Origin of the sequence: Aeromonas sp. 603079, assembly GCF_049172135.1 — a bacterium.
Taxonomy (GTDB): Bacteria; Pseudomonadota; Gammaproteobacteria; order Enterobacterales; family Aeromonadaceae; genus Aeromonas; species Aeromonas veronii.
Map to the genome: position 1 here is coordinate 1 of NZ_JAAKPX010000021.1, position 57671 is coordinate 57671.

Here is a 57671-nt window from a genome sequence, read left to right on the forward strand (position 1 = left end):
CAGAGGCAGAGGCAGAGGCAGAGGCAGAGGCAGAGGCAGAGGCAGAGGCAGAGGCAGAGGCAGAGGCAGAGGCAGAGAATGATTCCATAGTCACAGGCTTATGGGTATTGCTTGATACCCGCGATGGCGCCTCTGTTCACCCCTTAAACCTGATCAGCTGTTCCACGAGCCATAGCAACACTGATGCAATGGCAGGCAAAGCAACCGCCTATCCCCTTAGAGCGCGAATAAAGCATAATCGCATTACAGACGGGGCCTAGGTCAATCCTGGTGAGCCCCTCCCCTTAATCCTCTTCGAATACCCAGTAACAACTGTTGTGGTTGCGATGGAACTGGAGGCGATTCACTGGGGATGATTACTCCCCCTGAATCGCACGCATAAAAAAACCGGCGCCTTGGCGCCGGTTTTTGCTCACTACGTCTCGATTACAGAGAAGCGGTGAAGGTACGGGTGATGACGTCTTGCTGTTGCTCTTTGGTCAAAGAGTTGAAGCGAACGGCATAACCGGATACGCGGATGGTCAACTGCGGATATTTCTCCGGGTTTTCCATGGCGTCCAGCAGCATTTCACGGTTCATCACGTTAACGTTCAGGTGCTGACCACCCTCTACGTTGGATTCGTGGTGGAAGTAACCGTCCATCAGGCCAGCCAGGTTGGCTTTCTGGGCTTCCATATCTTTACCCAGTGCGTTCGGAACGATGGAGAAGGTATAGGAGATACCATCTTTAGCGTAAGCGAACGGCAGCTTGGCTACGGAAGTCAGGGAAGCAACAGCACCTTTCTGGTCACGACCGTGCATCGGGTTTGCACCCGGACCGAACGGAGCACCAGCACGACGGCCATCCGGGGTGTTACCGGTCTTCTTGCCATATACCACGTTGGAGGTGATGGTCAGAACAGACTGGGTAGCAACAGCACCACGGTAGGTGTTCAGCTTCTGAATCTTCTTCATGAAGCGCTCAACCAGGTCACAGGCGATATCATCGACGCGAGCGTCGTTGTTACCGAACTGCGGGTATTCGCCTTCGATTTCGAAGTCGATGGCAACGCCATCTTCGTCACGAATCGGCTTGACCTTGGCGTACTTGATGGCAGACAGGGAGTCAGCGGCTACGGACAGACCAGCGATACCACACGCCATGGTGCGATATACGTCACGGTCGTGCAGCGCCATCAGAGAGGCTTCGTAGCTGTACTTGTCGTGCATGTAGTGGATGATGTTCAGCGCAGCAACGTATTGCTTGGCCAGCCAATCCATGAAGTGGTCCAGACGATCCATTACGTCGTTATAGTCGAGGTACTCGGACTTGACCATCTCGGTTTTCGGACCGACCTGGATCTTGAGCTTCTCGTCCATACCACCGTTGATTGCATACAGCATGGTCTTGGCCAGGTTGGCACGAGCACCGAAGAACTGCATCTGCTTACCAACGATCATCGGGGATACACAGCAAGCGATGGCGTAGTCATCGTTGTTGAAATCCGGACGCATCAGATCGTCGTTCTCGTACTGAACGGAAGAGGTCTCGATGGATACCTTGGCACAGTACTTCTTGAAACCGACCGGCAGCTTCTCGGACCACAGGATGGTCAGGTTCGGCTCAGGGGACGGGCCCATGGTGTACAGGGTGTTCAGCATACGGAAGCTGTTCTTGGTGACCAGAGTACGGCCATCAACGCCCATACCAGCCAGGGTCTCGGTCGCCCACATCGGGTCGCCGGAGAACAGTGAATCGTATTCCGGAGTACGCAGGAAGCGAACCATACGCAGCTTCATGACCATGTGGTCCATCAGCTCCTGGGCTTCTTGCTCGGTGATCAGGCCTTTCTGCAGGTCACGCTCGATGTAGATATCCAGGAAGCTGGAGGTACGACCGAAGGACATGGCTGCACCGTTCTGGGACTTGACTGCCGCCAGGTAGGCGAAGTAGGTCCACTGTACGGCTTCTTTAGCGTTCTTGGCCGGTACGGAGATATCGCAACCGTACTTGGCAGCCATCACCTTCATCTGTGCCAAGGCACGGTGCTGTTCGGAGATCTCTTCGCGCAGACGGATGGTGGCTTCCAGGTTGACGCCGTTTTCCAGGTCAGCTTGCAGGGACTTGAACTGGGCCAGTTTGTCGGCCATCAGGAAGTCAACACCGTACAGGGCAACACGACGGTAGTCACCGATGATACGGCCACGGCCGTAGGCATCCGGCAGACCGGTGATAACACCAGACTTACGGCAGTTCAGGATGTCTTTGGTGTAAACGTCAAACACGCCCTGGTTGTGAGTCTTGCGGTACTCGGTGAAGATCTTCTCGACCATCGGGTCCAGTTGACGACCGTACACTTCGCAAGAAGTTTTAACCATCTTGATACCGCCGTTGGCGATGATGGCGCGCTTCAGCGGCTTGTCAGTCTGCAGACCAACGATCTGCTCCAGGCTCTGATCGATATAACCGGCATCGTGTGCGGTAATGGTGGAGGGCAGGTCAGTATCAAAATCGACCGGCGCATGAGTGCGGTTTTCGATTTTGATCCCTTCCATGACCTTGTCCCACAGCTTGGTGGTCGCTTCGGTCGCGCCAGCCAGGAAGGACTCGTCACCTTCATACGGGGTGTAGTTCTTCTGGATGAAGTCACGGGTGTTGACAGAGGTCTGCCATTCACCGGCCGCGAAGCCTTCCCATGCTTTTTGGAACTGTTCGTTAAGTTCTGCCATTTTTCATTACCTCACACGGTATTGATGTAGTATCCCGCAATCATCCTTAATGATGACGACGGAAGATAAACCAGTAAGTCAGACCAACCATCACGCCACCACCGATGATATTGCCGATGGTCACGGGGATGAGGTTGTGTAGGACGAAGTTGGATACGGTCAGGTCAGCAAAGGTTGCCGGATCCTGGCCGATGGCCTGCCAAAATTCCGGACTAGCCACGCTGTGGATAGCGATACCAACCGGAATCATAAACATGTTTGCGATGCTGTGCTCGAAACCTGAGGCAACGAACATGGCAACCGGCAGCAGCATAACCACTACCTTGTCAGTCGCGCTGCGGGCACCAAAGGCCATCCAGGCAGCAAGACATACCATCAGGTTACAGAGGATACCGAGCGCCACCGCTTCGAAGAAGGTGTGGTGAATTTTGTGTTGGGCCACTTTGAGGGCGTTAAGGCCCCACTGACCGTCTGCTGCCGTGTACTCGGCAGAAACGATGATCAGCGCCACCATCAGCAGACCGCCAATCAGATTACCGAAGTAGACCAGACCCCAATTCTTGAGCAGCTGAGCCCAGCTGATGCGATTGGCAGCCTTGGCCACCAGCGTCAGGGTGGTGGAGGTGAACAGCTCGGCACCGAGCAGCACACAGAGAATAAGTCCGAGAGAGAAGCAGAGACCGCCCACCAACTTGGCCATACCCCAAGGCATGGAGCCGGTTCCGGTCGTCACTGTGATGTAGAAGATAAATGCGATGGCGATGAAAGCGCCTGCGGTAATGGCCAGTGGAATGACCTTGTATGCCGGCTTGGTAGCCTTGGCATAGGTGATGTCTTCAGCCAGTGCAGCGATGGCTTCGGGCTTGAGACAATCGAATGGAGATTCAGCTTTCAATTATTTTCTACCTGAATGTTTTGCCTGTTGAAATCATAACAAAGGGCCTAATAGCCAAAATTGACATTGATCAAGTTTATCAGAGTGCGAATGTAATTTTACTACAAATATTTTAGTGCGATGGCTACGCCACTTTACACCATGTATCAGCTGAAACAGAAATATCACATTTTTAATGCAATGATTTTAAAGAATTTATTTCCAATCATGGAAATGTGGCATTGGCAAGATATCTTTGCAGATCAACAGCACATCCCCTGCCCTGCAATCAATCCCCTTAGGGGTATTTTTTGTTTTTTATTTCATCTTTGAATAACAATCCCGTGCCTTGCCGCACGATAAACAGAAGGGGCCACTCGGCCCCTTCCTTTACAGCAACGATCACGCCCAGTGATGGGCTCGCTTGGCCTTTTGCAGCTTCTCGTAAGCCGCCAGCAGCTTCTGGTGCAGCGGGAACTGGGAGAGCGACAGGTCGGCCGCCTCCAGACCGTGGAAGCGTGCTTCGCCAGTGGCGTTGGCCCATGCCTGTGCCAGCGTCTCTTCGCCATACATGCGAGTGAAGACGGCGCGATACTGCTCCGGATCCCGCTCCTCGTCGAGGAACAACTCGACGCAGGCACGCAGGGCGCGGTAGTAGCTGGCACGCTCGGCAGTGAACACTGACTGGTTGAACTCCATGGTCCAGTCGATGAGATCCAGTGCGGTCTCCAGCTCACCGGCGGCCAGCGCCAGCATGGCTTTCAGCTCGCCAACGCGCAGGGTGTGCAGCGCGGTCCCCTTGGCAGCGGCGATGCCCAGCAGCTCGCGTACACGGGTGCGCTCGTCGTGCCCCTCTTCATTCAGTTGATCAAACAACGCCATGTACTGCTCGGCATCCCAATCCAGTGATGGCAGCGCCAGGATCACTTCGCGCAGGTTGGCGCCCATGTTGTTGTTGGCCAGCAGCAGATCTTCGGCCGGATAGATGTCGGACATGCCCGGCACCAGAATGCGGCAGGCGTAGACCCCCAGATGCTCGTAGTCGGCGATATAGACCGGCTGTTCCAGCTCATGGAAGATGCCGATCAGGTGATCAAACTCCTCCTGCGAGGTGCCACGAAAATCCCAGTCAGCAAACTCGAAGTCCGCATCCTGCTTGAACAGGTCCCAGCTGATAAGGCCCGAGGAATCGATGAAGTGGGTCTCGAGGTTGTGGTGATCCGCTACCTGCTCGTTGTCGAATGACGGCGGCACGAACACGTCGAGATCCTTGAGACCGCGGCCCTGCAGCAGCTCGGTGACGGTCCGCTCGAAGGCCACTTCGAAGCGCGGGTGGGCGCCGAAGGAGGCAAAGCAGGTACCGTTGCTCGGGTTGAGCAGCACCACACAGATGACCGGATAGCGGCCACCGAGGGAAGCATCGAAGCTGTAAATGGGGAAGCCTTCCGCTTCGAGCGCCGCGATGGAGGCGGCAATCCCCGGATAACGGGCAATCACCTCGTCCGGGATCAGCGGCAAGCTGATGGCCTCGGCGATGATCTTGTTCTTCACGTGGCGCTCGAACACCTCGGAGAGCGCTTGAGTGCGCGCTTCGGTCTTGGTGTTGCCAGCGCTCATGCCGTTGGAGACATAGAGGTTGCCGATGATGTTCATCGGGATGTAGACGGTCTCGTGATCGGACTGACGCTCGAACGGCAGCGCGACGATACCGCGCTCTTCGTTGTTTGACTGCAGATCCACCAGCATGTCGGCGGTCACTTCACCGTCCGGGTTGTAGAACTTGCGGGTGAAGCTGTCGAGCAGACCGGCCGGGAACTGGTCACCCTCGATGGGGAACCACTTTTCGTTCGGGTAGTGAACGAAATCGCCGTTGGCGACCTGCTCGCCCAGATAGAAGTCGGCGAAGAAGTAGTTGGTGGAGAGACGCTCGAAATATTCGCCAAGGGCAGACGCGAGGGCCGCCTTCTTGCTGGCCCCCTTGCCGTTGGTAAAGCAGAGGGAGCACTCCTTGTCCCGGATGTGCACCGACCAGACGTTCGGCACGGGGTTGAGCCAGGAGGCCTCTTCAATATCAAAGCCCAGAGCTTGCAGCTTGGTCTGGAAGCGTTCGATGGAGTCTTCCAGCGCCGCGTCCTTGCCGGGAATAAAAGTGTGGTCAGTCATCACGATATCCTGATTTTTATTGGCTCATGTTCGGCCGCAGATAATAGCAGGGGTCGGCGGCTTTGGCAGGACAAAAATCAGTAAACAAGGATGAGTCGCACGGTGAGAAACCGGCTTGCCCCCTCTCCCCCGCCACAAACAGCGTGGGCCCGGGGATTGCCCGGGCCCCCTGGTTACGCGACGCGATAAACCGTCAGAGCTGCTTGCCCTGGCTCGCAATCAACTGGCTGTACCAGTGGAAGCTCGCCTTCTTGATCCGGCGAAGGGAGCCCCCCTGCTCGTCACGCTCCACATAGACGAAGCCGTAACGCTTCTGGTAGCCGTTGAGCCAGCTCAGGATGTCGGTGAACGACCAGGCGCAGTAGCCGAGCAATTCCACGCCATCCTGCATCGCCTCCTGGCACGCCTTGACGTGGCTGCGCAGGTAATCGATGCGGTACTCATCGTTCACCTTGTCGCCCGCCTCCAGCTTGTCGAACTCGCCAAGACCGTTCTCGGTGATCATCAGCGGCAGACCATAGCGGGAAGAGAGACGACGCAGGGCGATGCGCATCCCGGTCGGGTCGATGGCCCAATCCCAGTTGCTGGTCTCAAGGTGCGGATTGGGCGCCGTCTTGTAGAGGCCCGGGATGCCGCTGGACGGGGTAGTGCCCTTCTTGCCGGTGGTGTTGATCCGCTGCAGGGTCTGACCGCCCAAGGGGTTATCGGTGTAGGTCAGGGTGTAGTAGTAGTTGACGCCGATGTAGTCGGGCGTCCCCTCGCGCAGCAACTCCATATCGCCCGGCAGGATCTCGGGCGCCTCGCCGTTTTCTCGCAAGTAAGCGAGCGCCGCCTGCGGATAGCGGCCAAAGCAATAGGCATCCAGCCACCAGAGGTTGTTGAACTCCTCGGCGTTCTCGTAGGCCAGCATATCTTTCGGATCGCACGACGCCGGATAGGCTGGGGAGTAGGCAAAGCTCGGGCCAATCAAGCCATTCGGCACATGCTGGCGAAACGCCTTGATCACCCGGGCATTGGCCAGAAAGGCGATATGGTTGGCGGCAAAGAAGCGCTTGCGATCCTGCACTGCGGGCGGATGGGTGCCGAGCTGATAGGCATTGGTCAGGTTGTAGTTCTGCTCGTTGAGGGACACCCAATACTTCACCTTGCCGGCAAAGCGCTGATAGAGGGTCACGCAGTAGCGCTCGAAATCCTCGATAATGCGTCGGTCTTCCCAGCCGCCGTACTCATCCTGCAGCGCCTGCGGCAGATCCCAGTGATAAAGGGTCAGCACCGGTTCGATCTGGTGGGCCAAGAGGGTGTCGATCAGCTTCTCGTAGAAGGCCAGCCCCGCCTCGTTCACCTCCCCCCGACCGGTGGGATAGATGCGCGGCCAGCTCACCGAGAAGCGGTAAGCCTTGAGCCCCATCTCGGCCATCAGCGCCACGTCCTCTTCCATGCGGTGGTAGTGATCCACCGCCACATCGCCGTTGCTCCCCTCAAAGGTCTTGCCCGGCAGCTTGGTGAAGAGATCCCACACCGAGGGCCCCTTGCCATCGGCATTCCAGCCCCCCTCCACCTGATAGGCGGCGGAGGCTGCGCCCCACAGAAAATCGCTCGGGAAGTCTTTGAACTTGTGGTGATGCATCTGGTGTTGCTCCTTCTGCGCTGATGGTGTCAGCCATCTCTGATAACTCGGTGCCCCCGTGCCGGGGTACCCGAAATGAATTGGCATAAGCATCCATCACTTCTAAAATTCCGTCCAATGACAAATTTGACCACTCAACATTCCCAACAGGAATGAAAGGAGCCCTGATGGAGCTACGGGATCTGAAAGCCTTCGTCACTCTGGGGGAGGTGCTGCACTTCGGCCAAGCGGCGGTACGTCAGCATGTTACCCAGTCGGCCCTGAGCAAACAGATAAGGCGGCTGGAGGAGGAGCTGGGCGGCGAGCTGTTCGAGCGCAACGCCAGTACCACTCGCCTCACCGGACTGGGCAGGGCGCTGTATGAAAATGCCCGCGCTGTGGTCATCCAGAGCGAGCAGCTCTCGCGCACCGCCCGCGACGTGCTGGCGGGTAATGTCGGCACCCTGCGCATCGGCTTTGGCGTAGCCACCAAGATCCTGGTGCCCGCCGCCATCGCCCGCTTTCGCGCCGAGCGACCGCAGGTGACTATCGAGCTCAACGATCTCTCCACCCACCACCAGTTGCTGGCGCTCAGTGAAGGCAAGCTGGACCTCGGTTTTTGCCGCCTGCCCGCCCCCAAGGGGTGGCACGCCCTGCCGGTGGTCGAAGCCCACTTTGTCGCCGTGCTGCCCGCCAGCTACCGCGATGTGAGGGAGTTGGCGGATCTGGTGGACAAACCGCTGGCGATCCTGCGTCGTGACAAGGCCCCGTCCTTTTACGATCACCTGATGAACTATCTGGCCCAGAGCGGGCTGCGTTTTCGCGATATCCAGTACGTCAACGACTTCGCCGCTGGCGTCGCCACCGCGGCGGCAGAGATCGCCTGGACCCTGGTCCCCTCCTCCACCACCATAGAGCACCCGGATGTACTCACCCTGTCCCTTAGAGATGGGGAAGCCTGCTGGACCATTGGCCTTATCCGTCCGCCCCACAGCAAGGGGCCCTTGATCGATGCCTTCTGGGCAACCATCGCCGATATGGCGCCAAGATAGACACGCCGTTGGCAAACAGCAGATGGCGGCCGCGCATCAACGATAGCGTTCGACGATACGCGCCAACTCGCCGCTTTGTCGCAGCTGTTGCAGGGCATGGTTGAACTCGGTTATCCGGGTATTGAAGCGGGAGTGCTTGCCGATGCAGAGATTGAACGGGGTAGAGGCAAGCTGCAGCGGCACCTCGACCACCTGCCCGGACAATCCCAGCTGGTTGAGTTTGAAACGAGCCACCAGTGGGTCGGTCACCATCAGATCCCCCCGACCCGCCGCCAGCATTTTGAAGACATTATCAACATTGATGGTGTGATGAACGGTGAAGCCCGCCAGGTTCTCCTTGCCCCAGCCGTTACCGAAATAGTCGAGAAAGGTAAGCGATTTGAAGTCGCTCAAGCGGCTGGCTCGCTGAAACTCCGCCATGCGGGGATGGGCGCGCTGGGTAAAAATGGTTAGCACTGTGGTGGTAACCGGCTCTTCCACAATCAGGGTATAGCTGCGCCGCTCCCGGGTGGCGATGGTGACAAAACCATCGGCCTGCGCCATCCGCACCATTTTTTGCGCCCGTTGCCACGGATAACCTTCATGGCGCACCCGCAGCCCCATGCGCGCTGCCACCCGCTCCATCACGTCGATCATCAGCCCGCGCATCTTGCCCTGTTCGTCACGCCACGAATATGGGGCAAAGTCGTCAAAGTAGACCAGCTTCAACTCGGCCGCTGGCGCCGCCCAGACACTCTGCCACATCAGCAATCCCCAAAGGATTGCGATCCTCATACCAACACCCATGGCCGCGACTCCATCCACTCCTGCCACCTCTGAGCCTAGTGCAAAGCGGGCTGCGGCAAGGATCAGGATCCAGTGGAAAAAGTGGCCAACGAAAAAAGAGAGAGGAAGCTGTGGCTTCCCCTCTCTCGTTCGTTTTTCAGCACACCACCTTACCGATGGCGGTCTCGGCTTGCCGGTTACGCCAGCTCGGCCCGCAGCGCCTTGGTGGCATCGACCATCACCTTGAGGGCGGCTTCTGTCTCTTCCCAGCCGCGGGTCTTGAGGCCGCAATCCGGGTTGACCCAGAGCCGCTCGGCCGGGATCTGTTTGGCCGCCTTGCGCAGCAACCCCTCAATCCAGCTCTGGCTCGGCACGTTCGGCGAGTGGATGTCGTAGACGCCCGGGCCAATCTCGTTGGGGTAGTTGAAGCGCTCGAACGCTTCGAGCAGCTGCATCTGGCTGCGGCTGGTCTCTATGGTGATCACGTCCGCATCCAGCGCCGCCACCGCCTCGATGATGAGGTTGAAGTCGCTGTAGCACATGTGGGTGTGGATCTGGGTGCGGTCCGCCACCGGGCTTGCGCTCAGACGGAAGGCCCGCACTGCCCAGTCGAGATAGGCCTGATGATCCTGCTTGCGCAGGGGCAAACCTTCGCGGATCGCCGGTTCGTCGATCTGGATGATCTTGATGCCGTCGGATTCCAGATCTGCCACCTCGTCACGAATGGCCAGCCCGATTTGCAGGGCAGATTGCTCGCGGCTCACGTCTTCCCGCGGGAAGGACCAGCAGAGGATGGTCACAGGGCCAGTCAGCATCCCCTTCACCGGCTTGTCGGTCAGGCTCTGGGCAAATCGGGTCCATTCGAGCGTCATGGGGGTCGGGCGGTCGATGTCACGGGTGATCACCGGCGGCTTGACGCAGCGGGAGCCATAGCTCTGTACCCAACCGAAGCGGGTGATGGCAAAGCCATCCAGCAGCTCACCAAAATACTCCACCATGTCATTGCGCTCGGCCTCGCCATGAACCAGCACGTCCAACCCGATGGCCTCCTGACGCGCGATGGCATCGCGGATCTCGGCCTTAATGCCCGCCTCGTAGGCGCTGTCATCGATGCGACCAGCGCGCCAATCCTGCCGCAACCCCCGGATCTGGGAGGTCTGCGGGAAGGAGCCGATGGTGGTGGTGGGCAGCAGCGGCAGCTTGAGATCCGAGCGCTGCAGCTCGGCCCTGACCGGATAGGGACTGTGGCGATCAAAATCGCTGTTGGTGAGGCTGGCCAGACGGGACTGCACTGCACGCTTGTGCACCCGGCTGTCAGACTCCCGATCCACGATGGGCTGGCTATAGGCGGTGATCTTGTCGAGCTCGCCCCCATCCAGATACTCTCTGAGCAGTCCCAGCTCGAAACATTTTTGCAAGGCGAAGGCGAACCAGCTGCGGGTCTGGGGATCCAGCTCCTGCTCCAGAGTCAAATCCACCGGGCTGTGCAGCAATGAGCAGGAGGAGGCCACCCAGAGCCGCTCGCCGAGTTTGGCTTTCAGTGCCTTCAGAGTCGGCGCCAGCTTGGCCAGATTGGCACGCCAGACGTTGCGGCCGTTGATCACCCCGGCGGAGATGACCCACTGGGCGGGCAGATGCGGCACCAGGGTCTCCAGCTGTTCGGGGGCGGCCACCAGATCCAGATGCAGGCCATCTACCTTGAGGCTGGTGATGATGTCGCGCTGATGAGCCACCGAACCGAAATAGGTGGTGAGCAGCAGCTTGCAGGGGCCCGCGAGGCGCTCGTAGGCGTTGAGGTAGGCCAGCCGCCACTCGTCCGGCAAGTCCAGCGTCAGCGCAGGTTCATCGATCTGTACCCACTCCACTCCCTGGGCGGCCAACTTGGCCAGGATTTCCTGATAGACGATGAGCAGGCGATCGAGCAGTTCAAGGCGGGAGAAGCCGCTCTCTTTCTCCTTGCCGAGCCACAGATAAGAGACCGGTCCCAGCAGCACCGCCTTGACCGGCAGCCCCAGCGCTTTGGCCTCTTCCACCTCGTCAAACAGCTGGCTCCAGCCCAGCTTGAAGCGCTGATCACGGCTGAACTCCGGCACCAGATAGTGATAGTTGGTGTTGAACCATTTGGTCATCTCGGCGGCGGCCGCCGCCGGGCCGGTCGGCGCACGGCCGCGGGCCACCCGGAACAGGGTGTCGAGATCGGTCTCGCCATGGCGGTGACGGGCAGGCACTGCATCCACCAGCAGACTGGTGCCGAGCACCTGATCGTACCAGGCAAAGTCGCCCACCGGCAGCAGATTGACCCCGGCTCCGTGCTGGGCCTGCCAGTGGCGCTCACGCAGCGTCTTGCCCACGGCAACGAGTTCGGCCTGAGTGGTCTCGCCACGCCAGTAGGATTCGAGGGCAAATTTCAGCTCACGCTTGGCGCCGATACGGGGGAAGCCCAGGGTGTGTGCTCGTGTCATAGGTTCATTTCCTTATGCTCATTCATCTGATGGGGAACTGGATGATTTAGCCATCCAGATGTTTACACATCCAAAATGACAAGATAAGGTGACGCTGGCTATTGAATCCTCTTCAAGTGGCTCTCAAATAATCCTCAACTGACCGCCGGTAAGGTTCACCGCGAGGATACAGAGGCCGATTTTTACAGGTGCAAAAGGTGGCGGAGTCAAGAAACGCAGCAGGGTAACCGCCGGCCGCAACCTCAGCGCCATACGCAATCTCACAAGGAGCCATCTTATGGCAGTGCCAAGCAATGCAGGGATAGAGATCAAACACTTGAAAACATTGACCGCGCTGGCCGAGCAGGGCTCGCTGGCCGGTGCGGCGCTGACCCTCAACCTCACCCAGTCCGCCCTCTCCCACCAGCTCAAAGAGCTGGAGACCCGCCTCAATCTGGAGCTCTACCTGCGCAAAAGCCGCCCGCTGGTGCTGACCGCGGCAGGCGGCCAGCTGCTCGCCCTCGCCCGTCAGGTACTGCCCGCTCTGGCCCAGACCGAGAAACAGTTGCAAGCCCTGCAGAGCGGCGATGCGGGCAGGCTGCATCTGGCGCTCGATTGCCACAGCTGCATCCAGTGGCTGCTGCCGCTGTTGCCCGATTTTCGCCGCCAGTGGCCTGGGGTGGATCTGGAGGTGGAGTCGGTGCCGGGCTTTGATGCCATCAATGCCCTGCTAGGCGGCCAGCTCGACCTGCTGCTCACCTCGGACGTGCAGGCCCGCGGCGATCTCCACTTCGAGCCGCTGTTTGCTTTTGATCTGACTCTGGTGATGGCACCGGATCATCCCCTCTGCCACCGGAGCCGCATCGAGCCGAGCGATCTGGGGCCGGAGGTGCTGCTGGTCTATCCGGTGGAGCGCAGCCGCATGGATATCTTCAGCCGCTTTTTGCAACCCGCCGGGGTGGAGCCCGCCCGCTGCAAGCCGGTGGACAACACCTCGGTGATGCTGCAGATGGCCGCCGCCGGCCTCGGCGTCGCCGCCTTGCCACGCTGGGCCAGCGACGAGTTTGTCAGACAGGGGATGCTCTGCGCCCGCCCCCTCGGCAGCGGTATCCGTCGCCATATGTACGGCGCGGTGCGGGCCGCCGATCGGGATCAAGCCTGCCTGCAGAGCCTGTTCGAGCGCATTCGCCGCAAGATGGAGGGATAGCTCTCCTCAGCGTGGCTGACCGACCTCTGCCAGCAGTGCAGGCAACTGCACCTTGATGAAGTCGATGAGGGCCCTGACCGCCGGTGACAGACCGCGCCGCGCGGGATAGAGCATCACCAGCTTGCCATCTTTGGGACGCCACTCGGGCAGCAGTTGTTGCAGCCGCCCATCCGCCAACTCACTCACGCAGGCGTAAAGTGGCAAGCCCACCATCCCGAGCCCCGCCAGCGCCGCCTGTTTGAGGGTTTGCACATTGTCGCTGCGCAGCAGCACATTGACCACCACCTCCTCACTCTCCCCACTGTCGTGCCGCAGCCGCAGCAGATCGGCCTGACGCTCCAGCGAGCTGAAAAGTAGGGCATCCTCTCCTTCCAGCTGCCGTGGATGCGCCAGCGCATTGTGGCGCGAGAGCCACGCCGGGGTCGCCAGCACGCCCCACTGCACCGTACAGAGCGGCACCTGCACCAAGCTGGAGGGGGGCTGCTCGAAGGCCACCCCGCGGATCACCACATCCAGCCCCTCCTCCAGCAGATCCACCTGCCGGTTGCTGGCTTGCACGGCGAGCCTCACCTTGGGGTATTGCGCCATAAAAGCGGGCAGCAAGCGGGCAAGCAGCGCATCGGCAATGGTAATGGGCACGCTGATCCGCACCAGACCGCTCGGCTCCTGCTGCCGTTGCCGCACAGCCGCCTCTCCGGCCTGCGCCTCGGCCAGCATCGCCTGACAGTGGCGATAGAGCACCTCACCGGCATCGGTCAGGCTGAGCTGGCGTGAGGTACGTTGCAGCAGACGGGTATCCAGCCGCTCCTCCAGCAGCCGGATCCGGCGCGAGATCCGCGACTTGGGCACGCCAAGCGCCCGCGCAGCGGCAGTGAATCCCTGTCGCTGTACCACATGGGTGAAGAGATAGAGATCATTCAAATCAAGTTCCAGTGGTGTCATCGGGCAGCCTTGGTCAGGGTGAGGTGCATTTACATCGTTCCATTCATGGAACGATAAGAACCTATTTCACCAGATTGTCGCCATTTTTGCAGCCATCATAATGGCCCTATCCCCATCAGACGGTTGCTGCGCGGGCAATCCGCCGCACCAGCAAGGGCCGTTTGACTGTTCCGATATCACAAGGAGTTCACCATGAAACTGCGACAAATCTGCTCTGCCACCCTGCTCGGTCTGGCGACCCTGACTGCCACGCTGGCCACCACAGCGACACCGGCTATAGCTGCCGAGGCTGCCAGCCATCCGACTGTATCACCCAACCGCTATCTGGAGATGCTCTCCCGAGACAATGCGGTACTGCTGCTGGTCGACCATCAGGTCGGCTTGCTGAGCGGCGTGCGCGACACCACGGTGGGCGAGCTCAAGCACAACGTGGTGGCGCTGGCCAACGCCGCCCGCGCCCTCGGCGTGCCGGTGATCGTGACCGCGACCATGCCCGATGGCATGTGGGGCCCCACCATGCCCGAACTGACCAGTGCCCTGCCGGATGTGAAGGTGATCAACCGCACCGTCATCAACGCCTGGGACGATCCCGCCGTGCACGCCGCCATTGAGAAGACCGGCCGCAAACAGCTGATCATCGCCGGGGTATCCCTCGAGATCTGCGCCAGCTTCCCGGCCCTCTCTGCCAAGGCTGCCGGCTATGATGCCCGGGTGGTGCTCGATGCTTCCGGCACCTTCAACGAAGCCAAGCGCACCACTGGGCTGCAACGCTTGCTGGGGGCCGGTATCCCGGTCACCGACTACGCCTCTGCCGCGGTCGAGATGCTACGCAGCAACGTCGACCCCAAGGCGCACGATGTCTACAACGCCCTCGACATGCCTTTCGCCACCCTGGTGTGGCAGATGCAAGAGGGTGCCAAGAAGTCGTAACTCGCCCGCCTTCGGTCAGATGACCGAAGGCTTCTTTATGTCTTCAAGAGGTTATATCGATGACCAGACGCCTGACTCTCTCCGCCCCCGTCAAGGGCCAACCGCTGCGCATTGGCAGCGGCTTTGAAGCCAGCCATTTTGGCGAACACTTTTTCAACGGTCTGATAGACCCCGTGGTGATGGCGGATCACTTCCAGATGACCGCCCCCACCTTCGAGCCCCATCCCCACGCCGGGATCTCTGCCGTCACCTATCTGTTCGAGGATTCGACGAGCCCCCACGTCAACTACGACTCCCTCGGCAATCAGGGCCCCATCGAACCGGGGGCGCTCCACTGGCTGGCGGCCGGGCGCGGGGCCGTGCATACCGAGCAGCCGGAAGGGGCATCGCCCTATGTCCACGCCCTGCAAATCTTCGTCAACCTGCCTGCCCGTCAGAAGATGGCGTCGCCTTTTGCCATCCACGCAGCCGCTGCCACCATCCCCGAGTTTCATGACGAAGGGGTGCGAGTACGGCTGGTCGCAGGCCACAGCAACGGGATAACGGCACCACACTCGGTAGAACTGCCCCAACCCTTTACCCTGCTCGATGGCCATTGCGCGCCCGGCAACCGCTTCACCCATCTGCTGGCGGCAGGCTGGAATGCCATGATCTATCCCCTGACCGGATCGCTGACCCTGCAGGCGGAGGGAGAGCGGCACTTCATCCCGGCAGGTCACGGGATGGGTGTCAGCCTGCCTGCCGATGGCGGCGAGGCGGTGGCTCTGCAACTGGAGGCCACCGAGCGCTGCCACTTCGTGCTGCTCTCAGGCCAGGCGCTCAATGAACCCCTGGTCAAACATGGCCCCGTCGTCATGAACAGCCACGACGCCATTGCAGATCGGCTGCATGCCTATCAGCGCGGCGAATTTGGTCAGCTCAACGATGAGTGGCTGCGCAACGGCCAATATCGGCCATGAGCACGCTCGCTGGCCACCAGCCACAAAGCACGCGCTGGCCTCTGGTCTTCCTCGCCATTTTTGCCGGTGCCAGCGGCGCCCTCTGCCTTGGCAAAGTGCCCGCCGTACTCGGCATACTGCGCAACGAGCTGGGGCTGACACTGGTTGAAGCCAGCTATCTCGCCTCAGCTTTCAATACGCTGGCGATCCTCTGCAGTCTCTTTCTCGGCCTGTTGCTGACCCGCTGGAGTGGGCGGCAAACCGGGGTTGTCGGGCTTTTGGTTATCGTCACAGGCGGTGCGTTGGCGCTGCCCGCCACCGGGCTGGCCATGATGCTGCTGTCGCGCATTGTCGAGGGGATTGGCTTTTTGCTGGTCTCGGTGGCTATGCCCGCCTTTATCGTGGCGGTGACCCGGGAGGACGATAAACGGCTGGCCTTGAGCCTGTGGGCGGTCAACCTGCCTCTCGGGGCGGCGGCGGGTATGCTGCTCACCCCCTGGCTCACGGCGCAAGGTGGCTGGCGGCTGGCCTGGCTGCTCCTGATGATCCCGCAACTCTCTGCCCTGCTGCTTCTGCTCGCCAGTCGCTCAGCAGATAAACTGCGGGTCTGGGCACCCCAAAACTCGATCAACTCGGGCCACCCGCTGCGCCAGCTCACGGTGCTCCGGCAGAAGGCACTCTGGCGCTGCGGGTTGGCGTTCACGCTCTACAGCCTGATGCTCTGGGCGCTCTTTGTCTGGCTGCCAACCATGTTGCAAGGCAGCCCCGGGATTGGCCAAAGCCAGATCGCCCTGCTTTCGGCGCTGGCGGTGGTCGCCAATATTCCCGGCAACCTGATGGGGGCATGGCTGCTGCGCCGGGGCGTAGCGCGAGACCGGCTCATCAGCTGGGCACTGGGTCTGATGGCGCTGTGCGGCATGCTCGCCTTCTGGCCCGGCCTGTCGCCGTGGTGGGCCTATGGATTGTGCCTCGTCCTCTCCCTTTCGGGTGGCATGGCGCCGCCAGCGATCCTCTCGTCTGCGCAGGGAGTGAGTCAGGGGCCGGTGCAACTGGCCATCGTGCAGGGCTTTTTTGTCCAGCTCGCCAACCTCGGTCAGCTGCTGGGGCCCTTGCTGCTGGCGGCCCTGATGACGGACAGCGGCCATTGGGGGAGCGCTCGCTGGCTCTTTCTGGGCGGCTTGCTGCTGGCAATCGGACTCTATCTGTGGCGCCGCCAGCCCATTGGCGGGCAAGAGCCCAACTGACAGCTAGGCCAAGCTGCATTGATATGTGTCAGGAAGTGCCTGCGAAGTAGCTGCGTAGCGCCTCCACCACCCGCCGAACCTTCTCCGGGATCTCCCGCTGCGGCGTGATGGCGTGGATCTCCATCGGCGCCACCCGAAAACCGGGCAACAGTTCGAGCAGACGCCCCTGCGCCAGATCCTCGCCAATCTCTCCCTCCGGCTGCAGCGAGATCCCCTGCCCCGCCAGCGCAAACTGGCGCAAGGGCAACACGTTATTGCAGAGCACCTTGGCCTTGAACCTCACCCTGTGTTCGCCCCCCTTTTCATCCTGCAGCAGCAAACCGTTGCCCAGCATGTCGCCGCAGAGCCAGTCGTGGGTGGCCAGATCGGCGGGCATGCGCGGCGTCCCCTTGCGCGCCAGATAGGCGGGAGCGGCGCAGAGCAGCATCCGGGTCTGCCCCAGTTTGCGGGCCACCAGGGTCGAGTCAGGCAAGGTGCCGACCCGCAGCGCCACATCGATCCGCTCGGCAATCAGATCCCGCTTCTCGTCGTCGGCGATGATCTGGATGGTGAGGCCGGGATGGGCCTGCAACAGCGGCGAGAGGGCCAGAGCCAGCGGCTGGCCCGCCATCCCCACCGGGGCGGTGATCCGCACTTCCCCGAGCAGGGCGTCGCGCACCTCCGAGAGGCGCAGCTCGGTCTCGCTCAGGGTCTGCTGCAACGCCCGGCACCCTTGCCACACCACCTCTCCCGCCTCGGTCAGACTGAGGCGACGGGTGGAGCGATGGAGCAGGGGCAGCCCGAGCAGGCTTTCGAGCTGGCTGATATGCTGACTGACGGCAGAGGGGGTCATGCCAAGGGATTTGGCCGCCCCTGTCATGCTGCCCGCATCCACCACGGCGGCGAAGATGGCGTAACGTCTGAGCTGTTCCATTATTAAATCCAGCTTATAAGTAAATGCATTTTTGAGGTGATTATTAAATCATAAATGGCAGCGTAGGATAGCCCCATTCCAACAGTGAAGGAGAGTTCCCCATGAAGATTGCCCTGATCGGTGCCAGCGGTTTTGTCGGTTCAGCCATCCTGAACGAGGCCATCAGCCGCGGCCATCACGTCACCGCCATAGTCCGCGATGTCAGCAAGGTGGCCGCCCATCCGCAGGTCACCGCCGTGGCGGTGGATGCCCAAAACCCGCAGGCATTGGCCGAGGTGCTCAAGGGGCACGATCGGGTGATCAGCGCCTACAACCCGGGCTGGACCACACCGGATATCTACGACCAGTACCTCAAGGGCGCCAACGCGATTGTCGCAGCAGCCAAAGCGGCCAACAGCTGGCTGCTGGTAGTAGGTGGCGCCGGCAGTCTGGAGGTCGCCCCCGGCGTGCAACTGGTGGATACCCCGGAGTTTCCGGCCGAGTGGAAACAGGGGGCACTGGCGGCCCGTGACGGTCTCACCGCCCTGCGCCGTGAAACCGCTCTCGACTGGCGCTTTGTCTCTCCCCCGGTGTTCCTCGAACCGGGCGAGAAGCGCGGCGGCTATCGGATTGGTGGCGATCAGGTGCTCTTTAGCGGCGAACAGCCTGCCGGGATCACCGCCGGTGATCTGGCCGACGGCGTGCTGAACGAGGTGGAAAAACCGACTCACCTGCGCCAGCGCTTTACCCTGGGTTACTGAGAGCCAGCAGGCGGTTAAGGCCAGAATGCGCGGTCACTCGCCTGTGCTTTCGGTCAGGTGAACACCCGCTCAACCAGAAGGGAGGCATCCGCCTCCCTTCTGTTTTGGTCATTTTTGCCACTGGTAGCTTGCCTCTGGTTATCACTCTCCCCCTCATCGTTGCCCCTTTACCCCGCAATGGCTGCGCAAAAACCTTCAGCCCATCAGGCACCGAATTCCATTTCGAATTTTGTATATAACTAAGAATAATTTGTTGTTTCCGTCTTATAACACCGAACAGTAGCATCCCCTTTATCCCAGATGGCGCCACACTGTCGCGCCATCCCGTTTGCCGCTTATCAGGTCTGCCAACAGCGGAGGCAGTGCAAGAGATGGCGCCAGAGATAACGAAAGAGTGAGGAGGTGCACATGGAACATTCACCACTGCCGATCATCGATCTGGCTGCCCTCAACGGGGCACCCGACCTGCGTCGCCCTATGTTGGCCAGGCTGGCCGCAGCCGCCCGCGACGTCGGCTTTTTCTATCTGACAGGGCATGGCCTGAGTGATGCCGAGCAGCGGGAAACCCTGGCGCTGGCAGAGCGCTTCTTTGCCCTGCCGGAGCAGGAGAAGCTGGCGGTGCAGATGGTCAACAGCCCCCACTTTCGCGGCTACAACCGGGTCGGTGCCGAGCTGACCCGCCAGCGGCCGGATCTGCGTGAGCAGTTCGATATCATGAACGAGGCGCAAGCCCTGCCTGCGGCCCTGATCCGTGAACCCTGGCAGCGGCTGGTCGGTCCCAACCAGTGGCCAACCGCCCTGCCAGAGATGAAAGCCCATCTGCTGGCGTGGCAAGATCGGCTGAGCGATATCACCCTCACCCTGCTGGCCGCTTTTGCCGAGGTGCTGGAGCAACCGGCCCAAGTGTTTGACGACAGTATTCGCGGCGCCCCCTACCACCACATGAAGCTGATTCACTACCCTGGGCAAGAGGCGGGCAGCAGCAGTCAGGGGGTCGGCGCCCACAAGGATCCCGGCTACCTGACGCTGGTGATGCAGGACAATCACTCGGGGCTTGAGGTCGAGACGGCCGACGGCTGGATCTCCGCGCCCCCCCTGCCGGGAGCGCTGGTGGTCAATATCGGCGAGCTGCTGGAGCTGGCCTCCAACGGCTATCTCAAGGCGACCCTGCATCGGGTGGTAAGCCCGCCGCCCGGCGTCTCGCGCCTCTCCTGCGCCTTCTTTATGGCGGCGCGGCTCGATGCCACCGTGCCCCTGCTCAGCCTCTCCCCAGAGCTGGCAGCGCAGGCGCAAGGGCCGGAGAGTGACCCGACCAACCCGCTCTTCTATCAGGTGGGGGAGAACGTGCTGAAAGGGCGGCTGCGCTCCCACCCGGATGTGGCGGCGCGGCACTATGGGCCGGTGGAACCCGCTCGCCTCCCGCGCACTGAAAGCGAAGCGATAACGGCCTAAGCAGCGTAAAGATCCGCAGGCGGGTATATGCATAAGCCACAAGCCGCATGCACATACCCGCGCTGACAAAAACAACAAGCAACGAACAACAAAACAAGTCATGGCCAGAGCCTGGCCATCACGGAGCAACACGATGAAATTCAAAACCATGAGCGTACACAGCGGCCAGCGGATCGACCCCCAGACCGGCGCCCTCACCACCCCGCTCTACCAGAGCAGCACCTTCAGCTACTTCAACGCTCAAGCGGGCAAGGATCGTTTCGCAGGTCAGGCCCCCGGCTTTATCTACAGCCGCTTTGGCAACCCCACCACCGCCGAGCTGGAGCAGAAGCTGGCGGCGCTTGAAGGTGCCGATGAAGCACTGGTGGTGGCGAGCGGCATGGCGGCGGTGAGCGCCATCATGTATGCCCTGGCCGACAGCGGCGATGAGGTGGCCTATATAGGCCCGCTCTACGGCGGCACCGATGCGTTCCTCAAGCAGACCTTCAGCCGCGCCGGCATCAAGGTCACCGCCTACGAGAGCGACCGGGATCTGCTGGCCAATATCCGCCCCGCCACCAAGGTGGTACTGTTCGAAACCCTGACCAACCCCACCCTCAAGGTGGTGGATCCGCGACTGGTGGTGGACGCGGCCCGCAAGGTGGGCGCTATCACAGTGTGTGACAACACCTTCCTTACCCCCTACCTGCTGCGCCCACTGGAGCTCGGGGTCGACGTGGTGATGCACAGCGGTACCAAATATCTGGGCGGCCACGGCGACATCATCGCCGGGGTGGTGGCGGGCTCCCACGCTCTGATGAAGTCGATCCGCACCGTGGCCCTCAAGCACATCGGCTCTCCCATCGGCCCGCAGGAGGCCTACCTGCTGCAGCGTGGGGTCAAGACCCTGCCGCTGCGGATGGATGCCCACCTGCACAATGCGCAGAAAGTGGCCGAGTTTCTGGCGGCCCATCCGGCGGTGAAGAAGGTGATCTACCCGGGGCTTGCCAACCATCCGGGCCACGATGCCCTCGGCGCCTTCGCCAGCGGCTTTGGCGGCATGGTGAGTATTGAACTTGAAGGCGGGTTTGAACGCTGCGCCACCCTGCTCGATAACCTGCAACTATTCGTGCAGGCGGTGAGTCTGGGGGATCTCGAGAGTCTCGCTTGCCATCCGGCCAGTACCACCCACGCAGCCATGGACGAGGCGAGCCGCCTCGCCGCCGGGGTCAATGACGACCTCATCCGCTTCAGCATCGGGGTGGAAGATGCCGATGATCTGATCGCCGATCTGGCCGCCGCGCTGGCACAGATCTAACCGGGAGCACGCATCTCACTTGCCCGCCAAATGGCGGCGAGTGAGATGCCCAACAAACAACAACGGCCCATCAAGGGCCGTTGTTGTTTGTTAGGCTATGGAAAGACGGGATTTACTCCTCCCACACCACCACTTGGGATGAGGGCCAGCGATCCCCGACCTGGGCGTACTTTTGCTCCAGCAGGTGACGCTTGATCTTCATGGTGGGGGTCAGCACGCCGTTCTCGATATTCCAGGGTGTCTTCACTACCAGAATGCCGCGAATTTTGGCATGAGATTCCAGCTGATCGTTGACCCGAACCCGCGCCGCTTCCAGTCTGGCGTTGACCTCCTCCCGATTGCCCTTCATGGCGCTCTCGGCCAGTTGCACCAGCGCAATGGGCTGGGGCATGCCGTACCCAATCACACAGAGCTGTTCGATGATGGGCTCCTGACCCAGCAGCCCCTCAATGGGCACCGGCGCCACATACTTGCCCTTGGCGGTCTTGAACACATCCTTCATCCGGCCGGTGATGGTGAGATAACCCTCCTTGTCCAGCTTGCCCATGTCACCGGTGTGGAGCCACCCCTCGGCATCGATGGCCTCGGCGCTGTGTTCGGGGTCCTTGTAGTAACCCAGCATCATCCCTTCGCAGCGGCAGAGGATCTCCCCTTCGTCAGAGATCTTGATGGTCACTCCGATCCCCGCCTTGCCGACGGTGCCGATCTTGTCGGCGCGGAATGGGTAGTTGATGGTGGAGTAGGCGTGGTTCTCGGTCATGCCCCAGGCTTCCGTCACCTTGAGGCCAATGCTCAGATACCACTCAAGCAGCGCAGGGGAGACAGGCGCGGAGCCGCAGCCGAGTACCCGGGCCTGATCCAGTCCCAACCCCTTTTGCAGCTTGCGTTTGATAAGGCCGGAGATAAGCGGGATCTTGAGCAGCAACGCCAGTTTGTTCTGGGGCAGCTTCTCGTGGATCTTGATGCGGAACATGGCCCACAGCCGCGGCACCGAGATAAAGACGGTGGGACGGCAGCGTTTGACATCTTCGATAAAGGTGTCGAGGGATTCGGGGAACGCGATGGTAGCGCCGCCATAGAGACTGCCGCCATAGATGTAGACCCGCTCGGTAATATGGGCCAGCGGCAGGTAGGAGAAGCCCCGATCGGCCTGGCTCAGGCTCACCGTCTCCACCAGCTTCTCGCACGACCAGGCGTAGCGCTCGACGCTCAGCATGGCCCCTTTCGGCTTGCCGGTACTGCCAGAGGTGTAGACCAGACTCAGCAGGGAGTCAGGGGCCTGCACCGGGCTGTCAGGGATCGGCTCGTGCGCCTCCAGCAGGTCATCCCACTGGTGGCTGGCTGGCATGGTGTCATAGGGGAAGGCGATGCGCAGCAGATCGGCGGGTACGCCAGCCTCCTGACTCTTCCAGTCATCCAGCTTGCCGACGAAGATCGCCTTGGCTTCGCTGTGGCGCAGCACATATTCGATGGTATCGACGTTGGCAGTCGGGTAGATGGGCACGCTCACATACTGCCCCATCTGCATCGCCAGATCGGCGATAAACCACTGGGCGCAGTTCTTGGAGAGCAGCGCCACCTTGTCACCGGCCACCAGACCGAGGTGACGCAAGGCCGTCACCATCCGCCGCGCTTCATCGGCCACTTCACCCCAGGTGAAATCGACATATTCGCGGTTGATGGTTTGACGCAGGTAGGTTCGATCAGGACACTGCCGCTCCCAGTGATAGAGCATCTCGAGCGGCAGTTTATTGGCAATGCGTGAGGAGGAGGCCATAGTTTAATCCCTGAAACAAAAGGCGAAACTTATTATTAACCTTTCACTAACTTCAGGGGAAGGATAAACTCAAACTTCAGTTTGAATTGTGTATCCGATCAAGCTTCTGCATCTTGTTGCAAACGACTCCACATCGCCTGCACCAGTTTTTCATCCTCTTCAGAAAGCTCACCTTGCAAGATCGCCTCGTTGAGGCTGCGCAGCACATAGCTCTTGACGTCCCGCACCAGGGTCTTGCCTTCCAGCTCGGCCCGGGCAACCGCCAATGAGATATGACCTCGCAGGTAACCCCCCGCAAACAGCTCATCGTCGGTCGCGGTGGCAACCATGCTGTCGATCAGTCCCAACAACTTGTGCTCAAAATCGTGAATCGTCATGTAACGCAGCCTCATTTGCGGCAAAAAATTCGGGGGTATGGAACCGCAATCCGGTTGATTGCAGCTCTCTGGCGCCAGGCCAGCAGCGTCCTTGGCGTCCTATTCCGGGTTGGCCACCGGGTAGATGACCTGATCCTTGTATCCCGTGGTTATTCGCAGATAACCACGCAACGCCCGGTTTAATTGCGGATCATCGGTGTCCACCAGCAGCGGCCTGCCCGCAAGGGCGGCAAGCTTGGCTTTGGTTGCCAGCACCTGGATATTGTCCAGCCCGACACACCGAATCACCTCAGGACTCAATTGCTGATTTCCGCGCCCGAACAGATGTCCCTGTCCGCCTATCAGGGTAATGATCAGTCGGCAGCGACGGCCGCGGATCCGGGTCAGGATCTCGGCGGCGCTGAGATCCTGCCCGATAAGTCGGCCATTTTCCACCAGATCCACACCGAGCAAAGTATTTTCCAGACCGAGCTCAGCCATACAAGCTGCTACCGTGCTGCCGGAGCCCATCAGATAGAGGGTATCGGGCTCCATCTGCTCCACCACACCAGCGGCGAGATCCGCCAGCACCAGCTCTTCAGACTCCTTGCCCCCCTGCTTGACCGCCTGCACATAACGCAGATCGCCGGGCACCTTCAGCTGGCCGTAGTGGCGGGCCCGCACCTTGCCCGCGCGAAACGCCTCCTCGTCGATGTCGCGCACCTCGGCATCGATCAGGCTGAGCAGTTCCCCTGCGATCATCCGCGCCACCACCCGCCCGCTGGCAGCCGGGGTCACCCCGTAGACACCGGAGTGGATCTTGCACCCCGCCGGAATGCCGAGCACATGGCAGGACTCCCCCACCGCGGCGCAAATATCCCGCGCCGTGCCATCGCCACCGGCAAACAGCAGCAGATCGACCCCGGCTTCGCGCATCAACTCGGCGGCGTGGCGGGTATCATCGGCCGAGGTGCTCTCCCCGACCGGTTGATAGATGACCCGACAGGGCAACCCCAGCTCGCGGGCCACCGCCTCCCCCATCTCTCCCGCCACCGTCAGCAGTTCGAACGGGATGCTCAGCTCGCACAGTGGCAACAGAGCTTGCCGCGCTCGATCTTGTGCTCTGGGCACGGCACCACGAGCAAGCGCCTCATCCACCACGCCGTCACTCCCCTTGAGCCCCACTGCGCCGCCAATCCCGGCGACAGGATTAATAATGAACCCTAATCGAAACATGCCTGCCTCCCTTGCGATGGCCCCCATTTTTATCTTTTCGCCCCTCTGGGACAAGCAGTGGCACCCCTGCTAGAATTCGCATCTTCAATTTTCCAACCAATGTTCAATCAAGGTTCAATCATGCTGGAATGGGTTCTTGATCCCTCCGCCTGGGTCGCTCTCGCTACCCTTACCCTGCTCGAAATCGTGCTGGGCATCGACAACATCATCTTTATCTCCATCCTGGTAGGTCGCCTGCCGGAGGCTCAGCGCCAAAAAGCGCGCATTCTGGGTCTGGGGCTCGCCATGGGCACCCGGATCCTGTTGCTGCTCTCGCTGGCCTGGGTGATGCGTCTCACCGAACCGCTCTTCACAGTGCTGAACGAGGCTATCTCGGGCCGCGATCTCATCCTGCTGCTGGGTGGTCTGTTCCTTATCGGCAAGAGTACCCACGAGATCCACGCCACTCTGGAAGGCGCCGCCGAGCCGGAGAACGTCAGCAAAGCGGCCTCGGGCTTTATCAGCACCCTGATCCAGATCGCCATTCTGGACATAGTGTTCAGCCTGGACTCGGTGATCACTGCGGTCGGCATGGCCGATCACGTGCCGGTGATGGTGCTGGCCATCATGATCGCCGTCTTCATCATGATGTTTGCCGCCAAGTCTATTGGCGATTTCGTCGATGACCACCCCACCATCAAGATGCTGGCCCTCTCCTTCCTCACCCTGGTGGGGTTTGCCCTGATGGCGGAGGGGATGGATCTGCACATACCGAAAGGCTACATCTACTTCGCCATGGCCTTCTCGCTGGTGGTGGAGATGATCAACATCCGCTTGCGCAAGCACAGCGAGGTCGACACAGGGAAGTAGTGTCGCCGGATCAAAAAGAGCGCCTCTCGGGGCGCTCTTTTGTTATGCACACGGCATGCTGCCGGATAGAGATCACTGGTTGGCAATCACAATGGCAACCCGGCGGTTTTCTGCTCGTCCGGCTGCGCTCTTGTTGTCCGCAACCGGGGCCGTCTCACCGCGGCCACGGATCTCAAGATTGGCGGGCATCATCCCCACCGAGATCAGCACATCTGCCACCGATTGGGCTCGTTTCAGAGAGAGCTGCTGGTTGTAGCTGCTCTCGCCGGTATTGTCGGTATGGCCATCCACCCTCGCCTTGTCGAGCCCGACCCCAAGCAGGGCCTTGCCCAGTTTTTCCACTATCAGCCGGGTCTGCGGATTGAGTTCACCCACATTGTTGGCAAACAGCACCCGGTTGGCCAGATCCAGTGTCCAGCCCTCATCGGTCAGATAGAAACCTTGCTCCTTCAATACTGCCAGCTGTTCCGGGGTCAACCCCCTGGGGGTGCTCTGACAACCCACCAGCAGAGAGAACAACAGGCCCAGCACGACAGCCTTGATGGAGAGGGATAGTTTCATTGTTATGACTCCTTTACACCTTGACTCACGCCGATTTGGCGGCCTCAACCTCCTCACGGCGTGTACGTTTTGCCAAATACATGGCTTTGTCTGCCAGCTCGCACAGCTCGCTGGCGCGGGTCCCGGGTTGATGGATGGCAAAACCGATGCTGATCCCTGCCACCAGTTGCTGTCCATCCCGCAATACCACAGGATCACTCATCGCCTGCTGAATGCGGTCGATCACCTCTTCCACATCCTGCCCCAGATGCACAGGTGTCAGCAGTATGGCGAACTCATCCCCCCCCAGCCGGCAGACCAGATCTCCGGGGCGCAGCTGATGCTGTACCCGCCGGGAGAGGGTCACCAGCACATCGTCACCGGCGTTGTGCCCCAGGGTGTCGTTAATCTGTTTGAAACGATCGCAATCGAGATAAAGCAGGGCGAACGGGGCCCCCCCCTCGCTTACCTCCCCAATGGCATGCTCGAGGCGAGCTTCGAATAACGCCCGGTTGGGCAACCCGGTCAACGCATCATGGGTCGCCTGGTGGAGCAGACTGGCGTTCTCCCGCGCCTGATGAGCCTGCCAGGCTTGCAGCTCATCCAGCAGGGCGTTGAAATCCTCTCCCAGTTCATTGAGCTCGACGATATCGGCCGGTGGCGCCCGCATCCCCAGAGTGCGTTGTCGACGCACCGAGTGGGCGACCTGTGCCAGTTGTCGCAGTGGCGAGGTGATCGCGACCTGCATCCGCCCGGCGACATAGAAGGCGCCCATCACACTCAACACCAGGCAAATCACCATCACCAGCAGCACCGAGAGCAAGAACAGCAACAGATACTCGCCATGACCGCGCAGCTCTATGGTGGCAATCTGATCACCTCCCCGCAGCATGGGATAGGTGACCGGCCCCGGTAACAGCAGGCGGGCAATATAATCTTCGACTGTGGCCAGTGGATTGCTGACGGGACGAACCCATTTAGCGAGCTGTTGACCATTGGCCAGCACGATACTGGCTTCGGCCACCTCCTCATGGGCGACAATACCGCCAAGCGCCTCGCTCGCTGCCTCTTCATCGTGGAACACCACCGCCGCCTCGGCGCTGTAGCTGATTGCGCGGGCCACCAGCTCCAGATTGTGATCGGCGTAGAAGCGTACTACCAGCAAGGCAATCAGAGTAAAAAAGAGTCCCGCCACGCTGACGGCCGTGATGGCGGCCACCAGATGGGTTCGCCCCAGGCTCTGACGTAGGGTCGGACGACGGGGATCCGCGCTGACCTGTCGTCTCATGGGACCCCCTTGTCGGCACGGGCCAGCTTGAGCACAGCGGGATGTACTCGTACGCCGCTCAGGGCCAGGGCATCGAGGTTCACTTTAAACCGCACTCGCACGCTGTCCGGCGAGGTCTGCAGGCAGAACACCGAGCTGGTGGAACAGTCGTGGTTGTATTCGCTGATGCTGAGCACTGAATGACCCTGCAAGCGCGCAAACAACGCAATCCGGGTCGGCTCGTCGACGACGCCGAGATAGAGCACATCGCAATTATCACTGATGGCCGGATCACTCGCGTCGTAGCGATTGACCTGCACGGCACGGCCATTGGCCTGACGATCGATGGTAAAGAGGGCTCCGGCATACTCCGTCGGCGCCGCCACACACAGGCGCAGCACCGCAGGCTCGGTGGGCCAGCGAGTGTAACTCAGGATATCGAGCACCAGCTCCCTGACCGCCGTCGCCCGGCTCTCTGCGGCCGTTTCCGCCAGCGCGTGAGGCAACAGCAGACCAAACCCTAACAGCAAGGGCGCCAGGCGAGCGGCGAAACGGGGAGAAAAGAGTAACAGCATGATCGGGAAGTGGCCGCCTTGACAACACCGCTGCAGTGGCATAGCGGTTCGGGTACATGTATCCAGATAGTAAGTTGGTGGACACTGGCCTGACAAGTCTCCCGAAGCCCTCCCGCCCGGAAGCCGTGTAAAGAAAACAGAGAGCCCGTCTGGTGACGGGCTCTCTGTTGGCTGGCATCCGGAACAACTTACTTCTTGCTGATGCCATATTCCCGCAGCTTGTTGGCGATGGCGGTATGCGACACACCCAGGCGTTTGGCCAGCTGACGGGTCGACGGGAAGGCGGGATAGAGCCGGGCCAGCAGCTGGCTCTCGAAGCGCTTCACCGCATCGTCGAGGTTTCCCTCAAACCACTCGTCGATCAGCGGCATGGTATCGGCCGCCACCGGCAGGTCGATCTGCTCGGGCCCCAGTTCATCCCCTTCCAGCAGGGTCATGGCACGGTAGAGACAGTTGCGCAGCTGACGCACGTTGCCCGGCCAGCGATAGGCGGTCAGGTAGTCTGCCATGTTGCGGGTAAAGCGCGGACGGGGTCGCTGCAACTCGCTGGCAAAGCGGGAGACAAACTGCTGGGCCAGCACCATGATGTCCGCCTTGCGCTCGCGCAGGGGTGGCAGCGCCAGACTGAGCACGTTGAGGCGATAGTAGAGATCCTCGCGGAAGCTTCCTTCGTGCACCAGATCCAGCAACTGCTTCTGGGTGGTGCAGATGAAACGCACGTTGACCTTCACCTCTTGCTCGTCACCGACCCGGCGGAATACCCCATCCTGCAACACCCGCAAAAACTTGGTCTGCAGATGGGGAGACATATCGCCGATCTCGTCCAGCATCAGGGTGCCGCCGCTCGCCAGCTCCAGCACGCCGCGCTTGCCCTCGGTGTTGTTGCCAAAGGCGCCGGGGGCATAACCAAACAGCTCGCTCTCGGCCACGTTATCGGGCATGGCGGCGCAGTTGAGGGCCATAAAGGGGTGGCTGGAGCGCAGGCTGGCCCCGTGACAAGCACGGGCCAGCAGCTCCTTGCCGGTACCGGTCTCACCGACAATCAGCAGCGGCGCATCCTGCATCGCCAGTTTGCGCGCTTGCGACAGTACCTCTTTCATCTTGGGGCTCTCGGCCTGCAGATGCTCGAAGCCCCCCACTTCCACCGCATGAAGCGCGCTGAAGTGCAGGCCGACCCGACGGGCAGATTTGAGCACCACCACGGCCCCGGCCAGCGCCTGCTTGCCGCGGGCTTCTGCCACGAACAACGGCATCAGATCTGCCAGATACTCTTCGCCATTGAAACTGAGCTTGCAGGTCTGCGGCTTGATCTCGCTCGCCTCCAGCCAGCGGGTGAAGGAGAAACCCTTGACCAGCGAACCGAGCGCCACCCCGCGCACCTCCTCCACCGGCAAGCCGAGGGTGGTGAGGGCAGACTGGTTGGCCTGGGTCACCTTGCCCTTGCTGTCGAGGGAGAAGACCAGATCCGGCAGCGCCTTGAGCAGCGCCTCGATCTCGTGATGCTCTCGCTCGGAAGGCATGTAGGGGATGGTCTTGACGTCGTAGACGCCGGGAATGCGGCGGATCTCCGGCATCAGGTGCTGAAAATCACTGAACTCCAGCTCGGGAAAGTTGAGATAGATGATGCCTGAGGTATCGATTTCGATGCCGCGCAGATCGATATTGTGCTCCACCAGGCGGTCGAGCAGTTCCCGGGTCAGGCCCAGGCGGTCTTCACAGCTGACTTCAAGACGCATTCGGGACACACTTCCTAGCTAACTCTATGAATGAGCGGATAATACAGTCTCGATCCCCCCAGTGCGAGCGCCAGCCCATAAAAATGCGGGCCCGCCCCGCTTTCGCAGGCAGGCCCGGGTCAACCGATGACGCTGGTGTGGGGTGCGATTACCGGAGCAACTGATCGGTGCGCGCCGCCATGATGAAGTCGTTGCGATGCAAACCGCCGATCTTATGCATCCACCAGCTGACGGTCACCTTCCCCCATTCGGTCAGAAATGCAGGAAGGGGGATACTCCGCCTCAACCTGTTCTCAGATTATCTGGGCAATTGGTCTGTACGCGCAGCCATGATGAAGTCGTTGCGGTGTAATCCGCCGATCTTGTGCGTCCACCAGCTGACGGTCACCTTACCCCACTCGGTCAGGATGGCCGGATGATGGAACTCCGCTTCTGCCAGCTCCCCCAGGCGGTTGGTAAACGCCAGCGCCTCCTTGAAGTTGCGAAATGTAAATTCTCGCCGCAGTTGCAGCGCCCCCTCCTCCACCAGCGGCTGCCAGTCGGGAATAAGCTGCATCAGCTCGCGCAGCTCCTCATCGCTCACCTTGGGGGCATCGGCGCGACACGCTTCACACTGCTGGCTGGCCAGTTCGGACATGGGTTACTCCTGCTTGAATTAATGAAAAATTAATGAAAATGAAATAGGGTTGTTTGCTTTTGGTCAGCTTGCCTGTTTGCCAGCGGGAACCTCAAAGCGCGGCGGATAGAGGCCAAGCCGACTGGCCTCGGCCAGAGCAGCCATGATCTCCTCCCCGGTCAGCTGGTAGAGATGATCGAGACTCGGCAGCACAAAATAGGTGGGCTGCATGATGTCGATGCGATAGGGGGTGCGCAGCACGGTCAGCAGATCGAAGGGTTGCAGCAGCGGCTGACCGGAGAGGGCATAGGCGGTCTCGCCGATGGAGGAGAGAATGCCGCCGCCGTAGATGCGCAGCCCGTCCGGCGTGGCCAGCAGGCCAAACTCCACGGTGAACCAGTAGAGCCGGGCCAGAAAGACCCGCTGCTCCTTGCTCGCCTGCTGCCCCAACTGACCGTAGAGGTGGGTAAAGTGGGCAAAGGCCGGATTGGTCAGCATGGCGCAGTGGCCGAAGATCTCGTGAAAGATATCGGGCTCTTGCAGATAGTCGAGCTCGTCCCGGCGCCGGATAAAGGTGGCCACCGGAAACTGGCGATTGGCCAGCAGGGCGAAGAAGCGATCGAACGAGATAAGCGCGGGCACCGCCGCCACCGACCAGCCGGTCGCAGGCTGCAAGACGGCGTTGATCTCGGCCAGCTGGGGGATGCGATCACGGGGCAGCCCCAGTCTGTCGAGACCGGCCAGATATTCGTTACACCCCTTGCCATCGAGGGCGGCGAACTGGCGTTCGATCAGGATCTGCCAGGTGCCGTGCTCTTCGGCCGAGTAGTGGATCACCCCGTCAGCATCCGGCTGGTGGGCGGTGTAGAAGGTTGCCATAGCGGTTCCATCCTCTGGCGCCACATCAAGGCGCCTTGCCGTTTCATCACGATTTCACTGTAACGAAATGGCAACAAAAAAAGCAGCCGACCCATGAGTCGGCTGCCTGAAACAGTTGTAAATAAATTGTGACAACCCGCTAACCAATCCCCACTACAGCTTGACCATGATATGGCGCGGCACCGTGTAATCCTCCAGCGCATAGAGGGAGAGATCCTTGCCGTAGCCCGACATCTTCATGCCGCCGTGGGGCATCTCGGAGGTGAGCATGAAGTGGGTGTTGATCCAGGTGCAGCCATATTGCAGGTGGCTGGCCACCTTGCTGGCGAGGCTCAGATCCTTGGTCCAGACCGACGAGGCGAGGCCATAGTCCGAGTCGTTGGCCCACTGCACCACCTGCTCGGCATCGTTGAAACGGGTCACCGACACCACGGGGCCAAACACCTCGCGGCGCACGATCTCATCCTCCTGCCGGGCCCCGACAATCAGGGTCGGCTCGAAGAAGAAGCCGTTGCCTGGGCGGATCTTGCCCCCCGCCGTCACCTCCACATGACCGCTGCTCTGGGCCCGCTCGACAAAGCTGGCGACCCGGTTGCGCTGTCTGTCCGAGATAAGCGGCCCCATCTCCACCCCCTCCTCGTACTGGCTTCCCACCTTGATGGAGGCCACCGCATCGGTCATGGCGGCGACGAACTTGTCGTAGATCTTGCCCTGGGCATAGATACGGCAGGCGGCGGTGCAATCCTGGCCTGCGTTGTAGAAACCGAAGGTGCGAATGCCTGCCACCACCGCCTCCAGATCCGCATCGTCGAAGATGATCACCGGCGCCTTGCCCCCCAGTTCAAGGTGGGTGCGTTTCATGGTGCGGGCGGCGCTTTGCAGGATCTTCTGGCCGGTGGCGATATCGCCGGTGAGCGACACCATCCGCACCAGCGGGTGCTCCACCAGCGGCGCCCCTACACTCTCGCCCCGCCCGCAGATGACGTTGATAACGCCGCGGGGGAAGATCTCGCTGGCCAGCTCCGCCAAACGCAGCGCGGTGAGCGGGGTCTGTTCGGAGGGTTTGAGCACCACCGTATTGCCCGCCGCCAGCACCGGCGCCATCTTCCAGGCCGCCATCATCAGCGGGTAGTTCCAGGGGGCGATACTGCCCACAACACCTATGGGATCACGGCGGATCATGCTGGTGTGCCCCTCGAGATACTCCCCCGCCAGCGGCCCTTGCAGGCAGCGGGCCGCCCCGGCAAAGAAGCGGAAGCAGTCCACCACCGCGGGCAGCTCGTCGTTGAGCACGGCCAGATAGGGTTTGCCGCAGTTGAGGGATTCCAGCGCCGCAAACTCCTCGGCGTGGCGCTCGACGAGATCCGCCAGACGCAGCAGCAGGTTGCTGCGGCTTGCCGGGGTGGTGCGGCTCCACTGGGCGAAGGCGCGCTGGGCACCGTTCACCGCCCGGTTCACCTGTTCGAACGAGGCTTCGGGCACGGCGGCGATCTGTTCGCCGTTAGCCGGGTTGAGAATGGGTTCGGCCTGCCCTTCGCCGGTCACAAACTGGCCATCAATCAAGAGTTGGGTTGAGAGTTTCATGGTTGCATCCTTGCGCACGCGTTGAATCATCATTTGCCACTGCCAGCAACATCATGGGTGTCGCGAGTGAGGTAGTAGGCAAGCAAAATGGGGATAGTGGTGAAGGCCACTATGATGAGGGCCACCACGTTGGTGACCGGCCTGTCTCGGGGACGGATCAGCTCCTGATACATCCAGATGGGCAGCGTGGTCTGCTGGCCCGCCGTGAAGGTAGTAACGATCACTTCGTCAAAACTCAGGGCAAAGGCCAGCATGCCCCCCGCCAGCAGCGCCGTGGCCAGATTGGGCAGGATCACGTAGCGCAGGGTCTGGAAGCCGTCGGCCCCGAGATCCATCGACGCCTCGATGAGGCTCTGGTTGGTGCGGCGAAAACGGGCCAGCGCATTGTTGTAGACCACCACCACACAGAAGGTGGCGTGGCCGATAACGATGGTCCAGAAGCTGAACGGGATCTCCATCAGGCCGTAAGCCGAGCGTAGCGCGATACCGGTGACGATACCGGGCAGCGCGATGGGCAGCACCAGCAAGAGCGACACCACCTCCTGACCGAAGAAGCGGCTGCGGGCAATGGCCCCTGCCGCCAAGGTGCCGAGGATCATGGCCGCCAGCGTCGCCAGCCCCGCTACCTCCAGTGACAGCTGGATGGCACGCCACACATCGGGACGATTGAGGGTCACCTCGAACCACTTGAGGGTGAGCCCGGGGGGCGGAAACTGGTAACTCTTGCTCTCGCTGGTGAAGGCGTAGAGGAAGATAAACAGAATGGGAAAGTGCAGGAACAAGAGTCCACCAATGGCGGCGTACTTGAGCAGGCCCGAAGGGCGCTCTCCCTGACGGCTCACTGAGCTAGCTGACATGACGGCCTCCTTGCTGCCGGTTCAAAGCGATAGGGTCAAAGCGCATCAAAGGCTCCTAACCGTTTCGCAATCGCCAGATAGATGGCGATGATAAGGATCGGCACCAGCGAGAAGGCGGCGGCAAAGGGCAGATTGCCCGCCGTTCCCTGCTGCATGTAGACCACCTGACCGATATACATGGTCGAGTTGCCGATAATGCCGGGGATGATGTAATCACCGAGGGTCAGCGAGAAGGTGAAAATGGATCCCGCCACCACACCGGGCAACGCCAGCGGCAGGATCAGGTTGCGAAAGGTCTGGGCGGGTGTTGCCCCCAGATCGCTGCTCGCCTCCAGCAGGGATCGCGGAATACGCTCCACCGCCGCCTGAATGGGCAGGATCATGAAGGGCAGCCAGACATAGACGAACACGATAAAGGTGCCGAGCCGCGAGAAGGAGAGCGACGGGCCCCCTATCACCGGCAAGGAGAGGATGGCATCGAGCAGCCACTCCAGCCCTATGCTGTCGGCCAGCCAGCTTACTACCCCCTCCTTGGCCAAAATCAGCTTCCAGGCGTAGACCCGCACCAGATAGCTGGACCAGAGCGGCAGCATGATCCCCACATAGAACAGCGCCCGGGTCTTGCCACTGGTGTAGCGTGCCATGTAGTAGGCAACCGGAAAACCGAGCAGGGCGCAGGCCAGGGTCACCAGCAGCGACATGCCGACGGTGCGGCCGATCACATCCAGATTCTCCGGCCGTAGCAGGGCGACGAAGTTTTGCAGCCCCAGCTCGTGGCGCACCTGACCGCTGAACTCGTCCAGCCCGAACAGGGAGTTGGAGAGCAACATCAGCAAGGAGCCGACATAGATGATGCCGAGCCACAGCAGCGGCGGCCCCAGCAGGATCGCCAGCAGCAGGCCGGGCCGCCCATAGAGCAGGGTCGAGAGGCGCCGTAGCGGCCTGAAACGGGCTGGTTCGGGCTGATGGTTCATGGCAAGACTCGCACTGTGAGGGGCACTCATGGCTGCGCCCCCTGATGGGCGCCGCTCAGGCGATGGATGGCCTGCTCCGGCCAGCTGAGGCTGACCCTGCTGCCACGGGCCAGACGGGCCTGCCCCTCATTGGGGTGGTTGACGATGATCTCGAGCTGCTCCCCGAGATCAACCCGATAACGGACGAAGGGACCCAGATACTCCACCTCGCGGATCTCCCCCGACCAGCCCGGCGTGCCCGCCTCAGCGAGCCGGATCCGCTCCGGGCGCACCATCATCTGGCTACCGTCACCGCACAGCCGTCTGGCCTGCTCCCCTTCGAACAGATTGACGGTACCGACGAAGCGGGCCACAAACGGCGTCGCCGGAGCGTCGTAGATGGTATCGGGGGCGGCAATCTGCTCGATCTTGCCCTGACTGAAGATGCAGATCCGGTCGCTCATGGAGAGCGCCTCCTGCTGATCGTGGGTGACGAAGATAAAGGTGATGCCCAACTGGCGTTGCAACGCCTTGAGCTCAAGCTGCATCTGCTCGCGCAACTTGAGATCGAGGGCCCCCAGCGGCTCGTCCAGCAACAGGATGCGTGGCTGGTTGATAAGCGCCCGAGCGATGGCGATGCGCTGGCGCTGGCCGCCGGAGAGCTGGCTTGGGCGGCGCTTGCCGACCCCGGGCAGTCGCACCAGCTCCAGCATCTCGTCCACCTTGCGGTAACGCTCCGCCTTGGCGACCCCCTTGAGCATCAGGCCATAGCCGATGTTGTCGCGCACATCCATGTTGGGAAACAGGGCATAGTCCTGAAACACGGTGTTGAGGTTGCGATCATAGGGCGGCACGGTGGAGCAGGGTTCGCCAAACAGGCGGATCTCCCCGTCGCTCGGGTACTCGAAACCCGCGATCATCCGCAGGCAAGTGGTCTTGCCGGAACCGCTCGGCCCCAGCAGGGTAAAGAATTCCCCGGAGGGGATCTGGAAAGAGATGTCATCGACCGCCTTCACCTCGCCATAGTGGCGGCTGACCCGGTCAAATTGTACGGCGTTCATGGGGCGTCCTTGTCTGTGCTGGGATTGGCCGGACTCCTGTCCGGCCCGCTTGATTATCCGCTCTCGGCAGTCGTGCAGAGGAGGCGCAGCGCCCCTGCCGTTGGCAAGGTGGCAGCCGGGGCGACCACCTTGCTCACCCCACCTCAGCGACCGCCCAGAATGGCGATATAGTCGGAAACCCAGCGGTAATAGGGCACGCAAGTTCCCTGGCTCTTGCACTGGGAGACCGGAGTGCGCCAGAAGCGAACCCTGTCGAAGTTGTCGATACCGTTGGTTTTGCACCCGGTCGGGCCCAGCAGGGCATTGCCCTCACAGGCGGCAGGTACCACAGGCACCGAGCCAAACCAGGCGGCGAGATCCCCCTGCAGCTTGTTGCTCAGGGAGTGCTCCAGCCACTTGTAAGCGCAGGTGAGGTTCTTGGCATCGCTGTGCACCATGCTGGTATCGGCCCAACCGGTCACTCCCTCTTTCGGCACAGTGGTGGCGATGGGTTGCTTGTCGGCAATCAGGGCATTGGCCTGGAACGGCCAGGAGCCTGACGCGACCACCCCTTCGTTCTTGAAGTCATCGATTTGAACGAAAGCATCATGCCAGTAGCGTCCCACCAGCTGGCGCTGCTTGCGCAGCAGATCGAGGGAGGCCTTGTACTGCTCCTCGTTCAGCTCGTAAGGATCCTTGATGCCCAGTGCGGGCTGATGGGTCATCAGATAGAGGGCGGCATCGGCGATGTGGATCGGGCCGTCAAAGGCCTGCACCCGCCCCTTGTTGGACTTGCCATCCGCCAGGGTCTGCTCCTCGAACACCACGTTCCAGGAGTCCGGTGCCTTGGGGAACACCTTGGTGTTGTACATCAGGATATTGCCGCCCCACTGGTAAGGCACGCCGTAGTGCTTGCCATCCACAGTGTGCCAGGGGGCATTTTGCAGCCGGGGATCAATCTTGCTGTAGCTCGGGATGAGCGCCAGATTGAGCGCCTGCACCTTGCCACCGGCAATCAGACGCAAGCTGGCATCGCCGGAGGCGGTCACCAGATCGAAGCCCCCCTCGTTCATCAGCGCCACCATCTCGTCCGAGGTGGCCGCCGTCTTGACGCTCACCTTGCAGCCGGTCTCTTTTTCGAAGCCGGTCACCCAGTCGTAGTTCTTGTCGGTCTCGCCACGCTCAACGTAGCCAGCCCAGGCCACGATATTGAGCTGGCCTTCACCCTTGCCGAGCTCGGTCGGGGCAGCCTGGGTCTGGCCTGCCAGCAGCGCCGGCACAAGAGCCAGCATCAGAGAGGTCAATTTCATCATGCACTCCTTGCATTGTGTTGACTTGCATCAGGTGAAGGAACGCCGCCATGGGCGTTAACATCCTGTTAACCAGCAATGAGCTTAGGGGAGTGGCAATACGATGAATATTTCAATTTTTGGTGGCTCAGGTATCAGCTAAATCGATATCGAGTGCAGATGAATCTGATTTTTGGTGGCCACCCCGCAAGAGATGGCTAGCGAGGGAGCGCCTGACGGGCCCGCAACCGGCTCTGATCCCGCGCAATATCGATAAATTCCCGCGCCGTCCAATCCAGCCGAGAACCACGGCGCCACACCAGCCCGATATCGATGGCGGGAATGGGCTCTTTGATGGGGCGCGCCTCGACCCGCTCCTGCTCCAGCGACCAGGGGCGATAGGCAAAATCGGGCAGCAGGGCGACCCCGAGCTGGCTCGCCACCAGACTGCGCACCGCCTCCACCGATGCGGTGCGCAGCACGATACGGGGGGAGATGCCGTAGCGACGCAGGCCGCCACCGATGATCTGATCGAGCTGATCGGCGGTCAGCGAGATCATCGGCTCCTCCCCTAGCGCGGTGAGCGAGAGGGTCGACTCGGCGCAGAGCGGGTGGTTGGCGGCCAGCCAGAGCCGCAGCGGCGAACGGGTCAGCAATTCGGTATCAAACGCCTCTTGCCGGATGGTGCGGTTGGTCATCAGGATCCCCACATCCACCTCGCCGTTGACGATCTGGTGCTCAAGGAAGGGCTGTTCATCCTCCTTCACCTCGATCTGTACCGCCGGAAAGGCGCGGCGAAAGCGGCCAAGCGCCTCTGAGAGGTAGTAACCCGCCACCAAGGTGGTCACACCGATAGTGAGCCGTCCCTGATCCTGCTGGGCTACTGCTTTGAGGGAGTGGCTCGCCTCGGTCATGGCGCCGAGAATGCGGCGGGCGTGGAGCAAAAACTGGTGCCCCTGAGTGGTGAGGGTGACGCCGCGCGGATTGCGCTCGAATAGCGGGGCGCCGAGCTCGGTCTCCAGCTCGCGAATGGCGCTGGTGACCGCCGACTGGGAGATATGAAGCTCGGCTGCGGCACGGCTCACTGAAAAGCTGTCGGCCACGGCCACAAAATAACGGATCTGGCGAAAGGTAAAGTTCATCGGGCATCCTTGCCGATTGGTACGATGAGTGTGATTGGTAAGATTGACTGCCAGCTTAACCGTAAACGGGCGCCTCGCCAAAACCAGGCACTGCTGCCAACTCAATGATCTGCCGATTAAAACCATGCCCCTGTGGCTTGGCGAGCACGACAGGGGCATGGATCATCGCAGCAAGGTGCAGACAGGGCTATCAGGATTTGTTGAGGTACCCCGCCAGCTGGCCGATCAGCCGCTTGCGCAGCTCGCCGAGTTTGGGTTTCTCGTCCGCACACCAGGGCAGCGGACGGCACGCCTCTATGGTGCGCAGGCCAAGGCGAGCGGTGAGCAGCCCGGCCCCCACCCCTTGCGCCGCGCGGGCAGAGAGCTTGGCGGCAAACTCGGCGCCCAGCAAGTCCATCCCCACCTCGGTCACCAGCTCGGTAGCACCGGCGTAGAGCATGTTGCGAAACACCTGACGGATCAGACGTATGCGGCTCCAGTAGCCAAGTTCGATGGCGTAGACATCGGCGATATCCTCGATCATCCGCAGGTTGCGCCACAGCATCAGCATCATGTCGACGGTAGCGAGCGGACTGAGCGCCACCAGCACAGCGGCCTCCCCCGACCATTTTGCCACCCGCGCCTGTGCCAGCTTGTCGCGCTCGGCGAGCACCAGCTGGCTGTAGAGGGTCAGCACTTCCCGATCGCTGTGGCTCTCATCGAGCTGGGCCAGCCAGGTTTGATACCCCTCGCGCCCCTTGTCGCCACTTTTGACCGCCAACCCTTCGCAAAAGGCCTGCCCCTGCCCGACTCCCTGATGGGCAAGCAGATCTTCTGCTCGCGAGCGTACATCCTGACGCCGCTTGAGGGTCCGCAGTCGCAGCCACTCGCGCCCCACCACGCTGGCGGTCCCCGCCGCCACCAGCGCCGAGGCCGCCAGCCAGGCGCTGCCCCAGAGCGGGGTGGTGAGGAATTGATCGTAAAGAAAGGCGCCATACTGGCCCAACGAGAGCAGACCGACCGCCCCCAGCCCCCACGCCAGCAGCCGATGACGGCGACGCGGTTTGATGACGAGGGCGCTCTCCACCTCGGTGAACTCGTCCAGCTCGTCGAGGCGCTCGAAGCTCGCCTCCTCCAGCCGCTGGGACGGTGCGGGCGGGCGCTCGTCACTGGGCACCGTCAAGGCAGGCTCAAGGATCACCTTGCCCTGCAGCGGTGGCCGCTCTTTTAACTGATCGTTCATCGCATTGTTCTCCTGTGCGCAGCCTTCGGCTCAGGTGCCAAGACCGCACACCGTTATTCGAGGTGATCCCCGAGCAGAAACTCCAGCGCCGCATCGAGCCGGATATGGGGCAACGCCTGATGGGGGCTCATGGGCATAGGGCGAAACGCCTGAAAATCAAAGCCCTGACTGTTCCACCACTGCGCGGGCGGAATATGGGGCGGCACTTCACCCGGGAACAGCAGCAGCGGCTCACCGCTCAGACTGGTGCCGCGGATGGCGGGGAACTCGCGGCCATTGGCCACCCCCTTGCCCACTTCGGTCGCCTTGATGGCGGCAAGCGCCAAGCACTCAGTGGTGATCCCCTCAAAACGGGCTTGGCCGCGGCCGCTGCGCACCAGATGCTGCAGCAGTGAGACCATGGGCGCATGTTGTTCGGGGGTGACGTGATCGGCCTTGCTCGCCACAAACAGCAGCTTGTCGATACGGGGCGAGAAGAGTCGCCGCCACCAGTTGCTCTTGCCGTAGGCAAAGCTCTCCATGATGCGGGCGATGGCCTGCTGCATATCGCCAAAGCTGGCTGCCCCTGCGTTAAGCGGCTGCAGGCAATCCACCAGCACGATCTGGCGATCAAAGCCGGCAAAGTGCTGCTCATAAAAACCCTGCACCAGATGCTGTTTGTACTGCTCGAAGCGCTGCTTGAGAGTGGCGTAAAGAGTGCCATCGGCGGGATCGCTGGCAGGCATCTCCCACACCCAGGGGACAAATTGCAGCATGGGGGCACCGGCATACTCCCCCGGCAACACGAAGCGACCGGGTTGAATAAGGTGCAATCCCAGCTCCTGTTTGCAGGCATGCAGATAGGTGGTGTAGCGCTCGGCCAGCTCAGCCACCGGCCGCTCTTCGAAGCGCTGATCGACCTGCCACCCGGGTGTCAGCCAGCTGGCGGCAAGTGCCTGCAGCTCTGGGCGACGAAGCTGCTCGCGCACCTGTTCGCTCCACTGCTCGTAGCTCATCTCAAGGAGCGGCAAGTCGAGCAGCCACTCCCCGGGGTAGTCCACCAGATCCACGTAGAGGGTGGAGATCTCCCCCAGATGCTTGCGCAGAGGATGACGGGTGCGATAGCGAATTTCGAGACGCACTTCGGCCACGCCGCGGGTGGGCTCGGGCCAGGCTGGTGGAACGCCAAACAGGGAGTCGAGGCCACGTTCGTAGGCAAAGGTGGGAATGTGGGCATTGAGCTGCGGCACCCGGCGGGCGCCGAGGATACGCCCCTGACGCAGGGCATCCCACAACGGCAAACGGCCGTCGATGGCCGCGTGTTCCAGCTGGTTGACCAGCGCCGTGATAAAGGCGGTCTTGCCGCTGCGAGAGAGGCCGGTCACCGCCAGCCGGATATGGCGATCCCGCACCCGGTTCACCACGTCGTTCGCCTTGTGTTGCAGGCGAGTCAACTTCTGTTCCAGTTTATTGAGTATCAAGGCTTGATCCGTTCTCCCTTGGTGGTTGCATCCGGCGTGATTGGCCGTGCGAGAGGTCGACCGCTTATCCACGTCTGGATAGTTGTCGTCGATGGTGGATCATCACAGAAGATTCCACCATCGACATTGAGTGTTTTGGCAAGCACTACAGCTTGCGAAACTCCCGCTGCAGGGTGAACTCCCTGGAGGTCACCAGCTTCTCGATCCGCTGAACTCTGGGCTCCAGCGCGTCAAGTTCCTGCGCGATGCGTCCCAGCGCCTGATGCGGGGTGATCCCCGCCTGCCAGCTGCGCGCTTTCATCCGCACCTCGGCAAAGTCGGCATCCTCTTGCGAGTAGAGGGTGACCGGCTTTTTATCGAGCAGGAACCAGGCGGCGATATAGGCGGTGAAGGTGATGAAACCGGCGAAGATAAGGCCACTGATGGCGAGCAGCCGCACGATCCAGGTCTCCACCCCGAAATACTCTGCCAAACCGGCACAGATCCCGGCTATCTTGCCGCGCTGGGGATCGCGATAGAGGTTACGCCCTTCACGACTGACACTGCTCATACCTTGTTCCTCCAACCGGGTACTTCCGCGTCCAGAATCGACTCCAGCGCGCCCACTCGCTCCTGCATCTTCTCGGTGCGAGCCAGCAGCCCTTGCAGCTGTTCCCGCTCGCTATCGGCAAGACCGGCGCCAATCCGCCCCTTGGCACGATAGTGCAGCACCAGCCAGATGGGGGCCACCACCACCATGAAGACCACCATGGGAACCATCAATACGCCCAGCAGATCTTCCATCTGTTACTCCCCCTGTTTGCCTTCGCTTTTGCTGTCGCCCTGACCCAGCTTCTGGCGCATGGCTTCCAGCTCACGGCTTATCTGATCGTCCACTTCCAGCTCGGCAAACTGCTGCGCCAGCGCCTTGTCGGACTGACCCAGATCGGCGCGCGCTTCCATTTCGTCGATGCGACGCTCCATCCGCTCAAACTTGCTCACCACAGCCTGGCTCTCGCCACGGGCTACCTGGCTCTGCACATTGAGACGGCTGCTGGCCGCTTCGGTGCGAATGGCCATCGCCTTTTGACGGGCGCGGGCATCTTCCAGCTTGGCTTCGAGCTGGCGGATCTCCTCACCCAGCTTCTCGATACCGCTGTCGACCGCTTGCTGCTCGCGGTAGAGGGTCTCTGACAACTCGGTCTGTTTCTTCTTCTCGATAAGGGCGGCGCGGGCCAGATCTTCACGCCCTTTGGTCAGGGCCAGCTCGGCCTTGGCTTGCCACTCGTCGACCCGCTCCTGATGACGGGCGACCTGACGACCAATCTCTTTCTGGCTGGCGAGGAAGCGGGCCAGATTGGAACGTTCCTTGACCAGCTCGTCCTCCATCTCCTGGATGATCAGGCGCACCATTTTCTGGGGATCTTCTGCCTTGTCGAGCAGGGCCGTCAGGTTGGAATTGATGATGTCGGCCAGACGGGAAAAAATACTCATGATTGCACTCCTGTTATTGGCATGGCGTTGTTTCTCCATTGACAATGGCAACTTGTGTGCCAATCTGGAACAAAATTTAACTTGTTGATTTATATGGGGCAGAATAGCCGAATTGCAAGATGCCTCGCGCAAGAGATGATTAAAATCACCAACTTTTGGTAAGATTGACCAGCTTTTACAACTGACAGGGATCACTATGACCACGGCCACGGAAAGCCTGCTGGGGGAATCCAACGCATTTCTCGAGATCATTGAGCAGGCCTCACGGCTCGCCCCGCTGCGCAAACCCGTGCTGATCATCGGTGAGCGGGGGACGGGCAAGGAGCTGATCGCCCACCGCCTACATTATCTCTCGGCGCGCTGGGATCAAAGCTTTGTCACCATCAACTGCGCCACCCTGAGTGAGAGCCTGCTGGAGACCGAGCTGTTCGGTCACGAAGCGGGGTCGTTTACCGGTGCGGCCAAGCGCCATCAGGGCCGCTTCGAGCGGGCCGATGGCGGCACCCTCTTCCTCGACGAGCTGGCCACCACCAGCGCCCGGGTGCAGGAGAAGTTGCTGCGGGTCATCGAGTATGGCGAGTTCGAGCGGGTGGGTGGGGCCAAGCCCCTCAAGGTGGATGTGCGGCTGGTCTGCGCCACCAACGAGGATCTCCCCGCGCTGGCCGACAAGGGGCAGTTTCGCCACGATCTGCTCGACCGGCTCGCGTTTGATGTGATCACCCTCCCCCCCTTGCGGGAGCGGCGGGAAGATATCCTGATGCTGGCGGAGCACTTCGCCCACAGCATGACCCGGGAGCTTGGGTATCCGCTCTTTGCCGGTTTCTCTCGCAAGGCAACCCAGCTGCTGCTGGATTACCACTGGCCGGGCAACGTACGGGAGCTGAAGAACGTGGTGGAGCGCAGTATCTATCGTCAGGGCAATCCCCAGTTGCCGCTCTCGACCCTGGTGCTCAACCCGTTTGATTCCCCCTGGCGACCACAGGTCACGCAACCTGCGCAAGAGGCCCGAAGCGAGGTACAATCTGCATCCCCCCTCGCCTTGCCGCTCGATCTCAAGCAGGCGGTGGCGGAGTACGAGATTAATTTACTCAAGCAAGCGATGCAGCAATCCCAGTATAATCAGCGCAAAGCCGCTCAACTGCTGGCCTTAAGCTATCACCAGTTCCGTGGCATGCTACGCAAATATCAGCTGCTGGATGGCGATAACGATGCAGAACAAGAGTGAAGGAGTGCGGTTGATGCCGACTCCAGCAACACGCCAGCCTTCGCGCTGGCACATTTGTATCAAAACGTGCGTACAAAACCCCTATAAGAACATGGTTCAACAATGAGAATGCTCACACCCTTGCTGCTGAGTCTGCTGGTGCTGGTCACCGGCTGCCAGAAGCAACCCGAGGCCTCCAAAACCGGACTCATCTATTGTGCTGAGGGATCCCCCCTCTCCTTCAATCCCCATGTTTCCAACTCCGGGGTGACACTGGATGCCAGTGCCCGTCCGCTCTACGACCGCCTGCTGGAGGTGAACCCCAACACCCTGGCGTTGGAGCCGGCGCTCGCCACCAACTGGCATGTCAGCGAGGATGGCCTCACCTATACCCTGACCCTGCGCAAGGGGGTGACGTTTCACCATACTCCCTGGTTCAAGCCCACCCGCACCTTCAATGCCGATGACGTGGTCTTCACCTATGCCCGCCAGCTTGACGAGCAGCACCCCTATCACAATGTGTCCGGCGGCGATTACCCCTACTTCTACAGCCTAGGGCAAGATCTGCTGATCAAACGGGTGAGCAAGAAGGGGCCGCAGACGGTGGTATTCGAGCTGAACCAGCCGAACGCCTCCTTCCTCGCCACCCTGGCTAGCGACTATGCGGTGATCCTCTCCGCCGAATACGCCGAGCAGATGTTGCAGGCGGGCACGCCAGCCCTGCTGGATAGCCGCCCCATCGGCACCGGGCCGTTCAGCTTCAAGGAGTATCGCCACAACGAGTTCATCCGCTATCTGCGCCACCCCGGCTACTGGGGCGGCGATGCCAAGATTGAACAGCTGGTCTACGACATCACCCCCAAATCCGCCAAACGGCTGGCCAAGCTGCTGACCGGCGAGTGCGACGTTATGAGCACCCCTTCCGCTAGCCAGCTCTCGGTGATCAAGCAAAATCCGGCGCTGAGTCTCTCGCTCCAGTCGGGGATGAACGTCGCCTTTTTGGCCCTCAATACCCGCAAGCCGCCGTTCAACAACGTCAAGGTGCGTCAGGCCATTGCCAGCGCCATCAATATCGACAACCTGCTTCAGGCGGTCTATTTCGATACCGGCCTGCCCGCCAACAGCCTGTTGCCGACCCTCTCATGGGGTTACAACCCCAGCCTGCCCGAGCGCAAACCCGACCTGAAACGGGCGCGCCAGCTGCTCAAGGAGGCGGGTCTGGAGAAAGGGTTCGAGATGCAGGTGCTGGTGCAACCGGACGCCCGCCCCTACAACCCGGATGCGGTCAAGACCGCCCAGCTGATCCGCAGCGATCTGGCCAAGGTCGGGATCAAGCTCAAGATCGTGCAACGGGAGTGGCCGGTGATCGAAGGCCGCCTCACCAAGGGGCAGTACGACAGTCTGCTCTCCGGCTGGATTGCCGACAACGCCGATCCGGACAACTTCTTCCGCCAGCTGCTGAGCTGCTCGGCAGTGGAGCGCGGCAACAACTACAGCCGCTGGTGTAGCCCGGCCTTCGATCAGTTGCTGGATGATGCGGTCACCACACCCCAGCTCTCGTTTCGGCTGCGCAACTACTACTATGCCCAGACCCTGCTCAACGAACAGCTGCCGCTGATCCCGCTGGCACACGCCTTGCGTACCCAGGTCAGCCGCAGCGACATCGAGGGGCTGACGCTGATGCCCTTTGGCGGCACCTCCTTCAACCAGGCTCACAGGGAGTAAGCATGCTTCTATACACCTTGCGCCGCATCAACCTGCTGCTTATCACTCTGCTGGCGCTGACCTTTGTCGCCTATCTGCTGGACTATCGGCTGATCGGCAATCAGCTCAGCTTCTGGAGCGGCTATCCCGATTTCCTGCGTCGCATTTTCGCAGGTGACCTGGGGCTCTCCAGCGTCTCTGGGCTACCGGTGCTGGACGAGATCCGCCACTACTTCCCGGCGACCCTGATCCTCTGTCTGGCGGCGTTCGCCATCTCGCTGCTGGTGGGCATTCCTCTCGGCACCCTGGCGGCCCTGTCACAGGGAAAGACACTGGATCTCTCCATCATGACTGCCGGTCTTATCGGCTATGCGGTGCCGGTGTTCTGGCTGGCACTGCTGGTAGTGATGCTCTTTTCGCTGGATCTCGGCTGGTTGCCGGCGTCGGGCCAGATCAGCCTGCTCTACGACGTGCCCCCCATTACCGGCATCGCGGTGATCGATGTGCTGCTCAGCAACGAGCCCTGGCGGCAAGCGGCGCTGCACGATGCCCTGCGCCACCTCATTCTCCCGTCACTGGTGCTGGCGGTGGTGCCCACCACCGAGGTGATCCGCCATGTGCGCAGTTCCCTCATCGACGTGATGAAGCAGAACTACATCAAGGCGGCGGCGAGCCGGGGCCTTTCCAAGGCGCAGATCGTCTGGCGCCATGGTCTGAAGAACGCCCTGCCGCCGGTACTGCCGCTGCTGGGTCTGCAACTGGGTAGCGTGCTCACCTCCGCCATGATCACCGAGGTGGTGTTCGAGTGGCACGGGATCGGCCGCTGGCTCATCAGCAGCATCGCCCTGCAGGATTACGCCGCCATTCGCGGCGCGACTCTGGTGGTGGCCAGTTTCGTGATCCTGACCAGCGTCAGCACCGAGTTGCTGACCACCCTTATCTATCCGGCACGGCGCAAAGAGTTGTATGCCAAACAAGATTGAACGCGCTCATGGCGTGACCAGGAGCCAGGTATCCTATGCAAGATAAATCGAACATCTATCCCGAGCTCAAGATCCTCTCGCCCCTTGAGCAGACGTGGGCCTCCTACAGCCGCAATCCGCTCGCCATGGCGGGGCTCTGGTGCTTTTTGCTGTTGCTGCTCATCACGCTGGTGGGGCCGCTGGTCGTCCCCTACGGCATCGATGAACAGCACACCGACAAGCTGCTGCTCGCCCCCTCGTGGGCGGCGACCGGCAACATCGACTACTTCCTCGGCACCGATGATTTGGGGCGCGACATGCTCTCCCGGCTGGTGGTGGGAGCACGTCTCACCTTCGGCTGTGCCCTTGTCGTGGTGGTGATCGCCATGGTGGTGGGCTCCGCCATCGGCATACTCGGCGGCATGAGCAAGGGGCTGAAATCGAGCGTGCTGCACCACCTGCTCGATACCCTGCTCTCCATCCCCTCCCTGCTGATGGCCATCATCATGGTTGCCATTCTGGGGCCGGGCCTTGGCAATACCCTGATCGCCATTACCCTGGCATTGATCCCCCCCTTTATCCGGGCCACTTACAACGCGGTGCATGCCGAGATGCAGAAGGAGTACATCATTGCCAGTCGGCTCGATGGCTCGCCCCCCTTCAGGATCATGCGGCTGGCTATTTTGCCCAATATCGTCGAGACCCTGGTGGCCCAGACCACCCGCACCTTGTCTGCGGCCATTCTCGATATCTCGGCAGTCGGTTTTCTCGGCCTCGGCGCACAATCCCCTCAACCGGAGTGGGGCACCATGCTGGCCGATTCGAGTGACCTCATCTATCTCGCACCCTGGACCGTCACTTTGCCGGGCATGGCTATCCTGTTCAGCGTGCTGGCCACCAACCTGGTTGGTGAAGGCATCCGCGAAGCACTCAAAGAGGGGAATGACTGATGCCGCTGCTCGATATTCGCAATCTCACCATCGAGATCGACACACCGCAAGGCAAGGTCAAGGCGGTGGACAAGGTGAGCCTGACCCTGACCGAGGGGGAGATCCGCGGTCTGGTGGGTGAATCCGGCTCAGGTAAAAGTCTGATCGCCAAGGTGATCGTCGGCATCGAGAAGGACAACTGGACGGTACGTGCCGACCGGATGCGCTTCAACGACATGGATCTGCTGACCATGGCCCCCAAGGAGCGCCGTCGCATCATGGGTCGCGAGATCGCCATGATCTTCCAGGACCCCATCAGCTGTCTCGACCCCTCCGAGGAGATCGGCACCCAGCTGGAAGAGGCGATCCCGACCGATTCGTTCGAGGGACAATTCTGGCAGCGCTTCCAGTGGCGCAAGAAGAAGGCCATCGCCCTGCTGCACCGGGTAGGCGTCAAGGATCACCGCAAGGTGATGCGCGCCTATCCCCATGAGCTGTCGGATGGCATGTGCCAGAAAGTGATGATCGCCATGGCCATTGCCAACCAGCCGCGTCTGCTGGTAGCCGACGAGCCCACCAGCGCCATGGAGTCCACCACCCACTCCCAGATCCTGCGACTGCTGGACAAGATGAACAAGCTGGGCAATACCACCATCCTGATCATCAGTAACGATATCGCCGCCATCGCCAACCTGACCGATACCATCAACGTGATGTATTGCGGCCAGATGGTGGAGGTGGGCACCCGGGAGCAGATCCTCGAAACCCCGCATCACCCCTATACCGATGCCCTGCTCAAATCGATCCCCGACTTTGACAAGCTGGTGCGCCACAAGTCGCGCCTCGAGACCCTGCCCGGCGTCATACCGCCGCTGCAACACCTGCCCATCGGCTGCCGTCTGGGGCCGCGCTGCCCCTACGCTCAGAAGCAGTGCGTGCAGACTCCGTTGATGAACAAGATCAAGGGCCATCAGTTCAGCTGTCACTTCCCGCTGAACATGGAGGAGCCGAAAAAGTGATGATCGTTAACGCCCCCATGAAGGAGCCCCGCTTGTGATCGAGCCATCCCTGTTGCAGGTCAGAGGCCTTAGCAAAACCTATCAAAACCGCACCGGTCTGTTCCGTCGTCAGGCGGTGGAGGCGATCAAGCCCCTCTCGTTTGATCTGGAGGTAGGCCAGACCTTGGCCATTCTGGGAGAAGCAGGCTCCGGCAAGAGCACCCTGGCCCGTATACTGGCTGGCATGATCGAGCCCACCAGCGGTGACATCGCCATCGACGGTCAACTGATGGTGCACGGCGATTATCAAATCCGCTGCAAGCTGCTGCGGATGATCTTTCAGGACCCCAACACCTCGCTAAACCGCAAGATCCGGGTCGGCCAGATCCTGGAAACCCCGCTGCGACTCAACACCGAGATGAGTGAGGAGGAGCGTCACGAGAAGGTGATCCAGACCCTGCGCATGGTGGGGATGCTGCCGGACCACGCCCTCTTCTACCCGCAGATGCTCTCTGCCGGTCAGCAGCAGCGTGTGGCGCTGGCGCGGGCATTGATCCTCAACCCCAAAATCGTGGTGGCCGATGAAGCGCTCTCCACCCTGGATATCTCGGTACGCTCCCAGATCATCAACCTGCTGCTGGAGATGCAGGAGACCATGGGGCTGAGCTATGTGCTGGTAGCCAACGATCTGGGCATCGTCAGCCATATCAGCGACGAGGTGCTGGTGATGCACGAAGGTCGGGTGGTGGAGCGCGGCAAGACCCTCAAGGTGTTTGCCGATCCCCAGCACGAGGTGACCCGCCGTCTCATCCAGAACTACAACAACGAATACCGCAAGTAGAGAGGCGCTGGCCGCCTCCCTTGCCGCTGTGTTTCGCCGAGCTCACTCGGCGGGATCAAAAAAGCCCACTGCATGCAGTGGGCTTTCTGTTACCGGCGTTGCTGCTTAGGCTTGCAGCAGCAGACGGTTGATGCGGGAGACGAAGCTCGCCGGATCGTTCAGCCCGCCCTGCTCGGCCAGCTGGGCCTGTTCGTGCAGCAGGGTGACCCACTCTCCGAACAGTGCCTCGTCTTCAATAGTGTCGAGTTTCTTCACCAGCGCGTGATCAGGGTTGAGCTCCAGAATGTACTTCTGCTCCGGTACCGGCTGGCCGGCCGCACGCATCAACTTGATCATCTGGGTGCTCATGCCATAAGCGTCAGTGACGATGCAGGAGGGGGAGTCGGTCAGACGGTGAGTGACACGCACCTCTTTCACCGCATCGCCCAGGCTCTTCTTGACCCGCTCCACCAGACCGGCGTTGGCCTTCTCGGCATCGATCTGCGCCTGCTTGGAGGCTTCGTCTTCCAGATCGCCGAGATCCAGTTCACCACGGGTGACGGAGATAAGCTGCTTGCCGTCGAACTCGGTCAGGTGGCTCATCAGCCACTCGTCCACGCGCTCCCACATCAGCAGCACTTCGACACCCTTCTTGCGGAAGATCTCGAGGTGCGGGCTGTTCTTGGCAGCGGCATAGGAGTCGGCGGTGATGTAGTAAATCTTCTGCTGACCTTCCTTCATGCGACCAACGTAATCCTCGAGAGAGACGGTCTGGGCTTCGCCCTCGCCAGCGGTGCTGGCAAAGCGCAAGAGCTTGGCGATCTCTTCACGGTTGGCGTAATCCTCGGCCGGGCCCTCTTTGAGCACGTTACCGAACTCTTTCCAGAACTTGGCGTACTTCTCGGCATCGTCTTTCGCCAGCTTGGAGAGCATGGTCAACACGCGCTTTGAGCAAGCCTTGCGCAGGGAGGCGGTCACCTTGTTGTCCTGCAGGATTTCACGGCTGACGTTGAGCGGCAGATCGTTGGAGTCCAGCACCCCTTTGACGAAGCGCAGGTAGGTCGGCATAAACTGCTCGGCATCGTCCATGATGAAGACGCGCTGCACATAGAGCTTCAGACCGTGCTTCTGCTCGCGGTTGTAGAGGTCGAACGGTGCGCGGGCCGGTACGTAGAGCAGGCTGGTGTACTCTTGCGCCCCTTCCACCCGGTTGTGACCCCACAGCAGCGGATCTTCAAAGTCGTGGGCGACGTGCTTGTAGAACTCCTGATACTCCTCGTCCTTGATATCTTTCGGGTTACGAGTCCACAGTGCAGTCGCGCGGTTGACCTGCTCCCACTCGCCCGGGGTGCCGACGATGGTCTCACCATCCTCTTCGCGATCCGGGGTACCCTCTTTGAACATCTCGACCGGTACACTGATGTGATCGGAATATTTGCCCACCACGGAGCGCAGACGCCAGTCATCGAGGAACTCGTCCTCTTCGGCGCGCAGGTGCAGGATGACGTCGGTACCGCGACCCTCTTTGGTCACATCAGCGACGGTGAAGGAGCCTTCCCCTTCCGACTCCCACTGCACACCCTGCTCCGGAGCAGTACCGGCGGCGCGGGACACCACGGTCACCTTGTCGGCCACGATAAAGGCAGAGTAGAAACCGACCCCGAACTGACCGATCAGCTGGGAATCCTTGCCCTGATCGCCGGAGAGGTTCTTGAAGAATTCGGCGGTGCCGGACTTGGCGATGGTACCCAGATGCTCAATCACCTGATCACGGGTCATACCGATCCCGTTATCGGAGATGGTCAGGGTACGCTTCTCTTTGTCCACCACCAGGCGCACACGCAACTGGCCGTCGTTTTCGAACAAAGAGGCATCGGAAAGCGCCTTGAAGCGCAGCTTGTCCGCCGCATCGGATGCGTTGGAGATCAGCTCGCGCAGGAATACTTCTTTGTTGGAGTAGAGGCTGTGAGCCATCAGGCTCAGCAGTTGTTTGACTTCAGTTTGAAAGCCGTGGGTTTCGGCATGAACACTTTGGGTCATGGACCAATCCTCAGAAACATCGGGTTGAACATACGCCCAACCTAGATGGGGACAGCGATCCAAATATCAAGGGGGCGAATGTGCAATCCTGCTCATTCGCCCCCTGTTGGCGTGTAACCGCCGATTTTATGTTCAGTTTTTCGCGACTTGTCACCACCCGCCCCTTACTTGAGGCGCTGGCGTCCCATCAGGGAGTGGGAGAGCGTGGTGCCATCCACCAGCTCCAGCTCACCCCCTACCGGCACGCCATGGGCGATGCGACTCACCTCCACCCCGGCCGCACGGGCCATATCGGCGATATACCAGGCGGTGGCATCCCCCTCGATGGTGGGATTGGTGGCGAGGATCAGTTCGCTGATCGCCTCATCCTTCAGGCGGCGCTCCAGAATATCGAGCCCCAGCTCCTCCGGGCCTATACCGTCCAGCGGCGACAGATGGCCCATCAGCACGAAGTAGCGACCGGAAAACTGGCCGGTCTGCTCGATGGCGGCCACGTCCGCCGGACTCTCCACCACGCAGAGCAGACCGTTCTCTTCCCGCTTGGGATTGGCGCAAATATCGCAGCGATCGTTCTCGGTAAAGGTGCGGCAGTGGCTGCAGTGGCCAATCTCGGTCAGGGCGCGAGAGAGCAGCTGGGCCAACCGCAAGCCGCCGCTGCGCTCACGCTCGAGCAGGGTAAAGGCCATCCGCTGGGCAGACTTGGGCCCCACCCCCGGCAATACCTGCAGGGCTTTCATCATCTCATCGAGCAGGGGACTGAACTTCATAACACTCCTTACACAGGCCTGGCCCTCGCCACCACCTGGGCCACGACGGGTCAGCAAAACAGGATAACGCCATTGGCGCAGGACTATACCCGAGCCGGCCCATGACTGCCATTTGCTTTGCTGGCCAGCGCAAAAACGCGGCGCTTATACTTGGTCAAAGACAAACGGGTGGTGTCATAAAAGATCGCCCCCCTCATCAGGACAAGGAGGTTAAATGGAGACACAACATATAAAGCCTCTGGTCCGCCGAAACGGGCTGACCCTGATCTGGGCCGGGGGGCTCATCACCAGCCTGATGCTATTACTGCTCTGGTTGCTTGTGGAAGGCCCGGTGCTCCCGGCCTATATATTGCTACTGAGTGGCATGATGATGACCTTGATAGGCTGGTTCAAGCTCAATGAACCCCCGATCAGCCTCTCCCTATGCCAGCACTCCCTCCACTATCACCACAAATATGGCGGCTGGGCACTGAAGTGGCACAACATCCAGCGTATCGATCAACCCAGAATCCATGTTGGTTGGGATCTCCAGCCCCTGCCCTATATCGGTTTCAAGATAAAACAGTATGACGAGTTTCTGACACTGATCACTCCCAGACTGGCCGTGCATCTGTTGACAGAGCAGCGCCCTGTGTTGCTGCATGCCCTGCATAATGAGCAGCTCCATGGGCAGCCAGTGCATACCAATGACCCCTTACAAGTCATCGACTGGCTGGAAGAGAGTCACTTTTGCTCCCCGCAAGGGCTGCACTACGATGGAGCATTGGCCATGCTGGCTCAACGGATGATTCGCATGCGCCACTTGCTCGGTTATGACCTGTTGATCCCGGTAGGCAGCCTGGATCGGGAACCGGATGATTTCCTCAAACTGCTGCGCCAATACAGGCAGGAGGCGATCGTCTCTCCACTACCTTCATCAGAGCCACACGCTCAATAACCCCCCTGCCAAGTGGTTGTCGCTACGTCCCAGGCACTAAACGGTGAGCTATCCAACGCGGTTGTAACACCCATTAGACGATTGCAGAGAGTGCTGATGAGAACTACCGATTCCCATAACACTAAATACTCATACCCTGAAGTAACCACCCTTCACCATGTGGTGCGGTGTTTATTTGAACAGTTAACTGCCATGGGTCATTGCAGTTAAAGAGGCTCATTTTTCGACATTGGATGCCAAAATGCTCAAGCGCTCTTGGCAACACGTTTTTATTTGTAATGGCTAACCAAAATCTAATTACCATACAAGTAACCCGAATTGCCGACGCACCTCCTACAGCGAATCATCACTTTTATTTAAGCCTTATTTTTTATACACTTAAATACATGTCGGGAGATTATTGGATGGCTTTTCCCTCAGATAACGAAGGATGTCGAGCCGAGTAAAACCAATCAGGAAGCAGAACACGTGTCCTCGAGAAGCAAACAAACCGTCAAGCTTGATAATGTCGCGGCCCTGGCCAAGGTGTCCCCCTCGACAGTCTCACTTTATGTACGTCATCCAGACAAGGTAAAAGCCAATACCGGCCATAAAATTCAGCGTGCCATTGATGAATTGGGTTATGTGCACAACAAAATTGCCAGTCAGTTTACTGCCGGGCGAAGTTCGGCAATGGCAATTATCGTTCCTTCCATTTCCAATATTACCTTTAGTACCTTTGTCCAGCAGATTGAACATATCGTGAGTGATGCAGGTTTTCAGCTCTATATCGCATCTCATGATCACTCAATGGAAAAAGAGGAGCAGCAGATCCGCTCCATTTTACAATGGTCTCCTGCCGCCATAACCCTCACTGGCGCGAAGCACAGTGATACTACGATTCGTATGCTGGAGCACAGTGCGGTGCCTGTGGTTCAAGCATGGCAAATCGGTGAAGCCAGTCCGTTTGTCGCGCAGGTCGGTATAGATCATTTTCAGGTGGGTTACGATGCCGCATCTTACCTGATACGCTCCGGCTGCCATAAAATTGCCTATTTCACGACCCGTTTTAACGATGACGTGCGTGCGCAGAGCCGCTACAGCGGCTTTTGCCAGGCACTTGAGACGGCGGGTATGGATCCCTTGTTGGTCGAAATCCCTTACAGCGACAATATTTACCCCGCCGCACGCGAACTACTCATCAAGACACTGCTCAAAGAGCGCAAACTCGACGGCATTTTTGCATCAAACGATACCATTGGTACTGCATTGCTGATGGAGGCGATTGCACGCAATATCCCGGTACCAGAGCAACTATCTATCATCGGGTTTGGCGATTTTCCAGGCAGCGGCTATCTGGCCCCCGTGACCTTGTCCAGTATCAATATCAATATTCACTCTGTTGCCAGCCAAGCTGCATCTATGATGTTGCGGATGGCTCGCGATCCCGATTATAAAGGCGAGATCATTGATGCAGGATTTGACTTGATCCCCAGACAGAGTACCCGGTTTGTTTTGTGACCAAGCCAATATAGTCACACCATGAACCATCACAAAACCATGGCCTTGATAAATAGCCCATAAAGATAAATGCCCCCCATGTATCTACCAGAACACTATCCATTGCGTCAGATATTTTTAAGCAGGGCACCAGTCACTGCCAGCGCTACAAGGTTTTGGTTAAGTAATATCGCTGATGAAACACCGGGCACTTTTCCAACGTCATCACGACGGAATAACCCCTCGCTTGGTAAAAAGGCTTTGCTTGAAAACTAAAAGTATCGAGCTGTGAAAAACGGCAGCCGCGCTCTAGGGCCGCCTGCTCCATTGCTGCCAATAACCGGCCTCCTACACCGCGCCCCCGCAGACTGCGGGCCACCCACAGATACTCGATATAGAGCCAGTTGCCGTAGGTATGGCCGCTGCATCCTCCGGCACGACGTTGCTGCTCATCCTGATAGAAGATGGCAAGTGGGCGACGTATCTGTTCACCGACAAACTCACGATTGGTTTTGATCAGGTTGTCTCGTAAAAAATCTATGTCGTCCTGGCTGGGGTTTTGCACAACGTCAAGAGTGTCAATCATGCTGCTCTGCTCCTCTGTTGAAACATAATGGCCGTGAACATTGTCACGGCCATGGGTTATCCGGGTCGCATCCTCTATAGCGAACGCCGGTGCGATTTACGCCAGATCCTTTAGCTCGGCAAACAGCGAAGCCCAGGGACTTTTGGCACGATAGAACACCGGGGGCTGGCCAATCGGTGCAGGCAGAGTGACCCGCTGGCCCCCTGTAAAGCGCTGGCCGCTCCAGACATGCGTCCACTGCTCACCTGCAGGCAGGTAAGTTGTCCACTCACGCACATCCCCTTGGTGAACCGGTGCCACCAGCAACTCTGACCCATAGAGGTATTGATCCTGTATGACGTAGACCTCGGGATCATGTTCAAAATGCAGCATCATGGCACGTTGAACCGGATACCCTTTCTCAGCCGCTTCATCCACCAGGCTACGTAAGTAAGGAGTCAGGTGGCAATAAACTCGGGTCATCCGGGCAAAATGCGCCAACGTGCTGCCATCCTGGTCAAACTGGAAGTTCTCATCAGGGCGGTTACCTTCGTGGGTACGCATGACTGGGGTAAAGGCAGCCATTTCAACCCAGCGGTCAAACAGCTCCTTGGTTCGACGGTTGCCAAACAGTGAGGTGTAGCCACCGATATCCGAGTGGTGATACGCGTTCCCCAACATACCGGAGGAGAGCGCCCCCGAGATCACCGTGACCAGACCGTCGTGACGGCTGAAATCGACACATTGATCGCCTGCCCACAGTAGCGGGCAGTATTGCTGCACCCCAGTGTAACCGGCTCGCATAAAGAAAAGGGCATCACCGGTTTGGCCGTTCATCGCGATCGCTTCTGCGTTGCACTGGGCCCACAGAGTCGGCCAGGCATTGTGCATCAGCTTGGCATCGACACCGTTGTGCAGGTAGATGTTATCGGTCGGCAGGTACTCGCCAAAGTCAGCCATCCACCCCTTGATCCCCATGTCCAGCATGTTTTTACGCAGCACGGTATCACGGAACCAGGCCATGGCGTCTGGATTGGTAAAGTCGATACAGCCGCAATAGAATTCGCCAAAGTCGACCAGCGCAACTTGACCATCCTTGTCCAGCGCCATATAGCCGAGCTCTTTGGCGATCGGAAACAGCTTGCCATCTTCACACAGGTAGGGGTTGACGTAGGCCATGAACTCGATGCCCTGGTCATTGAGCTCCTTGATCCTGGCGGGCAGATTGGGGTAGCGATCCTGATGGTGCTGCCAATCCCAGTCCCAGAACAGGCGCTTGCCAAACGAGGTGACCCGCAAGCCGCACCAGTCTTCACTCCACAAACCCGAAACCTTGATACCATGGTCAAGGGCGTTTTCCAGACGACTGAAGGTATTGACCTCTCCCCCCTTCAGACCAAGGATCGCCCCCTTGTAAACCCACTCAGGCAACCTGGGCTGGCGGCCAAACCGGGCGGACAGTTTTTCGATAATGCCCAGATAGCTCTCTGCGGTGCGCAACTCGATGGCCTGCGGGATCGCCCACACTTGCAGCTCATGAAACCCTTCGTGACGAAAATCGAAATCGGCATAAGCGGTGGTGTCGATATGGCAGCTGTATTTACGAGAGGAGACAAACGTGGGTTGCGGATAGTTGGTGTGGTAGTAATCCCCACCGGCTTTGCCCATCACATCGGCTTTCCATTTGATCTCGCTGTGGGGATGGCGACCAACACCGGGCTCTGAGGTCCACAACGGAAAGTGACGGCCACGCAAATCAAAATAGGACATCTGCTCGCCACAACCCCAGACATGCTCTTTACGTTCGGCCGGCAATCTGACCCAAAAGCGGTTATATGCCTCGTCCAGTATGGTCGGATAAAGCATCACATCATCGCCATCACACACCACAGCCACCTGTAGCAAAGCCGGGGTCAAGGCATTCGGGGCAAAAACGAACAGGTTGTTGTCAACCTGTTCGATATGAGTCAATGCGACGCGAGACTCGATGTAGTCTTCGATGTCAAAGTTGCCGCGATAAATTTCCATTTTTTCCCGGCCCTTGCCTATATAAAACGCTGGGGCATCCGCTTGATGAGAAAATAACAACTGCTGCTGGTGCTGAATCGTTAACGCCTGTGACGAAAATTCGAGTTGCATTGCATAAGCTCCTGTTTAGTCGGGCCATCCCCGCTTGCTCGCAAACACAATAATAGCGCTACGATTTCATTTCAATCGCGTAAAACCCAAACAGCGATCTCGATCACCAATCAACACCCGCCACATGAAAACGTTTAGCTCGCTTGCAAGCACTATTTGTAAGAGAATCCTTAACCACCAGCGCAATCTCTCGATCTGGATCCCACTTTTCAACAATCACACTTGCGCCAATAATCGCATCGCTACGATTATTGGGCTGCCGGATGGATTCCACACTATGGAGAATAAAATGGTTGTTCAGGCGCATATCGAAAGCAGACTGCCTTTTAGGGAAAAACTTGCCTATGGCGTCGGCGATTTTGGTTACAACTTTGTATTGAATATCACCACCCTCTACCTGCTTAAATTTCTGACCGATGTAGCAGGTATCAATGCGGCGTGGGCAGGCGTCATCTTTTTGGTGGCGAAAGTGTTCACCGGCTTCACCGACCTGGGCACCGGCATTTTCCTCGACACCCGCAAGAGCTTCGGACCTCGCGGCAAGTTTCGTCCGATGCTGCTCTGGACCATAGTGCCCCTGTTTGTCTGCAATATGTTGCTGTTTTGTAATTTTGAGCTCGACAGCGAGACCAAGACCACCCTGTTCATCGTCTGCTTTATGGCCTTTGGCCTGTTCTTTAGCTTGGGCAATGCCAGCTATGGCGCCATGGTGCCCTCTATGACCAAAAATGTTCAGGATCGCGCAGAGCTGGCAGCATGGCGTCAGGGCGGAGCCAACACCGGCCTGTTGTTAGCCACCGTCGGTTTCATGCCCATCGCCATGTTGTTTGAATCCCAGGAGACCGGCTACATGGTGGCAGCCCTGGCCTACACCTCGGTCGGCTTGGCGGCGGTGCTCTTTTGCTACCTCAACGTCAAAGAACACCACACCATCATAGGTAATGACCCTGACCAGATAGTCGAGAAGCCCACCATCAAGGAGGGGCTCAAGGCGGTACTCAAG

General features: G+C 60.1%; 51 protein-coding genes and 1 pseudogene (1 of these 52 running past the window's edge). 18 read left to right on the forward strand and 34 right to left on the reverse strand.

What is annotated here, in order from left to right:
* Positions 1-426: 426 nt before the first annotated feature.
* The 4 genes from pflB to G5287_RS15650 form a co-directional block, all read right to left on the reverse strand.
* Positions 427-2709 (reverse strand): formate C-acetyltransferase, encoded by a 2283-nt coding sequence (gene pflB / locus G5287_RS15635; protein WP_005352571.1) that lies wholly within the window; start codon positions 2707-2709, stop codon positions 427-429.
* Between the two features lie 46 nt (positions 2710-2755).
* Complete coding sequence (focA, locus tag G5287_RS15640; protein WP_005333620.1) at positions 2756-3604, reverse strand: formate transporter FocA; 849 nt, start codon at positions 3602-3604, stop codon at positions 2756-2758.
* A gap of 381 nt (positions 3605-3985) precedes the next feature.
* Complete coding sequence (gene ycaO / locus G5287_RS15645) at positions 3986-5746, reverse strand: 30S ribosomal protein S12 methylthiotransferase accessory factor YcaO (protein ID WP_421231524.1); 1761 nt, start codon at positions 5744-5746, stop codon at positions 3986-3988.
* Positions 5747-5939: 193 nt separating this feature from the next.
* Positions 5940-7373 carry a glycoside hydrolase family 1 protein gene (locus tag G5287_RS15650; RefSeq protein ID WP_421231525.1) on the reverse strand — a complete coding sequence of 478 codons (1434 nt, stop codon included), beginning with the start codon at positions 7371-7373 and terminating at the stop codon, positions 5940-5942.
* A gap of 167 nt (positions 7374-7540) precedes the next feature.
* Between G5287_RS15650 and G5287_RS15655 the strand changes: the two genes are divergently transcribed.
* Positions 7541-8404 carry a LysR substrate-binding domain-containing protein gene (locus G5287_RS15655; protein ID WP_421231526.1) on the forward strand — a complete coding sequence of 288 codons (864 nt, stop codon included), beginning with the start codon at positions 7541-7543 and terminating at the stop codon, positions 8402-8404.
* 36 nt (positions 8405-8440) lie between these two features.
* On the opposite strand, the gene G5287_RS15660 is transcribed toward G5287_RS15655, so the two are convergent.
* Both G5287_RS15660 and metE read right to left on the reverse strand, forming a co-directional pair.
* The gene (locus G5287_RS15660) at positions 8441-9148 is read right to left on the reverse strand and encodes a substrate-binding periplasmic protein (RefSeq protein ID WP_265062700.1); all 708 of its coding nucleotides are present in this window, start codon (positions 9146-9148) and stop codon (positions 8441-8443) included.
* A 218-nt stretch (positions 9149-9366) separates the two neighbouring features.
* On the reverse strand, positions 9367-11631 hold the full coding sequence (gene metE / locus G5287_RS15665; protein ID WP_421231527.1) for a 5-methyltetrahydropteroyltriglutamate--homocysteine S-methyltransferase: 2265 nt from the start codon (positions 11629-11631) through the stop codon (positions 9367-9369).
* 277 nt (positions 11632-11908) lie between these two features.
* Here metE and G5287_RS15670 point away from each other — a divergent pair, with 277 nt between their 5' ends.
* Positions 11909-12817, forward strand: coding sequence for a LysR substrate-binding domain-containing protein (locus G5287_RS15670; protein ID WP_421231528.1), 909 nt, complete (start codon positions 11909-11911; stop codon positions 12815-12817).
* A gap of 6 nt (positions 12818-12823) precedes the next feature.
* On the opposite strand, the gene G5287_RS15675 is transcribed toward G5287_RS15670, so the two are convergent.
* On the reverse strand, positions 12824-13759 hold the full coding sequence (locus tag G5287_RS15675; RefSeq protein WP_227342681.1) for a LysR substrate-binding domain-containing protein: 936 nt from the start codon (positions 13757-13759) through the stop codon (positions 12824-12826).
* 192 nt (positions 13760-13951) lie between these two features.
* Here G5287_RS15675 and G5287_RS15680 point away from each other — a divergent pair, with 192 nt between their 5' ends.
* From G5287_RS15680 to G5287_RS15690, 3 genes are read left to right on the forward strand one after another with little or no spacing between them, the layout of a single operon-like run.
* The gene (locus tag G5287_RS15680; protein ID WP_227342679.1) at positions 13952-14689 is read left to right on the forward strand and encodes an isochorismatase family protein; all 738 of its coding nucleotides are present in this window, start codon (positions 13952-13954) and stop codon (positions 14687-14689) included.
* A 59-nt stretch (positions 14690-14748) separates the two neighbouring features.
* Positions 14749-15648 carry a pirin family protein gene (locus tag G5287_RS15685; protein WP_227342677.1) on the forward strand — a complete coding sequence of 300 codons (900 nt, stop codon included), beginning with the start codon at positions 14749-14751 and terminating at the stop codon, positions 15646-15648.
* Entirely contained in the window at positions 15645-16871 is a 1227-nt protein-coding gene (locus G5287_RS15690) for a CynX/NimT family MFS transporter (protein ID WP_421231529.1), read from the forward strand. Before G5287_RS15685 ends, G5287_RS15690 begins: the two co-directional genes overlap by 4 nt.
* 28 nt (positions 16872-16899) lie before the next feature.
* Here the strand turns inward: G5287_RS15690 and G5287_RS15695 are convergent, their stop codons facing one another.
* On the reverse strand, positions 16900-17784 hold the full coding sequence (locus tag G5287_RS15695; RefSeq protein WP_227342674.1) for a LysR family transcriptional regulator: 885 nt from the start codon (positions 17782-17784) through the stop codon (positions 16900-16902).
* 101 nt (positions 17785-17885) lie between these two features.
* On the opposite strand from G5287_RS15695, the gene G5287_RS15700 reads away from it, so the two are divergent.
* From G5287_RS15700 to G5287_RS15710, 3 genes are all read left to right on the forward strand, one after another.
* Positions 17886-18524: an NAD(P)-dependent oxidoreductase gene (locus G5287_RS15700; RefSeq protein ID WP_227342672.1), complete on the forward strand. Its 639-nt coding sequence runs from the start codon at positions 17886-17888 to the stop codon at positions 18522-18524.
* Between the two features lie 408 nt (positions 18525-18932).
* Complete coding sequence (locus G5287_RS15705; protein ID WP_227342671.1) at positions 18933-19976, forward strand: isopenicillin N synthase family dioxygenase; 1044 nt, start codon at positions 18933-18935, stop codon at positions 19974-19976.
* A gap of 133 nt (positions 19977-20109) precedes the next feature.
* Positions 20110-21273 carry a trans-sulfuration enzyme family protein gene (locus G5287_RS15710; RefSeq protein ID WP_227273826.1) on the forward strand — a complete coding sequence of 388 codons (1164 nt, stop codon included), beginning with the start codon at positions 20110-20112 and terminating at the stop codon, positions 21271-21273.
* A 112-nt stretch (positions 21274-21385) separates the two neighbouring features.
* Here the strand turns inward: G5287_RS15710 and G5287_RS15715 are convergent, their stop codons facing one another.
* The 3 genes from G5287_RS15715 to G5287_RS15725 form a co-directional block, all read right to left on the reverse strand.
* Positions 21386-23050, reverse strand: a complete 1665-nt coding sequence (locus tag G5287_RS15715; protein ID WP_005333638.1) for an AMP-binding protein — start codon at positions 23048-23050, stop codon at positions 21386-21388.
* Between the two features lie 98 nt (positions 23051-23148).
* The gene (locus G5287_RS15720) at positions 23149-23427 is read right to left on the reverse strand and encodes a YfcL family protein (RefSeq protein WP_005333639.1); all 279 of its coding nucleotides are present in this window, start codon (positions 23425-23427) and stop codon (positions 23149-23151) included.
* Positions 23428-23526: 99 nt separating this feature from the next.
* Positions 23527-24642 (reverse strand): ATP-NAD kinase family protein, encoded by a 1116-nt coding sequence (locus G5287_RS15725; protein ID WP_421231530.1) that lies wholly within the window; start codon positions 24640-24642, stop codon positions 23527-23529.
* A gap of 120 nt (positions 24643-24762) precedes the next feature.
* On the opposite strand from G5287_RS15725, the gene G5287_RS15730 reads away from it, so the two are divergent.
* Entirely contained in the window at positions 24763-25491 is a 729-nt protein-coding gene (locus G5287_RS15730) for a TerC family protein (protein WP_421231531.1), read from the forward strand.
* A gap of 72 nt (positions 25492-25563) precedes the next feature.
* Here G5287_RS15730 and G5287_RS15735 read toward each other — a convergent pair whose 3' ends face one another.
* From G5287_RS15735 to pspA, 18 genes and pseudogenes are all read right to left on the reverse strand, one after another.
* Complete coding sequence (locus G5287_RS15735; protein WP_421209252.1) at positions 25564-26052, reverse strand: OmpA family protein; 489 nt, start codon at positions 26050-26052, stop codon at positions 25564-25566.
* Positions 26053-26077: 25 nt separating this feature from the next.
* A complete protein-coding gene (locus G5287_RS15740) occupies positions 26078-27319 on the reverse strand; it encodes a diguanylate cyclase domain-containing protein (protein ID WP_421231532.1) in 1242 nt (413 codons plus the stop codon).
* Positions 27316-27873 carry a YfiR family protein gene (locus G5287_RS15745; protein WP_216978930.1) on the reverse strand — a complete coding sequence of 186 codons (558 nt, stop codon included), beginning with the start codon at positions 27871-27873 and terminating at the stop codon, positions 27316-27318. The genes G5287_RS15740 and G5287_RS15745 overlap by 4 nt, the downstream gene beginning before the upstream one ends.
* Positions 27874-28061: 188 nt before the next feature.
* Positions 28062-29609 carry a transcriptional regulator TyrR gene (tyrR, locus tag G5287_RS15750; RefSeq protein ID WP_107684923.1) on the reverse strand — a complete coding sequence of 516 codons (1548 nt, stop codon included), beginning with the start codon at positions 29607-29609 and terminating at the stop codon, positions 28062-28064.
* A 148-nt stretch (positions 29610-29757) separates the two neighbouring features.
* A pseudogene (locus G5287_RS15755) lies at positions 29758-29865 on the reverse strand (4a-hydroxytetrahydrobiopterin dehydratase); the annotation flags it as partial.
* A 42-nt stretch (positions 29866-29907) separates the two neighbouring features.
* A complete protein-coding gene (locus tag G5287_RS15760; RefSeq protein ID WP_005352635.1) occupies positions 29908-30246 on the reverse strand; it encodes a 4a-hydroxytetrahydrobiopterin dehydratase in 339 nt (112 codons plus the stop codon).
* A 63-nt stretch (positions 30247-30309) separates the two neighbouring features.
* Complete coding sequence (gene phhA / locus G5287_RS15765; protein WP_421231533.1) at positions 30310-31104, reverse strand: phenylalanine 4-monooxygenase; 795 nt, start codon at positions 31102-31104, stop codon at positions 30310-30312.
* 153 nt (positions 31105-31257) lie between these two features.
* Entirely contained in the window at positions 31258-32688 is a 1431-nt protein-coding gene (locus G5287_RS15770; protein WP_040069353.1) for a gamma-aminobutyraldehyde dehydrogenase, read from the reverse strand.
* A 29-nt stretch (positions 32689-32717) separates the two neighbouring features.
* Complete coding sequence (locus G5287_RS15775) at positions 32718-33545, reverse strand: ABC transporter permease (protein ID WP_005352644.1); 828 nt, start codon at positions 33543-33545, stop codon at positions 32718-32720.
* A 35-nt stretch (positions 33546-33580) separates the two neighbouring features.
* Positions 33581-34549 carry an ABC transporter permease gene (locus G5287_RS15780; protein WP_058056952.1) on the reverse strand — a complete coding sequence of 323 codons (969 nt, stop codon included), beginning with the start codon at positions 34547-34549 and terminating at the stop codon, positions 33581-33583.
* Positions 34546-35559 (reverse strand): ABC transporter ATP-binding protein, encoded by a 1014-nt coding sequence (locus G5287_RS15785; protein WP_139708577.1) that lies wholly within the window; start codon positions 35557-35559, stop codon positions 34546-34548. The genes G5287_RS15780 and G5287_RS15785 overlap by 4 nt, the downstream gene beginning before the upstream one ends.
* 143 nt (positions 35560-35702) lie before the next feature.
* A complete protein-coding gene (locus G5287_RS15790) occupies positions 35703-36848 on the reverse strand; it encodes an ABC transporter substrate-binding protein (protein WP_421231552.1) in 1146 nt (381 codons plus the stop codon).
* 197 nt (positions 36849-37045) lie between these two features.
* Positions 37046-37969 carry a LysR family transcriptional regulator gene (locus G5287_RS15795; protein ID WP_005346246.1) on the reverse strand — a complete coding sequence of 308 codons (924 nt, stop codon included), beginning with the start codon at positions 37967-37969 and terminating at the stop codon, positions 37046-37048.
* Between the two features lie 190 nt (positions 37970-38159).
* Positions 38160-39191, reverse strand: coding sequence for a YcjF family protein (locus tag G5287_RS15800; RefSeq protein ID WP_040069345.1), 1032 nt, complete (start codon positions 39189-39191; stop codon positions 38160-38162).
* A 53-nt stretch (positions 39192-39244) separates the two neighbouring features.
* The gene (locus G5287_RS15805; RefSeq protein ID WP_421231534.1) at positions 39245-40651 is read right to left on the reverse strand and encodes a YcjX family protein; all 1407 of its coding nucleotides are present in this window, start codon (positions 40649-40651) and stop codon (positions 39245-39247) included.
* 145 nt (positions 40652-40796) lie between these two features.
* Positions 40797-41201 (reverse strand): envelope stress response membrane protein PspC, encoded by a 405-nt coding sequence (gene pspC / locus G5287_RS15810; protein WP_005333670.1) that lies wholly within the window; start codon positions 41199-41201, stop codon positions 40797-40799.
* Positions 41198-41434 (reverse strand): envelope stress response membrane protein PspB, encoded by a 237-nt coding sequence (gene pspB / locus G5287_RS15815; protein ID WP_005333672.1) that lies wholly within the window; start codon positions 41432-41434, stop codon positions 41198-41200. Before pspB ends, pspC begins: the two co-directional genes overlap by 4 nt.
* Positions 41435-41437: 3 nt before the next feature.
* Positions 41438-42124, reverse strand: coding sequence for a phage shock protein PspA (gene pspA, locus G5287_RS15820; RefSeq protein ID WP_005361184.1), 687 nt, complete (start codon positions 42122-42124; stop codon positions 41438-41440).
* A 196-nt stretch (positions 42125-42320) separates the two neighbouring features.
* Here pspA and pspF point away from each other — a divergent pair, with 196 nt between their 5' ends.
* The 6 genes from pspF to G5287_RS15850 all read left to right on the forward strand — a co-directional run bounded on the left by pspF (position 42321) and on the right by G5287_RS15850 (position 48762).
* Positions 42321-43349 (forward strand): phage shock protein operon transcriptional activator, encoded by a 1029-nt coding sequence (gene pspF, locus G5287_RS15825; protein ID WP_005333674.1) that lies wholly within the window; start codon positions 42321-42323, stop codon positions 43347-43349.
* Positions 43350-43457: 108 nt separating this feature from the next.
* Positions 43458-45053 (forward strand): ABC transporter substrate-binding protein SapA, encoded by a 1596-nt coding sequence (sapA, locus tag G5287_RS15830; protein ID WP_421231553.1) that lies wholly within the window; start codon positions 43458-43460, stop codon positions 45051-45053.
* 2 nt (positions 45054-45055) lie between these two features.
* The gene (locus tag G5287_RS15835; RefSeq protein ID WP_021231386.1) at positions 45056-46015 is read left to right on the forward strand and encodes an ABC transporter permease; all 960 of its coding nucleotides are present in this window, start codon (positions 45056-45058) and stop codon (positions 46013-46015) included.
* A 35-nt stretch (positions 46016-46050) separates the two neighbouring features.
* Positions 46051-46944: an ABC transporter permease subunit gene (locus G5287_RS15840; protein ID WP_216953434.1), complete on the forward strand. Its 894-nt coding sequence runs from the start codon at positions 46051-46053 to the stop codon at positions 46942-46944.
* The gene (locus tag G5287_RS15845; RefSeq protein ID WP_005333679.1) at positions 46944-47942 is read left to right on the forward strand and encodes an oligopeptide/dipeptide ABC transporter ATP-binding protein; all 999 of its coding nucleotides are present in this window, start codon (positions 46944-46946) and stop codon (positions 47940-47942) included. Before G5287_RS15840 ends, G5287_RS15845 begins: the two co-directional genes overlap by 1 nt.
* Before the next feature lie 34 nt (positions 47943-47976).
* Positions 47977-48762, forward strand: coding sequence for an ATP-binding cassette domain-containing protein (locus G5287_RS15850; RefSeq protein ID WP_337072912.1), 786 nt, complete (start codon positions 47977-47979; stop codon positions 48760-48762).
* Positions 48763-48867: 105 nt separating this feature from the next.
* Here the strand turns inward: G5287_RS15850 and htpG are convergent, their stop codons facing one another.
* Positions 48868-50781 carry a molecular chaperone HtpG gene (gene htpG / locus G5287_RS15855; RefSeq protein ID WP_064337750.1) on the reverse strand — a complete coding sequence of 638 codons (1914 nt, stop codon included), beginning with the start codon at positions 50779-50781 and terminating at the stop codon, positions 48868-48870.
* Positions 50782-50945: 164 nt separating this feature from the next.
* On the reverse strand, positions 50946-51548 hold the full coding sequence (gene recR / locus G5287_RS15860; protein WP_005346280.1) for a recombination mediator RecR: 603 nt from the start codon (positions 51546-51548) through the stop codon (positions 50946-50948).
* 214 nt (positions 51549-51762) lie between these two features.
* Here recR and G5287_RS15865 point away from each other — a divergent pair, with 214 nt between their 5' ends.
* Complete coding sequence (locus G5287_RS15865; RefSeq protein WP_421231535.1) at positions 51763-52485, forward strand: DUF2982 domain-containing protein; 723 nt, start codon at positions 51763-51765, stop codon at positions 52483-52485.
* 468 nt (positions 52486-52953) lie between these two features.
* On the forward strand, positions 52954-53985 hold the full coding sequence (locus G5287_RS15870) for a LacI family DNA-binding transcriptional regulator (RefSeq protein WP_227342649.1): 1032 nt from the start codon (positions 52954-52956) through the stop codon (positions 53983-53985).
* Positions 53986-54130: 145 nt separating this feature from the next.
* Here the strand turns inward: G5287_RS15870 and G5287_RS15875 are convergent, their stop codons facing one another.
* The 3 genes from G5287_RS15875 to G5287_RS15885 form a co-directional block, all read right to left on the reverse strand.
* Positions 54131-54550 carry a GNAT family N-acetyltransferase gene (locus G5287_RS15875; protein WP_227342647.1) on the reverse strand — a complete coding sequence of 140 codons (420 nt, stop codon included), beginning with the start codon at positions 54548-54550 and terminating at the stop codon, positions 54131-54133.
* 96 nt (positions 54551-54646) lie between these two features.
* Complete coding sequence (locus tag G5287_RS15880; protein WP_266134805.1) at positions 54647-56668, reverse strand: alpha-glucosidase; 2022 nt, start codon at positions 56666-56668, stop codon at positions 54647-54649.
* 103 nt (positions 56669-56771) lie between these two features.
* A complete protein-coding gene (locus G5287_RS15885; protein ID WP_227342643.1) occupies positions 56772-56975 on the reverse strand; it encodes a hypothetical protein in 204 nt (67 codons plus the stop codon).
* Between G5287_RS15885 and G5287_RS15890 the strand changes: the two genes are divergently transcribed.
* A protein-coding gene (locus tag G5287_RS15890; RefSeq protein ID WP_227342641.1) for a glycoside-pentoside-hexuronide (GPH):cation symporter crosses the window boundary here: on the forward strand, positions 56958-57671 show its 5' portion. It continues 675 nt past the right edge of the window; the window shows 714 of its 1389 coding nt (coding positions 1-714); the start codon lies at positions 56958-56960; the stop codon falls past the right edge of the window. The genes G5287_RS15885 and G5287_RS15890 overlap by 18 nt on opposite strands.

Coding starts and splice junctions, on each gene's coding strand:
- pflB (WP_005352571.1), bottom strand. CDS start 2,709: ATGGCAGAACTTAACGAACAGTTCCAAAAAGCATGGGAAGGCTTCGCG.
- ycaO (WP_421231524.1), bottom strand. CDS start 5,746: ATGACTGACCACACTTTTATTCCCGGCAAGGACGCGGCGCTGGAAGAC.
- G5287_RS15650 (WP_421231525.1), bottom strand. CDS start 7,373: ATGCATCACCACAAGTTCAAAGACTTCCCGAGCGATTTTCTGTGGGGC.
- G5287_RS15655 (WP_421231526.1), top strand. CDS start 7,541: ATGGAGCTACGGGATCTGAAAGCCTTCGTCACTCTGGGGGAGGTGCTG.
- G5287_RS15660 (WP_265062700.1), bottom strand. CDS start 9,148: ATGTGGCAGAGTGTCTGGGCGGCGCCAGCGGCCGAGTTGAAGCTGGTC.
- metE (WP_421231527.1), bottom strand. CDS start 11,631: ATGACACGAGCACACACCCTGGGCTTCCCCCGTATCGGCGCCAAGCGT.
- G5287_RS15670 (WP_421231528.1), top strand. CDS start 11,909: ATGGCAGTGCCAAGCAATGCAGGGATAGAGATCAAACACTTGAAAACA.
- G5287_RS15675 (WP_227342681.1), bottom strand. CDS start 13,759: ATGACACCACTGGAACTTGATTTGAATGATCTCTATCTCTTCACCCAT.
- G5287_RS15680 (WP_227342679.1), top strand. CDS start 13,952: ATGAAACTGCGACAAATCTGCTCTGCCACCCTGCTCGGTCTGGCGACC.
- G5287_RS15685 (WP_227342677.1), top strand. CDS start 14,749: ATGACCAGACGCCTGACTCTCTCCGCCCCCGTCAAGGGCCAACCGCTG.
- G5287_RS15690 (WP_421231529.1), top strand. CDS start 15,645: ATGAGCACGCTCGCTGGCCACCAGCCACAAAGCACGCGCTGGCCTCTG.
- G5287_RS15695 (WP_227342674.1), bottom strand. CDS start 17,784: ATGGAACAGCTCAGACGTTACGCCATCTTCGCCGCCGTGGTGGATGCG.
- G5287_RS15700 (WP_227342672.1), top strand. CDS start 17,886: ATGAAGATTGCCCTGATCGGTGCCAGCGGTTTTGTCGGTTCAGCCATC.
- G5287_RS15705 (WP_227342671.1), top strand. CDS start 18,933: ATGGAACATTCACCACTGCCGATCATCGATCTGGCTGCCCTCAACGGG.
- G5287_RS15710 (WP_227273826.1), top strand. CDS start 20,110: ATGAAATTCAAAACCATGAGCGTACACAGCGGCCAGCGGATCGACCCC.
- G5287_RS15715 (WP_005333638.1), bottom strand. CDS start 23,050: ATGGCCTCCTCCTCACGCATTGCCAATAAACTGCCGCTCGAGATGCTC.
- G5287_RS15720 (WP_005333639.1), bottom strand. CDS start 23,427: ATGACGATTCACGATTTTGAGCACAAGTTGTTGGGACTGATCGACAGC.
- G5287_RS15725 (WP_421231530.1), bottom strand. CDS start 24,642: ATGTTTCGATTAGGGTTCATTATTAATCCTGTCGCCGGGATTGGCGGC.
- G5287_RS15730 (WP_421231531.1), top strand. CDS start 24,763: ATGCTGGAATGGGTTCTTGATCCCTCCGCCTGGGTCGCTCTCGCTACC.
- G5287_RS15735 (WP_421209252.1), bottom strand. CDS start 26,052: ATGAAACTATCCCTCTCCATCAAGGCTGTCGTGCTGGGCCTGTTGTTC.
- G5287_RS15740 (WP_421231532.1), bottom strand. CDS start 27,319: ATGAGACGACAGGTCAGCGCGGATCCCCGTCGTCCGACCCTACGTCAG.
- G5287_RS15745 (WP_216978930.1), bottom strand. CDS start 27,873: ATGCTGTTACTCTTTTCTCCCCGTTTCGCCGCTCGCCTGGCGCCCTTG.
- tyrR (WP_107684923.1), bottom strand. CDS start 29,609: ATGCGTCTTGAAGTCAGCTGTGAAGACCGCCTGGGCCTGACCCGGGAA.
- G5287_RS15760 (WP_005352635.1), bottom strand. CDS start 30,246: ATGTCCGAACTGGCCAGCCAGCAGTGTGAAGCGTGTCGCGCCGATGCC.
- phhA (WP_421231533.1), bottom strand. CDS start 31,104: ATGGCAACCTTCTACACCGCCCACCAGCCGGATGCTGACGGGGTGATC.
- G5287_RS15770 (WP_040069353.1), bottom strand. CDS start 32,688: ATGAAACTCTCAACCCAACTCTTGATTGATGGCCAGTTTGTGACCGGC.
- G5287_RS15775 (WP_005352644.1), bottom strand. CDS start 33,545: ATGTCAGCTAGCTCAGTGAGCCGTCAGGGAGAGCGCCCTTCGGGCCTG.
- G5287_RS15780 (WP_058056952.1), bottom strand. CDS start 34,549: ATGAGTGCCCCTCACAGTGCGAGTCTTGCCATGAACCATCAGCCCGAA.
- G5287_RS15785 (WP_139708577.1), bottom strand. CDS start 35,559: ATGAACGCCGTACAATTTGACCGGGTCAGCCGCCACTATGGCGAGGTG.
- G5287_RS15790 (WP_421231552.1), bottom strand. CDS start 36,848: ATGAAATTGACCTCTCTGATGCTGGCTCTTGTGCCGGCGCTGCTGGCA.
- G5287_RS15795 (WP_005346246.1), bottom strand. CDS start 37,969: ATGAACTTTACCTTTCGCCAGATCCGTTATTTTGTGGCCGTGGCCGAC.
- G5287_RS15800 (WP_040069345.1), bottom strand. CDS start 39,191: ATGAACGATCAGTTAAAAGAGCGGCCACCGCTGCAGGGCAAGGTGATC.
- pspC (WP_005333670.1), bottom strand. CDS start 41,201: ATGAGCAGTGTCAGTCGTGAAGGGCGTAACCTCTATCGCGATCCCCAG.
- pspB (WP_005333672.1), bottom strand. CDS start 41,434: ATGGAAGATCTGCTGGGCGTATTGATGGTTCCCATGGTGGTCTTCATG.
- pspA (WP_005361184.1), bottom strand. CDS start 42,124: ATGAGTATTTTTTCCCGTCTGGCCGACATCATCAATTCCAACCTGACG.
- pspF (WP_005333674.1), top strand. CDS start 42,321: ATGACCACGGCCACGGAAAGCCTGCTGGGGGAATCCAACGCATTTCTC.
- sapA (WP_421231553.1), top strand. CDS start 43,458: ATGCTCACACCCTTGCTGCTGAGTCTGCTGGTGCTGGTCACCGGCTGC.
- G5287_RS15835 (WP_021231386.1), top strand. CDS start 45,056: ATGCTTCTATACACCTTGCGCCGCATCAACCTGCTGCTTATCACTCTG.
- G5287_RS15840 (WP_216953434.1), top strand. CDS start 46,051: ATGCAAGATAAATCGAACATCTATCCCGAGCTCAAGATCCTCTCGCCC.
- G5287_RS15845 (WP_005333679.1), top strand. CDS start 46,944: ATGCCGCTGCTCGATATTCGCAATCTCACCATCGAGATCGACACACCG.
- htpG (WP_064337750.1), bottom strand. CDS start 50,781: ATGACCCAAAGTGTTCATGCCGAAACCCACGGCTTTCAAACTGAAGTC.
- recR (WP_005346280.1), bottom strand. CDS start 51,548: ATGAAGTTCAGTCCCCTGCTCGATGAGATGATGAAAGCCCTGCAGGTA.
- G5287_RS15865 (WP_421231535.1), top strand. CDS start 51,763: ATGGAGACACAACATATAAAGCCTCTGGTCCGCCGAAACGGGCTGACC.
- G5287_RS15875 (WP_227342647.1), bottom strand. CDS start 54,550: ATGATTGACACTCTTGACGTTGTGCAAAACCCCAGCCAGGACGACATA.
- G5287_RS15880 (WP_266134805.1), bottom strand. CDS start 56,668: ATGCAACTCGAATTTTCGTCACAGGCGTTAACGATTCAGCACCAGCAG.
- G5287_RS15885 (WP_227342643.1), bottom strand. CDS start 56,975: ATGCGCCTGAACAACCATTTTATTCTCCATAGTGTGGAATCCATCCGG.